The following is a 56,872-nucleotide window of genomic DNA, read 5'->3' as shown; positions in this document are numbered from 1 at the left end:
GCTTTGTGTTTTTATAACTAACAAATTTAAATACTTATGTCACCTATATTAAACAGCAACTTTCATCTATAATCTCCTGACATTTATATTCATAACTTATGTACTATGATTCTGTCAAAAATATTTGAGCAACAAAGAATTCCTACTATGGAATTATCTAAAGAAATAAGAAAGAAAATTTGGTTAAATAAATTTATTAAATCATATTTAGTCGTATTTATAGGCTATCTTAGTATGTATATGATTCGTAAGAATTTTAATATAGCTCAGAATGATATGATTCAAGATTATGGTCTTTCTTTTACTGATTTAGGACTGATTGGTTTGGGTTTTTCAATTACTTATGGTCTTGGTAAGACTGTGACAACTTATTACTTTGATGGTAAAAATACTAAGCAAGTATTGCCTTTTATGCTTATATTATCTGCAATATGTATGATAGGCTTTGGCCTAAGCCTAGGCAGTAGTACATATAGTATATTTCTTATGATTGCCTTTTATGCTATGAGTGGTTTTTTTCAAAGTCCTGGAGGCTCTTGTAGTTATTCTACTATCACTAAATGGACGCCTAGAAATAGAAGAGGATTTTTTTTGGGACTGTGGAATATGTCTCATAATATTGGTGGAGCATTAGCTGCGGCTGTAGCACTTTTTGGGGCACATGTAGTCTTTGATGGTAATGTGGTTGGTATGTTTATATTTCCATCAGTTCTTTGCTTGATTATTGGTTTTATTGGATTGAGGGTTGGTAATGACTCTCCTGAATCATATGGTCTTGGACCTGTTGAAGAAATATTTGATGAACCTATTAGTGAAGAAGATGCTTATGTTAAAAAAGTACAAATTTCAAAGTGGGAAATTTTTAAGAAATATGTGGTTTTTAATAAGATAATCTGGGTTTTGTGTTTTGCAAATGTCTTTCTATATGTAGTTAGAATTGGTGTGGATCAATGGTCACCTGTTTACGCTCATGAAGTTTTAGGTTTTACAAAAGAAACTTCGGCATGGAGTTACGCATTATTTGAATCAGGAGCTTTAACTGGGACATTATTATGGGGATTACTATCAGATCTTATTAATGGTAGACGTGGATTGACAGCCATTATATGTCTTATAGCTACTATCATCTTAATTTTCTTATATCAGTCCGCTACTAATCAGTATGTATATTTAACGGTTATGTTTCTTTTAGGATTTTGTGTGTTTGGGCCACAGCTTCTTATAGGTGTAGCTGCTGTGGGATTTGTTCCAAAACAGGGGATTGCAGTAGCAGATGGTATAAAAGGTACTTTTGCTTACTTGCTAGGCGATAGTTTTGCTAAACTTGGCTTGGGTATGATTGCCGATAAAAAAATTAGTCTATTTGGATTTGATGGTTGGTATGGAACTTTTATAGCATTATATTTAGCTGCGATTGTATGTTTCGTGCTAATGATGTTTGTAGCTATTGCAGAAGAGAAAAAAATTAAAAGGAATAAAGAGTATTATTCTAAGGCATAACTAAATAGAGATCTAGAATATACCATTATTATTTTTAGCTTCTTTTGGAATAGGTTCCATAAGCTCCCAATGTTCGATAATCTTTCCATCTTTTACTCTAAATGTGTTAATTGCAGCTGTTCCTAAATCATTTTTTGATGAGTAAAAAATATTTTCTAATATTACATAATCATTACAAGCAAATATTTTTCTTGTCTCAACCCGTGTAAATACTTTTTTATCACCAAGTCCTTTAAGATAAGTAATTAAACCATCTGGTCCATCCTCTGCTGAAGGGTAATGTTGAATGTATGTTTTTCCTAAATATTTAGAAACTTCATCTACATTACCTTTATTAAATATTACATTTAATACAGCATTCTCAAAATCAATTACAGTGTTAACATTTTTTTCATTATATTTACATTTGATAATATTAGATTTAGGTATTATTTCTGGTACGGGATTATCTTGTTTATCTGCTAATAATATTGTAGGCATTAGAGTGGCTAAAATTCCTAATGATATATACTTCCTCATACAATTCTCCATATTTATTAAAGGGTTAAATCTTTTATTTGTTGCTCAACTTGTTTTAAAGATTTTTCTCGTATTTCAGCATTTAAATCAACTCCTTCAGCACAGATCACAGTTATGTCATTTATACCAATAAAATTAAGAATTGTTTTTAAATAGTTTTCTTGGAAATCTAAAGGTTTTGCAGCTCCTTCACTATAGATATTTCCTTTACTAAGAACAAGGATAGCTTTTTTATTTTTTACTAAGCCTTCAGGTCCATTCGCTGTATATAAGAATGTTTTTCTTGCAATCATTATATTATCAATCCAAGATTTTAGTGTCGAAGGGATACTAAAGTTATACATCGGCGATTCAATAACAATAATATCATTTTCAAAAAGCTCTTCTATAAGCTTGTTTGAGGTAGCAAGTCTATCTTGATTATTATTTGCCATGGCATTAATAAAGTCTGGATTTATATGTTCTACAGAATTATCTACAAGATCTCTCTCTGAAACTTTCACCTTGTCAGTGCTTTTTAAATGGCTAATTAAATCATCACCAATTTTTCTTGAAACCGAATTTTCTTCTTTAATACTTGATCTAATATGTAGTACTTTTTTCATTTTATTTCCATGCCTGAGGTTAAAAAAAATATATACTTATAATTATCACTGTATTTACCGAATAAAACAAGAATGCACAACTATGATAGCTACTAACAAAAATGTAACTGAAGATGGATATTCTAAAGATTCTTGTAAACCTTTTAGAGAAATCTTAGGTTTAATAGGTGATAAATGGAGTATTATATTAATATCAATACTTGAAGATGGCACTAAAAGATATAGTCAGATTCAGAGAGACCTTAGAGAAATATCCCCAAGAATATTATCGCTAAAGCTTAGAGAACTAGAGAGGTGTGGATTAGTATTTCGCGAGGTTGAACCTACCGTTCCACCTAGTGTCTTTTATTCCCTTACAGATCTTGGAAAATCTTTACTAATTCATACGAAAAATATAATACGTTGGGTAGAAGAAAATCAAAATAAGATTGAACAAGCTAATGTGGACTTTAACAAATTAAATTCAAAATAATTGTAAGCAAGTAACTAATTTTTATAAAATTTTTATACCTTTGCTAAAGTTCATAATAGAATCTTTATATCACTTGAAATTATAATCTATCTCCTAAAAACATATGTTTAAAGAGGTTGATATGATTATTGTTTCAGCAATTACAATGATAAGTTTGGCGATATATATGACAGCTACGCTTATATATCCAGAGAAATTTTAACTTATAGGAGAGTATAGCTATGAGTTATAATTTTATTTTGTTTGTGGTTTTTATATTTACATTAGTGATTATTACTAAACCACTAGGAACTTATATATTTAAAGTATTTAATAATGAGAGAACATGGCTTGATTGGTTTGCAAAGCCTTTCCAAAGAGTATATCTATTAATACTTGGCGAGAGCTCAAAAAAAGAACAATCAGCGAAAAGTTATTTTTTTAGTTTGCTAAGCTTTTCGGTTATGGCGTTTATCTTTGTTTTTATGGTATTACTTTTGCAGGGTCTACTACCTTTTAATCCACAAGAAATTAAGGGAATGGGGTTTTCTCAAGCATTTAATACGGCTGTAAGTTTTGTTACGAACACTAATTGGCAGAGCTATAGTGGTGAGACAGGTGTTAGTTATTTCTCACAGATGCTTGCCCTTGCTGTCCAGAACTTTGTTTCAGCAGCAGTTGGGTTATGTGTTGCAATAGTGTTGATAAGGTCTGTAGCAAGGCATGAGGCTACTAAAGTTGGTAACTTTTGGAATGATTTGGGTAAAGCTATATTTTGGATTTTACTGCCAATATCTATCATAATCGCTATTGTATATATATTCCAAGGTGTGCCACAAAACATTATGGCATATTTACATGTACATACTTTAGCTGGTAGTGATCAAATCATTGCTCAGGGACCTATAGCATCACAAGAAGCTATTAAGTCCTTAGGTACAAATGGTGGAGGTTTCTTTAATGCAAATTCTGCTCATCCTTATGAGAATCCAACTATAATTACAAACTATATTCAGATGGTTTCAATATTTGCTATAGCTGCGGCATTAACTTATACCTTTGGTAAGTGGGTTGGCAACACCAAGCAAGGTTGGATGATATTTGCAGTAATGTTAGTACTATTTGTGATATCTCTAATGGTTATGACAATATCAGAGCTTCATGGCTTAGATTTTTTACATAGCAAAAATATCCAAGATATCTATGGGCAAGTTGGTCATTTATCAAATATGGAAGGTAAAGAGACTCGCTTTGGGATATTTAACTCAACTTTATATAATACTGTTTCAACGTCTGCTTCAGATGGCGGTGTAAATAGTGTCATGGATAGTTATTCTGCTATAGGTGGAATGATGGCGATGCTGAATATGGCTATTGGTGAAGTTATCTTTGGTGGTATTGGTGCTGGATTTTATGGCTTCTTTATGTTCTTGATGTTAGCTGTATTTATCGGATCACTGATGATAGGTAGAGCACCAAGCTTTTTGGGTAAGCGTATCGAAGCTAATGATATGAAATGGACAATGTTTGCTCTACTTATATCGCCATGTTGTGTATTAGTATTTACAGGTTTGGCAGCAGTTATTCCAAGTGTGCATCAAGCATTAACTAATAGTGGTGCGCATGGTTTTTCAGAGATACTTTATGCTTATATCTCAGGATCTAATAATAATGGTAGTGCTTTTGCAGGTTTAGCAGCAAATACTAGCTATCTGAATATTACAATAGCATTGAGTATGCTTATTGGACGTTTTGGGGTAATATTTGCTGTAATGATGCTAGCAGGATCATTAGTTAAGAAAAAACGTAGTTCACAAATGAGTGAAATAAGCTCACTTGATACAACTAGTTTTATTTTCTCGGTCTTAGTGTTTTTCACAATAGTGCTAATAGGCGGTCTAACTATATTCCCAGCTTTAAGCTTAGGACCAATATTAGATCAACTAAATTTAAATTTCTAATCGGTGATAGTTATGAGTACAAAAAAATCTCCTAATTTATTGTCAAAAGAACTTGTAGTTCCAGCTATAAAGAAGTCTTTTACAAAATGTGATCCTCGTCAAATGATCAAAAATCCAGTAATGTTCTGTGTCGAAGTTGTGACTATTTTGTGTACACTGTATCTAGTTTCAGAAATTGTACATAAACAAGATATTGGCTTTACATTACAAGTTGTAATATGGTTATGGTTTACAATATTATTTGCAAACTTTGCTGAAGGTATTGCTGAAGGAAGAGGTAAAGCTCAAGCTGATACTCTAAAAGCTGCAAAATCTAAGCTTTTTGCATTAAGAGTTGAAAGTAATGGTAATGTCATAAAAGTAGATGCAAAGAGTTTAAAGATTGGTGATACTGTTATTGTTGAAGCAAATACTTTAATTCCTTGTGATGGTGATGTTATTGAAGGTATGGCAACAATTGATGAATCTGCTATTACTGGTGAATCTGAACCTGTTGTTAAAGAAGCCGGCTCTGATAATTCTGCTGTGACTACTGGTACAAAAGTTCTTTCAGATGCTATTAAAGTAAGAGTTACATCTAATCCTGGTGAGAGCTTCTTGGATAAAATGATAGAACTTGTTGAGGGAGCAAAGCGTCTTAAATCTCCAAATGAGATTGCCTTAACTATTCTATTGTCAGGATTAACACTAATCTTTATATTTGCGATTTGCTCTTTATATGGCATGGCAATGTATAGTAATACAGTTTTATCAGCTGTTGTTTTGATTGCTCTTTTTGTGACATTGATACCAACTACAATAGCAGGCCTACTATCAGCTATCGGTATATCTGGTATGGATAGACTTCTAAAGTTTAATGTTGTGGCGTTATCTGGGCGAGCTGTTGAGTCTTCTGGGAATATTGATTTATTACTCTTAGATAAAACAGGTACGATAACTTTGGGTAACCGCTTTGCTACGGATTTTATTGCTTTAGGAGCAACATCTCCAGATGAGTTAGCGCATGCTGCTTGGTTAAGTTCACTTGTTGATGAAACACCAGAAGGTAAATCTATAGTTAAGTTAGCAGAACAGCGTTTTGGGTTTAAACAATCCTCCGTAGATATATCTGAAGCTGAAATCATACCTTTCTCAGCATATACAAGAATGAGTGGCATAAATTACCAAAATCTTGAAGTAAGGAAAGGGGCAATTTCATCAATAGAAAATTATCTTAAAGATAAGCTTGATAAAGGCCTTCTAAGAATGTTTAGAAAAGTAACAGAGCAGATATCTGAGCAAGGCGGGACTCCTCTAGCGGTGGCTCATAAAGATAAGCTTTTGGGTGTAATTCATCTTAAAGATGTTATAAAGCCACATATTAAAGAGCGCTTTGAAGAGTTACGTAAAATGGGTGTGCAAACTGTTATGATAACAGGAGATAACCCATTAACAGCCGCTGCGATAGCTGCAGAGGCGGGAGTTGATGATTTCGTTGCTCAAGCATCGCCACAGGATAAATTAGACTTTATAATCAAAGCACAAAAAGATGGCAAAACAGTTGCAATGTGTGGAGATGGTACCAATGATGCACCAGCTCTTGCACAGGCTGACGTTGGTATTGCTATGGCAACAGGGACGTCTGCAGCTAGAGAAGCTGGAAATATGGTTGATCTAGATTCAGATCCTAAGAAGATTATCGAAATAGTTAAAATTGGTAAGCAAATACTTGTAACTAGAGGAGCGTTGACAACATTTAGTATAACTAATGATATTGCTAAATATTTTGTGGTGATTCCAGCACTATTTGTGACAGCATTTCCCAGTCTTGGTGCGCTTAATTTTATGGGGTTACATTCCTCAACAAGTGCAATACTTTCAGCAGTTATATTTAATGCTCTAATCATTATCTTTCTGATACCTATGGCATTGGTTGGCGTGAAGAATGTTGTAGCATCATCACAAACTTTATTAAGAAGAAATCTTCTATATTATGGTTTAGGTGGTGTGATAGTACCTTTTATAGCTATTAAGCTGATAGATATGCTTATAACAGCTATGCATATAGTTTAAGCAAGGAGTTAATCTTATGAAAAACTTATTTAAATCTTTTATGGCGATGTTTTTCCTTACCATTGTGCTTGGTTTAGTTTATCCATTTTTTATAATGGCAATTGGATATGGTGTCGCACATAATCAAGCTACAGGATCACAAGTTTATTATAATGGTAATGTAGTTGGTTCAGAGTTGATTGGACAAACTATGCCAGATAATCTGTTCCAGTCTAGACCATCAGCATCAGGATATAATCCATTAGCTACGGGTGGTACTAATTATGCAGTTAAAAATCAGACACAGTTACAAGATGTTAAAAATAGAATTAAAGACTTACAAGCTAAGTATGGTGTTAAGCCTATTCCAGAAGATTTAGTTTTTGCATCTGGTAGTGGAGTTGATCCAGAGATAAGTCTGCAAGCTGCGCTATATCAATCAGCATATATAGCTCAAAAGAATAACCTCTCTATAGATCAGATTAATAAACTTATCAAAGAGAATACTAAGGAGCATCTATTTAATGTGGCTACTGTAAATGTTTTACCATTAAATATAGCTCTTTTACAACTGATAGGTAAAAATTCTCAAGGTATATCTAGTCTGATATAATTATATTCTGTGAATATTCTCAACAACTTTAATAGCATTGCTTAAGGCCTCTATGGATAATCAGCAAAAAGTAGATGCACTACTAAATCTAGCAAATAAAACTCAAGAATCTAAGAAAGGTAAGCTAAAGATTTTTTTAGGTTATGCCCCTGGTGTTGGTAAAAGCTATGCGATGCTTAATAATGCTAGAGCTCTACAAAAAGATAATAAAGATGTGGTAGTTGGGCTTCTTGTTAGTCATGGTAGAGCTGATACGCAAGCGCTATTAGAGGGATTAGAGGTAATGCCACTTAAAAAAGTGACATATAGGGGTAAGGTGTTTGAAGAGCTTGATATAGATGCAATAAAAGCAAGAAAGCCAGATATAGTAATAATCGATGAATTACCACATTCAAATTTGCCGACATCGCGAAATAAAAAAAGATATATTGATATTGAAGAGCTTCTTGACGAAGGCATTTCTGTTTATACTGCGATAAATATTCAGCATATTGCTAGCTTATCTTATGAAGTTACTCAATTAACACAGGCTAATGTGAATGAAATTGTTCCTAATGATTTTATTCAGTCTGCAGATGAGCTTGTTGTTGTAGATGTTAGCCCAGAAGAGCTTATCAAGAGATTAAAACAAGGTAAAGTTTATAAAAGTGATGCAATAAATAGAGCGTTAGAAAGATATTTTCAGTATACGAACTTAACTATATTGAGAGACTATACATTTAGGATGGCAGCAAACCATGTTGGTCAAGATATTCAACAATATAGAAAGTTGTATCAAAATGGCAGTGCGATACCTACATCACCATACGTATTAGTTTGTTGTGGTTATGATGAAGCAACCCCTAGTTTACTGCGTAAAGGTAAACTTTTAGCTACAACATTAAATGCTCGATTAATAGCTATATTTGTCCAAAAACCAAATAAAGTTACAAAGACTAGATTAAATTTTGCCGTTATCAGACGCTATAAGATGTTAGCAAATAGTTTAGGTTATAATATTGAGCATATTCTTGGGGATAGGATTTCTGATACGATACTAGAATATGCAAAGTCTATAGGCGCTACTGATTTAGTTATAGCCAAGTCAATACGCCCTAAGTGGAAAGATAGGTTTTTTGGATCTCTTGTCTATGATGTTGTTCGTAATAACAATACGGGAATGCAAATCCATATTGTTTCAATAAACAAAAAAGAATGTAAGGCTGAAGAGCCACAGCCACATAATAAGGCAAACATAAAAGAGTTAGTTCTAGATACTATAAGGTCGGTCTCGATAACTGCAATATCGGGAATATTTATATTTTTTAGTTTGAATATGGCTGGACTAGTATCACAGACTCTCTGTTTCTTGTTAGTTCTTGCCGCTTCTGCATATAGGTATGGCTTGATACCATCTATATTATCCTCTCTAGTGGGACTGTTCTTATATATGTATTTATACCTGGAACCTAACTTTGTATTTCATATATCTAGCTTAGCGGGAATAATTACATTTGCTTTGTTTATGGCTATCGTTATCTTTTCTAGTCATGTGATTCTACGTACAAAAAGAGCATTCAATCTTCTCCAAGAGCGAGAAAATAATATTTCTGTATTATATCGATTTACAAAGATATTTAATGAGAAAAGTTTAGATAAAGATTTACGTCCAATATTTTTAAATGCTTTGGAAGAATATTTTAAGTGTGATTTTGTATTTTTAAGTGTTTCAAATGGTGAATTAGAATCTTCAGCATTTCCACAACATCCAAATTTTAACCAAAAAGAGCTAGCAGCAGCAAAGTGGAGTTTTAAGTATAAAGATAGTTGCGGTAAAGGGACTAATACTTTTGCGGGATTGGACTGGGCTGTTGAGCCACTAGTTATAGAGAGTAGAGTTCTCGGTGTAATAGCTGTTTATCTAAGCTCAGAAGAAGCTGTAGAGAGGATAGTCACAGATAGTGTAATTCTAAGTAGCATGCTATCTCATATATCGCACTTACTACTTAAAAGAAATCTTGAAAGGCAAGAGAAAAAGTCTCTAGTTCTAGATGAGCAGAGAAGACTACAAAAATCGATGCTATCTTCTGTTTCTCACGATTTAAAGACTCCTCTAGCATCTATAATGGGCGCCTTAAGTAGTGTTAAGTCATTTAGAGAATCTTTTACTCAAGAGCAACAAGATGAAATGATTGACTTAGCTTTGACAGAGTCTAAAAGATTAGATAACTATATAGATAATATAATCCAGATGTTAAAAGTCGACTCAGGAAAACTCTCTTTGAGTATAAGAGATGTTGATAGTAATGATTTCCTTGTAGAAATTGAACAGGTTTGTAAAAGAGTTTATAGCAAGCAGAAATTCAAATTTATAGTCCCACGTGAATCATTTAAAATACAGTTGGATCCTATCCTATTCCAGCAGGTTATTCTTAATTTGGTTGATAATGCGGTTAAATTTACAGCTAATTTTGATAAAGAAGTAATGGTTTCTCTTGTAAGAAAGGGTAACGAAGCTTGTCTTTTTGAAGTAAAAGATCAAGGTATTGGCTTGAAAGAGACTGATATGGAGAAGATATTTACAATTTTTCATAGAATTGAAAAAAGAGACAGCTATACCCATGGAAATGGTTTAGGTTTGGCTATATGTAAAGGGATTGTTACTGCACATAATGGTAAAATACGTGTTTATAGTGATGGCGAGGGTAAAGGAAGTGTTTTTAAAGTTACATTGCCTTTGCAATCAAAATTAGACAATAAGAAAAGATAGTGCTTTAGAGATGATAAAAAAAATATTAATAGTTGAAGATGAGCCGCAAATTAAGAAGCTTTTAGAAAAAACTTTTTTGGTACTAGGGTATGATGTTGAGAGTGCATCAACAGCTTCAATAGCGACTAGCCTGCTAGGGCAATATCATCCTGATGTTGTTATTCTTGATCTTGGACTTCCTGATCAGGATGGTCAAGATTGGCTTAAAGCTGTAAGAGTTAGTAGTGACGTACCTATTATTGTAGTGTCAGCAAGAAATGATACAGAAGAGGTTGTCAAAGCTTTAGAAAATGGTGCAAATGATTACGTTAAAAAGCCTTTTGATATGCCTGAGCTGATTGCTCGAGTTAGAAGACAGTTGATTGCTGTTATTAAAAAAGATCTTGAAATAGCTAATGTATATAGCTTTGATAATCTCATAGTTGACTTAAATGATCATAAGGTTATTTTGGATAATCAAGAAATTCACTTATCAAAAAAAGAATTTTCGATTTTGAGCTATTTAGTTAAACATTCAGGTAAGTTGGTAATGCAGAATACTCTTTTACATGAGGTTTGGGGAGATTGCTATGGAGACGGGGCTCAGTATCTAAGAGTGTATATTGGACAGTTAAGGAAGAAGCTTTCTGCCTGTAAAAAGCAACCATTAATTATTACAGAGAATGCCATAGGTTATCGCTTTATACCAGCTGATTAGGAAGTATACTTATAGCTTATGATTTCATCTTTTTTTGGTCCAGATATTTTCCATACTAGACTAATCTCACTCTCTAAATTGTAAAGTTGGGCTAAATATAAATCATCAACACATACATGAGCCTGCTCACTTTGCCATAAGTTATCATCTATACGTATTAAATCAAAGAGTTTGACAAGATTGTTATAACCAAATCGAGCATGAGATAAGCTTATACGCTGTGAATTTATCTTTTGCCAGATATATTCGTTAGAAATATTTATAGGTTTGTTTGAGCTATCAAGTATAAAATAACCTTCTTCTTTGAAGTATATACAATTATCTTTTTGTTGAGTTATGACAGTACCATATCCATCTCCATTCCAGCCTGTTTGAGAGTTTTGGCCACTCTTAGATTCATACTTAAAGTGCCGTATATTAAGTAGCTTAGAGAATAGTTCCATAGTATTAGTAAATTTGGTTTTTATGAATATAGATTATAATGAAAAAATGTTTGGATAAGTCAGCATTATTTGCTTAGTTGTTAAAATAGAGTTATTATTTTAGCGCTTAATAAGAAATTATAATAAACCTTATGAACTCCAGATCTATCGGCTCAGTTTTTTTGATAATAGGTACTACTATTGGAGCAGGAATGCTATCTTTGCCTTTGATAGTTGCTTCATGTGGCTTTACCATGGCTGTAATTCTCTTAATACTTTCTTGGAGTGTGATGTACACAACTGCTCTTAAGCTTTTGAGAGTTTGTGCCGAGTATCCGTTAGGGGTTAATTTCACAACAATGATGCAAGCTCGAGTGTCTAAGGGATATCTAATATTTTTTAGTATTATCTATTTGTTACTACTTTATTCACTTATGTCTGCATATACCACACAGGGCTCATCACTAGTTGCCACACTTGGAGGTGTTGGTGACTCTTCTAAGACATCAGTAGCGATAGCAGCCATTATTTTTACACTAATTTTTGGTGCATTAATGTTCAGCTACAGAGTCAGTGATTATGCTAATAGATTGTTTGTGATGCTTAAATTTCTGTTTTTTGCGGTTGCTATAGTGATTATGCTGTTTTATATCAATACAAGTTATTTGGAGAGAGCACCTCTTAGCTTTTCAGCATTTATCTTTGCGTGGCCGACATTATTACCATCTTTTGGTTTTCATAATATAATTCCAGTTATTTATGAGTATCAAAAAGGAGATGTTAAAAGTTTAAAAAAAAGCATACTTATCGGTAGCTTATGTGTTTTAGTCATATATATAATATGGATTCTTTTAGCTTTAGCCCTTATTCCTCAGCAAGGTTTACACAGCTATCAAATATTATTTAGCTCTGGTAATAATACACCTATGGGTCTTGCTTCAGAGATTAGACAAGTCTCAAAGTCTGCTTTCTTAGAGGTTGGATTAAATGTATTTATGCACATAGCAATTATTACGTCTTTTATTGGAGTAGGAATTTCTTTACTACATTATATTCGTGATTTATTCTCTCGTTATAATAAGCAGATTGGTAATATTGTATTAGGCTTAATCTGTTTTATACCGCCTTTAATATTTACAGTTTTTTATCCCAGAGGTTTTATACTCGCTTTACAGTATGCAGCAATATTTGCTGTGATAATATTCGTGTACACGCCTTCATTTTTAAGTAGAAGAGCAGACCTTAAAATATATTATTCAAATATTTATGTGATTGCGATGGGAAGCATTGTAATACTTTTTCAAATTTTTAATTTGTGTTTTGATATTAATCCATTTACTGGTTTCTAAATAGTCGATGATAATTTAGGCTAGAACATATATAATGTGTGATAAGCATTTTTGTAAGTATAAGATTATAGAGTTATGAGATTTGTAGATGAAGTCGTTATTAAGCTTCAAGCCGGTAAGGGTGGTAATGGTTGTGTGAGCTTCCGTAGAGAAAAATATGTCCCTCGTGGTGGGCCAGATGGTGGTGATGGTGGTCATGGTGGTAGCATTTATCTCAAGGCAGATGAGAATGTGAATACTCTGATTGATTATCGTTACAAAAGAGAGTACTACGCTGAAAATGGACGTCCTGGCGAAGGTCGTAATTGCTATGGTAAAGCTGGAGAAGATTTATATCTTGTAGTGCCCGTTGGTACTAGCGTATTTGATGCTGAAACTAATAAAAAAATTGGCGAAGTTCTAAATAATGGTGAAATCTTCAAGCTAGTTTCTGGGGGTAAAAGAGGGATAGGTAATACGCACTTCAAGAGTAGTACAAATCAAGCTCCAAGAAAGTTCACCTTAGGAGAGGAAGGCGAATATAAAGAAGTTCGCCTAGAGTTAAATTTATTGGCAGATATTGCATTGCTAGGATTGCCAAATGCTGGAAAATCAACACTTATTCGTTCTGTATCTGAAGCTGCGCCAAAAGTTGCAGACTATCCATTTACAACAATGTATCCACACTTAGGAGTAGTCAAGGTTGGTGTAGATAGTTTTGTGATGGCGGATATCCCAGGAGTTATTGAGGGTGCCGCTGAAGGCGCTGGACTTGGTCTTAGATTTTTGAAGCACTTAACTCGAGCAAGATGCGTGTTGCATGTTGTAGATATTTGTCCATTTAACGAGTCTGATCCTGTAGAGAACTATTTTGCAGTTGAGAAAGAGCTTAAAAAATATAGTGAAGAACTATATGATAAGCCTAGATTTTTAGTTATTAATAAGATTGATTTGCTTGCTGATGAGGTAGAAGAAAGGTGCCAAGAATTTGTCAAACAGATAGGTTATGAAGGTAATTATTACACGATATCAGCAGCTATGAAAAAAGGAACACAAGAGTTAGCGAAAAAGCTTAATGAGTTTTTACAAAAACAAGAATAGGCTGTAGATGAAAATAAAGAATCTTATATTTGGCTCACCAATTCCTAATGCAAAGCAACAGGATCAAAAAATTGGCTTATTTGCTGGGTTTGCAATATTATCATCAAATGCATTATCTTCAGTCTCTTATGCCACGGGAGAGGTATTTATAGTTTTAGCCACGGCAGGTGCTGCGGCTGTTTCACAGTACTCTATTGGAGTATCTGTGATGGTTATATTATTAATGTTACTGATGGGTTTTTCTTATGCTCAAGTCATAAAAGCTCATCCAGAGGGTGGTGGGTCTTACTCAATAGTAAAAGCACACTTTAGTGAAAAATTAGTTTTATTGACCTCAGCATCATTGATTATTGATTATATACTTACTGTAGCAGTATCAGTATCAACAGCTGCGGTAGCAATTAGCTCAGCATTCCCAGCCTTAGAAAATTATAGCACTAAGTTAGCATTATTTTTCTTGGTTTTTTTGATGATTATGAATCTAAGAGGGGTAAAGTCTACAGCTAAAATATTTGTATGGCCAACATATATGTTTATTGTCTCAATAATTGTGATGATAATAGTGGGTATATATCAATATAATCAAGGCACTTTAGAGACATTTGCTTACCAACAAGACTATCTTAATCAAATGCAAGCATCGATGGGTGTTTTAACAATAACTCTTGTTCTTCGAGCTTTTTCTTCAGGAAGTGCTGCTTTGACTGGTATAGAGTCCTATGCTAATGGAGTCGCTGCTTATAAGTCTCCAGGACTATCTAAGGCTATTATTGGCCTATTATTAATGGTTTTTTTGTCTATAGTGATGTTTGCAGGAGTTACTTTTATTGCTGCAAAAACTGAGATACTTCCTAACTTCTCTGAAAGCGTATTATCTCAAGTAGCTCATCAAGTATTAGGGAATGGCTTTTTTTATTATTTTTTACAAGCATCAACCTGCTTAATTTTGCTTATGGCTGCTAATACATGTTTCACAGGTTTTCCTATTCTTGCTGCAATCATGAGTAAAGATAATTATCTGCCTGAACAGCTTCAGCGTTTAGGCGATAGATTTGCTTTTAGAAATGGTATTCTTATTTTGACAGTTCTGTCAGCTATTTTAGTTATTATTTTTGATGCTAAGGTTAGTAGGCTAATACCTTTGTATGCATTTGGCGTTTTTATCGCATTTACTCTTTGTCAAGCTGGCTTGGTTAAATATTGGTATAAGAATAAACGTACTTACAAGAGCTGGGGTATTAGAGCGTTCGTCAATGCTTTTGGTTGTGTGGCAACTTTTGTTGTCTTAATCACTATTATTGAAAGTAAGTTTTTCGAAGGTGTTTGGATAGTAATAATTGCTATATTGATAATAATGTATGGCTTGTATTCAATCAAAATGCATTATATCAAAAGAGAGCATAGCTTAGCGCAGAGTGTTGATGAAGCCATAGTCAATGCTTGTATACATGAGAGTTTAAAGCCAAAGATAGTTATATTAGTATCTCGTATTCACCGGGGTACAATAGATGCGTTGACATTGGCGAGAAATATCTCTGATGATATAACACCAGTATTTGTTTCAGCAAATGAGAAGAAAATTGAAAAAATAAAAACAGAGTGGAAAAATCTTGCTTTTAAAGAAAAGCTCTTGGTTATGCGTCCAGTTTATAATTCTTTTATCACACCTGTACTGCAGATTTTACACAAGAATGATTTAAGAGACCCTGAGAAAGGATATTCTGTGGTAATAATTCCTGAGGTTGTAAATACAAAGTGGTGGCACTTTTTATTACATAACCAAAATTCGCGAATGGTTAAATTAGCTATTGCTGCAATGGATAAAAAAGATAATAAGACAGCTACCAGAGTGGTTATCTCTGTACCGTATAAGGCAGAGTAGCTGATGTTGAGATTTTTTGGAAATTTCTGGCATATATCTGATTTTTTCTGGAAAAGTAAGTACGGTAAAATAGCTCTGGCAATAGTAGCTTTGTTGCTGGTTCTTGAGGGCTTGGGGGTTGCTCTAAGTGTTTACTTAAACTCGTGGAATGTTGGGTTTTATAACTCAATTCAAGAATATAATAAGGCATTGCTGATACATCAATTAATTATCTTTATAGTCTTGATATCATTGATGATGTTTAACTTCTTTCTATCATATTTAGTTAAGCAGTTTTTTATTATTTTTATCCGTAAACCAATGACTGATTTTTATACTAAAAATTGGCTGTACTCACGATCATACTACAGAAGTAAACAGGTTGATAATCCAGAAGAAAGGATTGATGAAGATGTTACAAGATTTATTACCGATTCACAGTCATTATTTTTGGGAATTACAAGAAGTATTTTTAGTTTTTTCTCATTTGCGGTAGTTTTGTGGGGATTATCAGGAGACTATACTTTCAATATTTTAGGTGTAGATATTACCATCTACGGCTATCTTTTTTGGGTGGCTTTTTTATTAGGTCTTTTGAATATAGTCGTAGTATTTTGGGTTGGTAAACCCTTGAAAAAACTGGTGTATCAAAAGCAGAAGTTACAAGCTAACTTCAGATATCACTTATCTACCATCAGAAATAATAGACTTTCAGTTAGAGACTATAACGCTGAAAGATATGAATATGCTCGTTCTAGAAGGAATTTCAAAGCAATTGTAACTAACTTCTATAGTTTAATGTTCCGTAATGCAAAAATAGATGTTGTAAATACGCTATTTAGTCAAGTCTATGCGATTATCGGTACAATCTTATCATTGCCTAGATATTTTGCAAAACAGATAAGTTTTGGTCAGATGATGCAGGTAAACTCAGCAGTAATGCAAGTTATATTCCCTATGGTTTATCTTACATATGTGTATGAGACATTAGCTAGTCTAAGGGCTAGTATGTCACGGCTTACTGAGTTAAAGCATGAAATTTCATCAGAAAAACTGAGTGATGATGAAACAGATTTACTAAACTGTGAAGAAAGTATTTTAGAGGTAAATAGTTTTTCGTTACAGAAATCACAAGACTCGCCATTCTTGTTAGACAATATATGTTTCAGGCTAAAGAACCATGAAAGGTTGCTTATAAGCGGACATTCTGGGATTGGAAAAAGTACTTTGTTAAGAGCCATTGCTGGGGTAGGATGTGGTAGTCATGAGGGAGATATTATCTTTGCTAGGAAGTGTCTCAAGATTTGTTTACTACCTCAGAAGCCTTACTATCCTGAAGATGATTTTAAGAGAGCTGTTTTTTATCCAATACAAACAGGTTTACCATCAGATGATAGATTTATTGAGATACTAGAATTATTAAATGTTGGCTACCTGACCAAATATATAAATACAATAAATGATTGGCGAAATTTTCTATCGTCTGGTGAACAACAAAAGCTCAATTTCTGTAGGATTTTTGTTAAGGAGTATGATCTGTTGTTACTTGATGAGGCAACTTCAAACATTGATGTGAACTCTGAAAGAAAAATATATGAAATTCTACAAGAAAAGGGCTTTGCGTATATTTCAACAAGTCATAGTGAGAGAGTAAGAGAGTATCATAATAATTTTTTAGATTTTTCTAATGATTGATCAAAAGATGGACAATAATACTAGCAAAATATCCTAAGGCGATAACCCAAGTCCATTTGAGGTGTCCCATGAAGGTATATTTACCTTTGGATTTGCCCATCACAGCAACACCCGCTGCTGAACCTATAGCTAGTAAGCTACCACCAACTCCTGCAGTTAGAGTTATTAATAGCCACTGGGCATGCTCCATTGTTGGATTCATACTAAGTACTGCAAACATAACAGGTATGTTATCAATGATTGCTGAAAGTATACCAATGATGGTATTGGCTTGAGTGTGAGCAGAGAATATGCTTGGAGCAATTGACTGCATGTCTGTGTAAATATATTGAGAAGCAAGGCCAAGATAGCCTAAAGCGGCTAGCCCCTGTACAGAAACTAATATTCCATAGAAAAATAATAATGTATCCCATTCAGCTTCCTTGACCTTATCAAAGATATCAAAAGCATGGGGAGGCATTTTGTGTTTCTTTGGATTCCTATTTTCATAAGCAATTTTCAATCCATAGATATAGTTATATATCATTACATACCCAAAACCTGTCATCATTCCTAGAGATGGTGGTAAGTGAAGTAAATGCTCAAATGATACAGCTGTAGCGATCGTTAAGATAAATAGTAAAATAACGGGAATGGCACCTCGCTTTAGCTCTACCTTTTCTTCTATTATCGATTGAGATTCCATTTTTGGCACAAAGAAGCTCATGATAATGGCAGGTACAAGGAAGTTTACTAATGATGGAATAAAGATTGCGAAAAACTCAGTGAATTTAACAATGCCTGTTTGCCATACCATAAGTGTTGTAATATCACCAAATGGCGAGAATGCACCTCCAGCATTTGCTGCAACAACTACATTCACACATGCCATTGTTATAAATTTTTTATTGTCTTTGCCAATAGATATCACAACAGTGCTCATTACTAGTGCTGTTGTTAGGTTATCAGCAACTGCTGATAAGAAAAAAGATATAATACCTGTAAGCCAAAATGTAGCAAGATATCCGAAACCAGCTCTTAGTAGTGTGCTTTTTAGCTTGGCAAAGACATTGCGATCCTCCATTAGGTTAATATATGCCATTGCGACTAATAAGAATAATAAGAGCTCACCATACTCGGTCATAATATGGTCAAAGTTTGAGTGAACAATATTGTTCGCTCCAAGTGACTTTCCAACTATTGCAACAAGTATCCAAATAATACCTGCAGCGAGGATTACAGGTTTGGACTTATTGAGTTTTGTGAAATCTTCTGTCATAACGAATAAGTAAGCAATTACAAAAACCACAACTGCGGCTATAGCTAGTGGCTGATCAATAGCATGAACACTCACAGCACTCAGAGACTCTGTCCCTTGGGCAAATGACAAAATAGGTAAGATACTCATAAGTATTATGAGTGAGAGTTTTTTATACATCATATCTAAACAAAAATTATTGATGGCGCTATTATAACATTGTCAGCTAGAGAGTTAAGAATAAAACATACTTTTACTTTCAGGAGCACTACTATACTAAATGAGTAACATATTTATATTATTCTGATATAATAACCCGCTACTTACAAATAAAATACAAGGGGTGTTTCTATGTGGAAATATTCTCCAATAAAAACTATTCTTATTCTTGGTCCTATGGTCTTTGCTTTTGCATTGGCTATGGATGTCTATATGCCCGTTCTACCAGATATGCGCGAAGCGCTAAATACAACTCAGCAAATGGTACAAGTTACATTGTCTTTATTTTTGGTTGTTACAGGGATTGGTCAGCTTATTTTAGGTCCTCTATCTGATCAATTCGGTAGGTTCAAAGTTATATTAACTTCTTCAATTATATTTTTAGTTGGTTCAGTTTTATGTGCGATTTCTCAAAATATTGAGTTTTTGATATTTTCGAGAGTTATCCAAGCGGTAGGCTGTTGCGGTCTATCTGTATGTGCTTTTGCAATTATTAGAGATGCATTTTTTGGTAAAACAAGTTCGATGATATATAGTTTTATTAATGCGATAATTTCAGTCTCGCCAATAATTGGGCCATTAATTGGTGTACAGTTGGCGATACATTTTCCATGGTATTCAGCTTTTATATTTCTAGCAATATTAGCTTTTGTGGCATTTTTGATAATAGTATTTTTTGTTAAAGAAAGCTTACCTGTTGAAAGACGCAAAAAGATGACTTGGAGTGTTTTTGCAAGATATTTACATGTCTTAAAGTCTTTACAATTTTGGGCGTATTCGCTAGCAGCTGTATCAGGAATGGTTTCGTTTTTTATATTATTTTCAATGACACCATATATTATCAACTATTTAGGTTATCCAATTTCAGAGATATATATTGTATTTGGTTCAGCAGGGGTGGCATTTTTGATAGGTTCAATATTTGCTGGAGTTATTGTTAATGCACTTGGTGTCTATAACACTGCCTTTCTTGGTGTGGTGTGTGTATTTATTGCAGGTGTTTTATCATTTAGTATATATGAAATATGGGGATTAAGTTTATGGGGCTTTTTTGCTCCGTGTTTCTTAGCGACATTTGGTTGTGCCCTTACCGCAGGTACTGGTGCTAGTGGTAGCATGGAGCCTTTCTATGAAATGGCGGGTGTTGCAGCAGCATTATTTGGAACTATGGAGTTTGCTATTAGTGGAACTATAGGCAGCATAGCGATGTTATTCCCAGCAACTAGCTCTTTACCAATAGCAATTACAATGATTATTATTTCTATTATTGCGGCCTCATTGTTAATTCTAGTCAAAATCACACAGACAAAAGAATAGCTAATATTTATAAATCATAGAAGTTACTTATGCTAAAAATATTAAAAACTATATTTAGTACAGTTAAATCGATATCGAGCTCTTACTGGAGTTGGTATATGAATTCGTGGAGGAGAATTGCTCCAATAAGATACTTTGGTATTTTTCTTATGATATTGATAATAATATACGAAGTTTTCTTTAAATCTTAACTTAATAATGCTCGTGAAGCATAGTCTTATGAATTGTGGTTAGTTTCTGTCAATCTTTAAGCTTTAATATGCATATATGCATGACAGCTATGCGTATATAGATATTTTTATCTATTTTGAAATAAATTAGAATCACTGGTATTGAGTCATCATAACCTTAATTATTGCCTTTTGAATAAATATAGATGTTCTTATAGATCAAAGGCAAAAGTTAGATACTCTAATTTCAAGAATTGATTTTATAAGAAACCAAAGGATAAACTATGAAAAAAACATCACTTGTTGTAGTTGCGCTATTTACGTCAACATTAGCCTTAGCAACACCATTCACTTTGAATATTGATAATCAATCTGAAGCACAGGGATTGCAACTTCATTCATCTACTGATGGGGATAAGAACCTTGAAAAAGGCATCAATACTTTTAATCTTGATACTCAAAATCAGTATGAGATCCGTATACCAAATGTTCAGATAATAGGATCATTGAAGCAAGATGCAAGCTTTTTTACTATGCAGAGTGTTCCAATGAATCCACAATATTATCAAAATTTGAATGTTGAAATCTCATCTCCAAATGGTTCATACAAAACTGTAACACCAAAGCAAGCTAATGGCATATGTAGTATTGATACCCAAGGGCAGGGCATTACTTGTAGAGTATCAAAAGTAGCACCAAGCGAGCTTAATATTACCCTCACAGGAGGTAAAGCTCCTGAGCCAATAGCTGAGTATACTTACGATGCGGGTGTTTGGAATGATTCAAAAATATATCAAGTCAAATATAATCCGACTTTGTACCCTAAAGTAATATATTCGGTAGATGGAGGAAAGAACTATATGTCATATGTAGCTTGTTGGTATGCAGATGCTTCAAATACTCCAGGAAATGGTGATCCTTGGAGAGAGTACGATCCATCAAAAAATGTTTGCTCGTAAAATCTCCATGATTAAAACTATACTCTAAAGCTATCTAGACACTATTTATTTCATAAATTTCTTATCATTAAGGCAAACTTCATATCATCAGATGTGACATTATCAAATCTAACTTTAGCTTGATAACCACTACCTTTTGCCTCTTCCATAGGATTACCATCTTTGTCTAGCATATTGTCTAGTATTATCTCACGACTACCAGATGGCAACATAAGTTCGATACTATCGCCGATTTTCATTTTGTTACGGACATTGATATCAGCATAGCCAGTATGCTCATCGAAGTTTGTTATTTCACCAACAAACTGCTGAGTAGAACTACGTGAGTCTGAGTTTTCATACTTTTGATACTCATCATGAACATGGCGACGATAGAACCCTTCGGTATAACCTCTGTGAGCTAGACCTTCAAGTTTATCCATAAGCGTCATGTCAAAAGGCTTGCCTGCAAGAACATCCTTGATAGCTTGGTCATATAGCTGAGCAGTTCTAGCAGCATAGAAAAATGATTTTGTACGACCCTCTATCTTAAAGCAATCAACACCCATTTTCATCATTGCTTCTACATGTTGTATAGCTCTTAGGTCTTTTGAATTCATAATATAAGTACCATGCTCATCTTCAAACATTGGGTTATATTGTCCTGGCTCTTTGTCATTCTCTATAAGCACTACTTTATCGGTAGGTGTACCTATACCAAGAGTTGACTTGACTTCAACAGGTTCGAAATCTCCCCACTCGTTTTGTTTTGCTTCAGCAACTTTGTAGTTATTGCGACAAGCATTATTACATACACCTTGGTTAGGATCTCTATGACTGTAGTATCCTGATAGTAGACATCTACCTGAGTAAGCCATACATAATGAGCCATGAACAAATGTTTCAATTTCCATATCTGGAACATGCTCTTTGATCTCTGCGATTTCTTTTAGAGATAGTTCTCTTGATAATACAACGCGTGTAATACCAAATTTTTGCCAAAATCTAACAGTTTCATAGTTCACAGCATTGGCTTGAACTGATAAATGTATCTCTTGGTCTGGGAAGCTCTCTCTAACTAGCATAATCATGCCAGGGTCTGACATAATCATTGCATCAGGTTTAAGAGCAAGTACAGGAGCTATATCTTTGATGTAAGTTTTGATTTTAGCATTATGTGGAGCTATATTATTAGCTAGCATTATCTTCTTGCCTTGCGCATGAGCTTCAGTAATTGCTGTTTCAAGAGTCTCTAATTTTGAGAACTCATTATTTCTAGCCCTTAGGCTATAGCGAGGTTGTCCAATATATACTGCATCAGCCCCATAAGCAAAAGCATAGCGCATAGCTTTTAAGGTGCCTGCAGGTGACAATAGTTCAGGTCTTTTCATGTGTTTTTATCCTTTGATTTCTTAATACTAAGAAGCTAGTTGTTTGATATATTTTAGCTAAATATCTACTTTATTTTATCAATATAGAATTTTAGCCTCTTTTAAGTGAATTTCCAAATCTAAAATATGCTGTAGTTCACATTGATATACGATTGTGATATTATCAGATAAGCTAAATTGTGATTACAATCGACTTCTTAAATTTTATAGGATTTAATGATATGAATTTTGAGCTTGCTAGAGAGAATATGGTAAAGCAACAAGTCCTCACGGAAGGTCTTTCTTTAGATGGTGTTGCAGAGATTATGGCGGATATCCCTAGAGAGATTTTTCTACCCAAGGAGTATCAATCTTTAGCATACTGTGATACAAATCTTGTGATAGATGATAGAGAGCTTAGAAGCCCTATGTTTACAGCTAGGCTAATAGAAGCTTTGGCTATGAAAAAAACTGATAATGTATTAAAGCTTGGTTTAGAAACTGGATATCCAGTAGCGTTGATAGCAAATCTATGTAATAGCGTTGAACTTGTTGATTATGATGAAGAAAGACTAGCTATAGCAAGACGTAATTTAGCAAAAATAGATGTTTATAATGTCGAATTTAATAGCGCTGAGCATCTTACAAACATTATAAAGAATGCCAAGAAATATAATTGTATATATATATCAAATGTTGTAGAAGAAAATGAGGTGGATGAGTCTCTGCTAGATCTTCTTGAGGTTGGTGGTAGATTAGTTTTTGTTGTAAGAACTGATGTGTGTGACAAAGCTTACCTTATAACTAAAACAGTAAAAGAAACGCACCAAAAGAGTTTTCTTTTCAATGTTTATAATAGATAAAATATTATGAAGAAATTAACTCTATGCTTTATTGGTTTGTTTTGGATGTTTACGGCATTTGCCAACGAAGATACTCCTGTGCCAGAATATAAATATGCTGGAAGGCCTGTTGGTACAAATATAAATCAAAACCCCTATAGTGTAGAAAAGCAATATGCGAAAGCTGATGAAATCAAGGTAGATAACAAGTTTTATGATCTTAAAAAGGCTGATGAAGTCGCAATGGTTCGTAATACTGAAGATAAGTTTTATAGTTTAGTTGATATTTATAAGTTGGCTGCTGAACATAATGCAGATTACCAAGCCGCTAGATCAACTTTTGCCGCTAATGTTGAAACAGTGCCAGCTGCTTTGGGTGCATTGTTACCACAAATTGATTTTAACTATAACCTTAGACGAGATCTGTATAATCAGTTTGGTGGTAGGGTTAATGATACTGCAAATAATCTTAATTTTAGTGGTTCACAGGTACTTTTTGATTGGAGTAAGTGGAAGACATATACCCAAGCTACGTATTTGCAAAAATCTTATGCAATGATTTACGCAAAAGCAGAGCAAACTCTTATTACAGACACTGTTACAGCATATTTTGAGCTTCTAAGAGCAGAGCAGGCATTACAGTTCCAGTTTGCAAACGAAGCATGGAACAAAAAACTATATCTAACACAAAAGTATCAATATAATTCTGGTATGGTATCTTATGCGGATTTCAAGACCACAGATGCTCAGTATCGTCAAGCCGTGGCTGATAGAGTTAGTGCTCAGAGGAACTTCATTAATGCAAAAGCAGTAATGGCAAAGCTTATAGGTAAACGTATTAGTTCGATTCTGTATATTTCAAAAGATACTGAATTTGGTAATCCTGTACCAGATGATATTAACTATTGGCTGAATACTGCAGAGAAGTACAATCTTGATATTGCACAGAAGAGATTTGAATATCAAGCAGCTCAAGAAGGTGTTGGCATAGAGTGGGGTAATTTCTTTCCTAAGGTTAACCTAACAGGTGGTATGTTGATGTCAAGAAATGCTCTTTCTGGAAATCAACAGCAGATAGAAAAAATTCCTACTAAATATGATGTTGCTAATATTGGTGGTGAAGCTAATTGGAACCTATTGAGAGGTGGCTCTGATTATGCGAAGCTTAAACAGGCAAGCTATAATAATCAAGCAGCTAATTACGCACTACTTCAAACACAAAGAGAAGTTTATGCAGGGACTGTTGAAGCATATCAAACAGTTGTTTTAGATGCTGTGAGAATAGATGCCTTCAGGAAGTCAGTATATGCTGGTATTGCTTCTGTAAAAGCCATATTAGACGGTTTTGAGGCTGGTACACAGACTATTGTTGATTTGCTTAACCGACAGGCGATACTTGTACAGGCGCAGCTTTCATTCGCTGATGCTATATTTAATTATGTTGAGGATTATGTTAGGTTGAAACAGTTGCAAGGTGGTTTGACCTATAAGGATGTTGAGTATATAAATAATATCCTTGGTAAAACAGATATAATCTCGCAGATTGCTACGGAGTAATTATTGTAATGTCTCAAATTTCAGCTTTTATTTTAGACTTTGAAAAATATAAAGCTGAGACTCTTAAAAACTATATTTCCTCTAAAAAAAATATCAACATAGAAAAGCTAACTAATAAGCAAAAAATATTCTCACAGTTTATTCGTTACTTTGTGTTCGAAAGGTTTTATGGTATTGATAATCTAGAGTTTGAATATAAGCATGGTAAACCATATCTTGAGGGCAGTAAATTTTTTTTTAATATAAGTCATACTCATAACAAGGCGATAATGGTTGTTGCCTGTAATGAAATTGGAGTAGATGCTGAGATTGTATCAGCAAAGAGAAATGTTCTTTTGATAGCTGAGCGATATTTTACTCAGCAGGAGTATCAAAGTATAGAAAATAGTGAGGATGTTTATAGCGAGTTTTATGAATTATGGACTCTCAAAGAAGCACAAGTGAAAAGAAATGCTCTTGGAATTGCTAGAGGGCTTTCTGATGCGAAATTTACTAAGAAGAGTACTCAATGGGTAAGTAATAACTATCCTGAGGATTTTTTTTCATTTACCTATCAAGAGTTATTAATTTCTATTTGCTCACAAAATATTGTGAATCAAAAGATAGATTTATATGAAATACAGGATTTTAATTTTATAAGTAAGAATTATTAGGGGGATAGTTATGGCGTTGCATGCTAAAAAGAGCACAAAAGATAAGTTGTATAAAGAATCATTACCAAAGTTTGAGATTCCAAAAAAATCAAATGATGCTTTTGAAGCATATCAAGAAATCAAAGATGAGTTGATGTTGGATGGTAACTCAAAGCAAAATTTGGCAACATTTTGTCAAACTCAAGTGGATGATTTTATCCACAAACTTATGGATGATTGTATTGATAAAAATATGATAGATAAGGATGAGTATCCACAAACTGCAGAGATAGAATCAAGATGTGTCAATATACTGGCAAACTTATGGAACTCTTCAGCAGAAAATGCTATCGGTTGTTCAACTACTGGCTCATCTGAAGCGGCTATGCTTGGTGGTATGGCAATGAAGTGGCGCTGGCGAGATAAGATGAAGGCGCAAGGCAAAGATTACTCAAAGCCTAACCTTGTTACAGGACCTGTGCAAGTATGTTGGCATAAGTTTGCTAGATACTGGGATATCGAGCTTAGAGAAATCCCTATGTCCAAGGAGAGTCTAATAATGACACCAGAAACGATGCTTGAGTATTGTGATGAAAATACTATAGGTGTTGTGCCTACTTTGGGGGTTACATTTACAGGTCAGTATGAGCCTGTTGAGGCTATTTGCGAAGCTCTAGATGAATTTGAGAAAGAAACTGGTATAGACATTCCAGTGCATGTGGATGCTGCTTCAGGAGGGTTTCTGGCACCATTTATAGAGCCTAAGCTTAGATGGGATTTCAGGTTACCAAGAGTCAAGTCAATCAACTCATCAGGACATAAGTTTGGACTATCTCCTCTAGGGGTAGGTTGGGTTGTTTGGGCCGATAAGAAATATTTACCTCAAGATTTGATTTTCAATGTTAATTATCTTGGTGGAGATATGCCAACATTTGCTCTAAATTTCTCTCGTCCTGGAGGACAAATAGTTGCTCAGTACTATAATTTTGTCAAACTTGGATTCGAAGGTTATAAGAATATTCATAAGCTTAGTTATGATGTTGCAAAGTATATCTCTAAAGAAATCAAAAATATGGGTATCTTTGATATTATTCATGCTGGTAAAGGTGGTATACCAGCCGTGAGTTGGTCACTTAAAGCTAGCAAAAGTTATGATTTGTTTGATATCTCTGAAAAAATACGTGCCAAAGGTTGGCAAATAGCCGCATATTCGATGCCAAAGCATAGAGAGAATTTGGTTGTTATGAGAGTGCTAGTTAGAAGAGGTTTTAGCTTTGATTTGGCAGAGTTAATGATTCGCGACTTAAAAGATGTTGTTGATTCTTTAGAGAATAAATCTAAAGATATTGAAAGATCTAGTTTTTCGCATTAGTAGTATTAGAAGATTTTGATTAATTTATCATGATAAATATTGCTATAATATGTTTGTTAATGAAAGTAAATTGTATTAAGAGTAGTTGGTAGTTTTATGTGTGGAGTTATAGGAGTCGCTGGACCAAATCAGGTTAGCTATGCATTATTTTATGGTTTAAGTCTTTTGCAGCATAGAGGGCAAGATGCTGCCGGTATCGCAACAATGGATGATGGTCATTTTTTCATGCGCAAAAATACAGGACTTGTAAGTGATGTATTTACAGATGAGAAGTTAGAAAAATCAAAAGGTAAAATGGGTATAGGACATGTGAGATATCCTACAGCTGGTAGCTTAGGAGCTGCAGATAGTCAGCCTTTTTATGTCAATAATCCTCATGGTATAGTTTTTGCACATAACGGAAATCTTACGAATGTTGATGAGCTTGCGCAGATGTTACATGATATCGAAAGACGCCATCTAAACACAACTTCCGATTCGGAATTGCTTCTGAATTTTTTTGCATGTGGTATGAATAAGTCCAAAGGTTGTCCAACGACAGAAGCTGTATATAAAGCATGTGAGTTTGTTTTTGAGCATGCTAAGGGTGGTTATGCTTGTACTGCGATGATAGCGAATTTTGGCTTAGTCGCTTTTAGGGATCCGTATGGGATACGTCCTTTGATACTAGGTGTTAAGGAATATGACAATGGCGAGAAAGCTTATATGGTCGCTAGTGAAAGCGTTTCTTTGGATATATCAGGGTTTAAGATACTAAGAGATGTTGAGCCAGGAGAGGTGATAATTATCACAGAAGATAGGCAGGTCCATTCTAAAATATGTGCAAAAAATCCAGTTTTGGCACCTTGTTTATTTGAGTATGTATACTTTGCACGTCCTGATAGTGTTATGAATGGCGTAAGCGTATATCAAGCTAGAGTTGATGCTGGTAAAGTTTTAAGCCAAAGAATCAAAGAAACTTGGAAAGATAAAGAGATTGATATTGTAATACCGGTACCGGAGACAGGTAGAGCATCTGCTCAGGAGATTGCAACTGCATTAGGTGTTGAGTACCGTGAGGGGTTTGTCAAAAACCGTTATGTTGGTAGAACTTTTATCATGCCTGAAAATGTTGATAGAAAGAACTTCGTTAGAAGAAAGCTAAATCCAATACCAGCAGAATTTAAGGATAAGAATGTTTTGCTGGTTGATGACTCAATAGTTAGAGGTACAACATCTAAGCGAATTATTGAAATGGTTAGAGATTTAGGCGCAAAATCTGTATATCTTGCTTCTGTATCACCGGCTGTTTGTTATCCAAATGTCTATGGTATTGATATGCCTGTTAAGTCAGATTTAGTTGCTCATGGTAAGTCATTAGAGGAAATTCGCCAGTGGATTGGTGTTGATGGCCTTATATACTTGCCATTGACTGATCTTAAAGAGATTGTTCAAAAGCAAAATCCTGATATTACAGAGTTTGAAGATAGTGTTTTCTCTGGTAACTATATTACAGGTGATGTCGATGAAGCATATTTGGATGAGCTAGAAAGACATAGAAAAGAGTTAAAAGAATTGGAAAAGAAATATAAAGGGTTTGATAGCTAATGATTAGGTTTTTTGAAGGGTTGAGTGCATTATCCCCGTTTAAAAGAGAGAAAATTTTAGCAGATGCTAAAAAGATATCTAATAAAGTTGAGTCTGTATCTACTCAATATATCCATGTAGTAGAACTTGAGTCAGAGTTAAGTAGTGAGCAAGAAAAAATAATTAAATCTTTACTTAACTACAATATAGAGTATGGTTTGACAGAGCCTAAGGGTCATACTTTTATTACGGCTCCAAGAGCAGGCACGATCTCTCCTTGGTCATCAAAGGCGACAGATATTATCCGTAATACGGGTATCAGTGCTGTTAAGAGAGTAGAAAGAGCTGTTCTTTTTGGTGTTGAGGGACAGGTTTCTGATAGTGAGCTAAGAGCTATAGAAAATTTAGTACATGATCGTATGGTTGAGGAAGTCTTTAGTTGTAAAGATGATCTACACAGATTATTTGGTGTTACAGCTCCAAAAGAACTAGAGAGTGTTAATGTACTAGAAAATGGTGCTCAAGCTATCAAAGATGCTGATAAAAAACTTGGCTTAGCTCTAAGTGAGCAAGAGATTGACTATCTAGCCGATGAATATACTAAGCTGGGCAGAAATCCTACTGATACAGAGCTGTATATGTTTGCTCAAGCAAACTCAGAGCATTGTAGACATAAGATTTTTAATGCCAAATGGACTATCGACGGTCAAGAGCAAGATAAGTCATTGTTTAAAATGATTCGCAACACTACTGAGAAATCTCCGAAAGGTGTACTTTCTGCATATAAGGATAATGCTGCTGTGATAGAGGGTACAACTGCTCAGAGATTCTATTCAAATACGCAAACTGGTGTTTATAACTTCAATCAAGAAGAAGTTGATATCTTGATGAAAGTTGAAACTCATAATCACCCAACTGCTATTGCGCCATTTAGTGGTTCGGCAACTGGTGTTGGTGGCGAGATTCGTGATGAGGGAGCTACTGGATTGGGAGCTAAGCCAAAAGCTGGTTTGACAGGATTTACAGTATCAAACTTAAATATCCCAGGTTTTGAGCAAGCTTGGGAGACTAGCAAGTATGGTAAACCACACCATATAGTTACACCACTTCAAATCATGCTAGAGGCTCCAATAGGTGGTGCTCATTATTCAAATGAATTTGGTCGTCCAAATCTAAATGGTTATTTCCGCACCTTTGAGCAAGAAGTGAACACATCTGCAGGTAAAGAGATGTTTGGTTATCATAAGCCGATTATGATTGCTGGTGGTATGGGCAATATCAAGAGAATGCATGTTGAGAAAGGCGATATCAATGTTGGTGCTAAGCTAATCTGTCTTGGTGGACCTGCAATGCGTATTGGTTTAGGGGGTGGCGCGGCATCTTCTGTAGTATCTTCTGATACTAACTCAGAACTAGATTTTGCTTCTGTTCAGCGTGATAATGCTGAGATGGAGCGTCGTTGCCAAGAGGTTATCGATAGGTGTTGGCAAATGGGTGAGCATAATCCAATCACATTTATCCATGATGTTGGTGCTGGTGGTATTTCAAATGCATTCCCAGAGCTTGTCAAAGATGGTAATGTTGGTGGACATTTTGAGCTTAGAAAAGTAAATGTCGGTGAAGAAGGACTTTCACCACTAGAAATATGGTCAAATGAGTCACAAGAAAGATATGTATTATCAGTTGATCCTGAATCGCTAGAGCTTTTTGAACAACTTTGTAACAGAGAAAGATGTCCATTTGCCGTAGTGGGTGAGGCAATTTCTGAAAAGCATATCACGCTAAATGATGAGTACTTTGATAATAAGCCGGTTGATTTACCAATGGGATTATTATTTGGTAATACACCACAAATGCATATTGATGTTAAAACTGTCAAAGTTGAGCAAGATGCTTTTGATACGAGTGCTATTAACCTTGACGATGCGATTGAAAGGGTACTAAAAGTACCAGCTGTAGCTTCTAAATCTTTCTTAATCACAATTGGTGATAGAAGTATTACAGGTATGGTTGCACGTGATCAGATGGTTGGCCCATGGCAAGTTCCTGTTGCTGATTGTGCTGTGACAACTGCTACAGTAGATAGTCAAGCAGGTGAAGCAATGGCTATGGGTGAGAGAACTCCTGTTGCGGCTATTAATGCAGCAGCTTCTGGTAGATTAGCAATTGCTGAGACTGTAACAAATCTACTGGCTTCTGATATTGAGAAGCTAAGCGATATTCGCCTATCTGCGAACTGGATGGTTGCTGCAAATCAAGGTGACGAAAATCAAAAGTTATATGAGACTGTAAAAGCTGTTGGTATGGAATTTGCACCAGCGTTGGGTATTGCAATACCCGTTGGTAAAGATTCAATGTCAATGAAAACCCAGTGGTTAGATAAATCGGGGTCAGATAATGGTCAAGCTAAATCTGTAACATCGCCGTTATCATTAGTGATTTCAGGTTTCTCACCTGTGGTAAATGCGCGTAAGACTCTTACACCAGTTTTAGTTGATGATAATGATACAACTCTTTTACATATTGATCTATCAAATGGTGCTGGTAGACTTGGAGCTTCATGTTTAGCCCAAGCTTATAACCAAGTTGGTAATGTTGTTCCTGATGTTGAAGCAAGTAAGTTGAAGATGCTATTTGAAAATATCACTAAGCTAAAAGCTGAAAATAAAATCTTAGCATATCATGATGTATCTGATGGTGGTGTATTTACAACTTTAGCTGAGATGTCGTTTGCAGGGCGTAAAGGTTTAGATATTAGGCTACAAACTCAAGACATATTAGCAAAACTTTTCGCAGAAGAAGTTGGCGCTGTTATACAAGTTAAAAATAGTGATGTAGCACTAGTTGAAGAAATGTTTGACGATACTCAAATTCACTTGTGTGCAATAGCTAAACTAAACTCTAGTGATGAGTTAAACATCTTTGCAAATGGTGAGAAAGTATACTCAAATACGCGTGTAAACTTACAAAGAAGGTGGGCTGAGACTTCTTATCAAATTCAATCAATCCGTGATAATAGCGAATGTGCTAAACAAGAGTTTGATAGTATCTTAAATACTAATGATAAAGGTATACATGTAGAAGCAACATTTGATCTTGAAGAGGATGTTACAGCTAGGTTTGTCAATGTTGAGAAGCCAAAAGTTGCGATTCTAAGAGAACAAGGTGTCAATGGACAAGTTGAGATGGCAGCAGCATTTACTACAGCTGGCTTTGAGGCTCATGATGTGCATATGTCAGATTTACATGCTGGGCGTGTATCGTTGGCAGATTTCAAAGTATTAGTAGCTTGTGGTGGTTTCTCGTATGGCGATGTTTTGGGTGCCGGCGGTGGCTGGGCGAAGAATATCCTCTTTACCGAGAAGCTAAGAGATGAGTTTAGCAAATTCTTTGGTCGTGATGATACTCTAGCATTAGGTGTGTGTAATGGTTGTCAAATGCTTGCACAGCTTAAATCACTAATCAAAGGCGCTGAAAACTGGCCGATATTTATCAAGAATAAATCAGAGCAGTTTGAGGCTAGAGTGTCTATGGTTGAGATTCAAGAGTCTGACTCTATTTGGTTCGCTGATATGGCAGGCACAAAAGCACCAATTGCGGTAGCTCATGGTGAGGGTCGTCCATTATTTGAAAATGATAGTCAGCAACAAGCTATGTTAGCAAGTTCGCAAGTAGCTCTTAAATATATCGATGGTCAAGGTCAAGCTACAGAAATGTATCCATACAATCCAAATGGCGCGGTGGATGGTCTAACAGCTGTCACAGCTCTAGATGGTCGTGTCCTTGCAATGATGCCACACCCAGAGCGTGTCTATAGAGCGATTACAAATTCGCATATCTCAGCGGAATATGATGAGTATTCTGTATGGATGAGAATGTTTAGAAATGCTAGAAAGTGGGTTGGTTGATGAGATGAGTAATGAGAAAAGCATTATCTATGTTTTATCTAATGAAGCCATGCCTGGACTTATCAAAATTGGCAAAACAACTCAAAATAGTGTTGAGAGTAGAGTTTCTCAGTTATATACAACAGGCGTGCCTCTTCCTTTTAAATGTGAATATGCTGTCGAAGTTGAAGATTGTCATGTTGTTGAAAGGGCTTTACATACAGCTTTTAGAAATAACAGAATAAATCCTAATAGAGAATTCTTTGATATAGAACCTGATCAGGTGATAGCAATATTAAAGCTACTTGACTGTAGTTTAAAAGATGTTACAAAAGATTTTGAAGATGAGATTGAGAAGAATACTGACAAAATAGATCTTAAATCTGCCGAAAAGGCTGCTTCAAAAAGACCTAACATGAATTTTATTGAGATGGGAATTCCTAATAATGCTGAACTTTCTTTTGTTGATGATACTTCTATTAAAGTCAAAGTTATCGGAGCAAAGAAAGTTTCTTATGATGGTCGTGAAATGAGTTTAACAATGGCAACTAGAATTGTTAAAGAACTAGATGAAAAGCATCCTATTAGGCCTGCACCATATTGGTTGTATAATGGGGATAAGCTTGACAGTTTGTATGAGGCAACATACGAGTTTTAAAAATCCATGATTCAACACGGCTGCTTCAATAGTGAAGATGTGTCAGAGTGGAAAGTTAAGGTTTTACTATTTAATCTATTCATTTATATTGTGCTAAAATACTAATAGAGTATTTTTAAATTGCTCGTTTTTTACTGAAGATATTGAAGTTAACCCAGAAGAGGGTATGGTTTGGTAAGTGGTATTTGCAGAGGTAGATTTTAATAACCTACTTCTTAGATTACGCGGTCAAGCCTGACGGAATGACATACCATTTTAATATAGTTATACCTCTTCACTAATAACGATGGGGTGTTGTTATGATTACAATCAAAAATGATAATTTATTAGTAGAGATTAGTGAGCTAGGTGCTGAAGTTCGCGCTGTTATCAATACAGCAACAGAGCATGAGTTTATGTGGTCTGGTGATGGTCGCGTATGGGCTGGAGTATCTCCGGTACTATTTCCAGTAGTTGGGAAATCTCATGGTAATAAGATCAAATACCAAGGTAAAGAATACCCTATTGGTAATCACGGACTTGCTCGTCATACTGTATTTGATATTGTTTTACATAGTGAAAATAGTGTTATCTTAGCTATGGAGACTGCCAAAGAGGACTATCCATTTAGACTAAGATTTGAAGTCACATACACTCTTGAAGCTAATAAACTTCTCACAGAGTACAATATTATAAACCTAGAGGATAGTGTTGCATCATGTGGCTTTGGAGCTCATCCAGCATTTGCTTGTCCTTTTGATAACAAGCATAAATTTAGTGATTATGAGATTACATTCTCTGAGCAAAAATTAGATTTTCATCCTATTACACCAGAGGCATTTTATACTAGTGAAACCAAGCATTTCAAACTATCTAAAATTGAACTAGATAATCATACTTTTGATAATGATGCTCTTGTGTATAGTGGTTTCACAGATAAAAGAGTCAGATTAGCTGAGAAAGGCTCAGAGCGTTATATTGAAGTTACTTTTGATGGCTTTGAATATCTTGGCTTATGGTCAAAACCTAAGGCTAATGCACCCTACGTATGTATTGAGCCGTGGTGTGGTAGAAGTGATACATTAGGTATGGATGTTGATATTGAGTATCGTATAGGTAATGTTGAGATAGAGCCTAAACAGGCTTTTTCTCGCTCATATACTATAGAGTTTGGTTACTAATTATATTTATTTACGATAATGTTGTAATGTTGGGGCTATTCTAGTATCTTTTTTAAAAATATCTAAGCGTTAGTTGGTAATTTGTTTGGGTATTCATTTGAATTATTAACTTTTAAGCTAAAAAAATAAGGAGATAGTGTGTTAGCGAACACTCTAGGAGTTGGTGGAGATATCCTCGTGATAATCGCCTTCTTCCTATTACAAACAAATCGTGTCAAATCTGGTGATTTAAGTTACTTACTTTTAAATATAATAGGCTCTCTAGGAGTACTATTCTCACTGATGTATTACTGGAACCTACCGTCATTTATTATTGAGACTTCATGGGTTGCTATTAGTTGTTGGAGTTTATACAACTATCTGAAAAAGAGAGCTGTTAGTAGCTAGCTTAGTATCCAAAATATAGTCGGTATATAGATAAGCTAATTGTGAGTGACAGATTCTAATATATCTAAGTATGTATCTATAAGAATAAACCCTTCACTATCAGTTTTTACATTTTTTTGTCCAAAAGGTCTAAGAAAACCTACAGGTGCCATATCTTTACCGATGCTTTTGGTAGCTGCGAACTTCATCACACTATCACTTATCTCTTCTGCACTAGTATTAGGGTGTTTAGGCCTATATGACATTTGCATTTCTTTTTGGACTGAGCCAATACCTTTGCAAGTGATCTCATCAGTTATTAATTTTAGGTCAACAGACTCTGTTGGGGTTGTTGATACAAACAGAATGTTTACACAATTTTCATATTTATGATTATTCACCTGTATTTTAGGAATAAGCTTATGAGCAAGTAGTTTTTCTTGAACAGCACCATATCTATCACCATTATTCAAAAGCATTTCTTGGTTTAGAGTAATTCTAGCTGGTAAAAGTAGAGTGCTGTTAGGATATACTTTGTCGGTTAGATATACATCACCAAAAAAATTTACATAATATGTTTCGTAATATTGCTCTAATATTTTGTTTTTATTGTTTTTTACTGTTACAAAGTATTTACATTTTGAGTCGCCACTATTGCAAGACTCTATATCGATATCAATAAAAATAGACTTATTTGCTTTTAGTGCAGTTCTTTTGTAGCGATACTTAGTATCTGGTTGCATAGATATGTAATCACTACCGTTAATTATAGTTGTAGAACAGCCGGATAATAATATTATTGAAATTAAAGCAAAGGTTACTTTTTTCATAAGTTTTATTTTGTAATAGACATAAGAACATTCTTATAGATTATAGGAGCCTCTGAGTTAAGAGTTTCTTTCAAGTTTTCTTTGACAAGCCCAACTCCTTTACAATAGGTTTCTAAGCTTTGAGTTTTTTCGACTTGTTTTTTGTATGTGACAACTGAGTTGGCTTCTAGTTCTATACAGTTCTCATAGTCTTTACCGTTAACAGTCAGTTTAGGAATTTCTTTTTTAAATTCATAAGTATTTGAGAACTGGCTATTGCCTATAGTTATATTTTCTTTTCTAAGCTTGTTGAACTTTATATTGGCTGGTAAAAGCAGAGTTTCTTTGTCAGTATTAGGATGCTGAATATAGACATCACCATTGTTTTTTACGGTATAACTATACTCATATTTTGATTGAGTTATTTCTTTTCCAGAAGGATCTTTAATTTCGCTGACATATTTGCATGATGTTTTATCATTGTTACAGCTTTCTATTTTTGTTTGAACTAGAAAATTATCTTCATCATTGGCTTCAATACGTTGGAAATTATATGTTGTACCAACATCTGTTGAAATGTAGTCACTACCTTTTAGCTCTGAGCTATAGCCTGTAGATGCTAGAGTCATAATTGCGACTGATGATAATATAAGCTTTTTCATGCTATCTCCTTTTGCTAGGCAATCCATTTTGATTTGTATATTGAATACAATAGGTATTTTTAATCATAATCTTTAAGATAATATTATAGCAAATGAGTTGAAAAAAATTAGTAAAATCGTCGAAGAGTAATATTTATAAAAATGTTGACAATATAGTTCTATTTGAGAAAATTAAGATATATTTATGTTCAATCAAGTAAATCATTGTATACAGTGTCTTCTGAGTTTTAGTATTTAGTTTTGAGTCCGAGCTGATCAGAGTGCTTATACATGTTTGTCAAATAGGGTAGTAAAATGATAAAAAGGTATGATGTAGCAGAAATCTCAAAGATTTGGGCAGATGAAAATAAGTATGCAAAAATGCTTGAGGTTGAGTTGGCAATTCTTGAAGCATTGGAAGACAAAATGGTGCCTAAAGGCACTGCAGCAGAGATTCGTGCTAAAGCAGAAATTAGACCTGACAGGGTTGATGAGATCGAGAAAGTTACTAAGCATGATATTATAGCTTTTTGTACTTCTATTGCTGAGCAGTTCACTGCTGAGACTGGTAAGTTTTTTCATTTTGGTGTTACATCTTCAGATATTATTGACTCAGCACTTAGCTTGCAGATTCGTGAGTCTATGGACTACGTTGTTAGAGATCTAGAAGCATTGTGTGATTCGTTACTAGCAAAGGCTCAAGAAACAAAAGAAATCATTACTATGGGTAGAAGTCATGGTATGTTTGCAGAGCCTATGAGCTTCGGTCAGAAGTTTTTAGGTGCTTATGTTGAGTTTAAACGTAGACTAAAAGACCTTAAAGACTTCCAAAAAGATGGTTTGACAGTGCAGTTCTCAGGTGCGGTAGGTAACTACTGTATTTTAACTACAGAAGATGAGAAAAAGGCTGCAGATATCTTAGGTCTACCAGTTGAAGAAGTTTCTACTCAAGTTATCCCAAGAGATAGAATCGCTAAATTAATTTCTATTCATGGGCTTATTGCTTCTGCTATTGAGAGATTGGCGGTTGAGATTAGACATTTACACAGAAGTGATGTTTTTGAAGTGTATGAAGGTTTCTCTAAAGGTCAAAAAGGCTCTTCAACTATGCCACATAAGAAGAACCCTATCTCTACAGAAAATCTAACGGGTATGGCAAGAATGTTAAGATCACATGTATCTGTTGCATTAGAGAACTGTGTATTATGGCATGAAAGAGATATTTCTCACTCTTCAGCTGAGCGTTTTTACTTACCAGATAACTTTGGTATTATGGTTTATGCTTTGCGTAGAATGAAAAACACTATTGATAACCTTGTAGTTCAAAAAGATATCATCGAGGATAGAGTTAGAAGCACAAGCGCATACTTATCAAGTTTCTATCTACACTTCCTAGTAGCAAACACACCATTTATGCGTGAAGATTGCTACAAGATTGTTCAACAGGTTGCTTTTGATCTTAAACAAGGAGAATCATTCTCTAAAAACTTGCAGAAAGTAATGCAAGATGAACACAGCATTATCCTAAATGTTCCAGAAATGGACTTCGAGGGTATCAAAAAGACTTATCTAAAAGAAATTGATAATGTATTTGAAAGATCAATCAAAAGTTAAGGATAATCTATAACACTTTTCTAATCGTCTCTTAACTATAAATATATCTTTGTTAGATACGAGTAGTATCATTACATAAAATTAATATCCCAGTATAGACATTATTTAAAACAATATTATACTAAAGTAGTATATTCACCTTGATGTTGTACTCTGCTTATTATGTTGTATAAACAAATTAAAACGGTTTTAAAAATTCCTAAGCATACTGTCTATATACTCATAATATATAGTTTATTACTAGGTTTTTTATCGCTGACAATACCTGTATCAGTTCAGACACTAGTTAATCTTGTTGGTGTCAGCTTGTCTATTAGACCTGTTATATCACTTATTACTATTTTATTTATTTTACTAACAGCAGCTTTTTTTGTGAGAATTTTACAGTTAAAACTTGTTGAAGATATCCAAAGAAAAGTCTTCGTAGATGTTGTCTTACGCGTGATGACAGCTATTTATAGGGTTGATTTTAACAAGTTAGATAAGATAAATGTTCGGGAAAAGATTAATAGAGCGTTTGAACTCAAGTTCTTGCAAAAATCCGTATCAGTTATATTTATAATACTTCTTGATATATTTCTGCAAACTCTTTTTTGTGTGATTATTTTAGCATTTTATCATCCGCTATTTTTGGTCTTTGATATTTTGCTTATTACCTGTATTGTATTATCCATTTTTGTTCCTATGAGGGCAGGCTATAATGCGGGAGTGAGAGAGTCTAGCAAAATATATAGTATAGTTGACTCTTTGGAAGAGAAGACAGCTGAGTTTCTGTCATTCAAGCAACGTCCTTTAGAAAATTCTATAAACAAAGTAGATGCTAAGTTATGTGGCTATATCGAAGCTAGATCAAGTTTTTTTGGTGTGGTTCTTAGACAGCATATCTATATAGGCTTAACTTACATCTTCATAAATATATTGCTGTTGGGTATTGGTAGTTACCTAATCATAAACGGTCAGCTATCTATTGGTCAATTAATCGCTGCAGAAATATTGGTAAATATAGTTCTACTGGGGTTATTGAAATTTAGTCAATATCTCTATGATTGTTATGGCTTCATGGTAGCTGTACGTAAAATATTAGATCTGCTTGAGATTTCTGAAGGACAAAAAGATAGTATACAACACAAAGAGGCTAGTATAGTTAATACGATTTCATCGATTGATATCAGTGTCTCTGACGATCAAAGATATTATCTTGATTATGAAAAAGATAACTTTCACCAACTGTGCTTGTCAGTAGGTGGTGCTCAAAAAATACTAGATTCATTCTTTGATGATGATTCTTTGGGAGTGATAAAGCTTAATAGTATTTGTTTGAATAACTATAGTAAAAAAGAAGTAGCTAAAAAAATTCATATAGCTAGCGGTATTGAAATTATTGCCGGTACAGTATTAGATAACCTCTGCGAAAGTGACTTTTCTCAAGAGAGACTGAGCTATCTAAGCGAACTTCTTGATGCTTTTGATGTGAAGTTTCTCGAGAAATATTTTGAAATGGAAATTGATTCTCAGACTATAAAATATAATCTAGAATTTAATACCTTAGTAGTATTGAAAATGAACTTGATAAGAGCCATTTTGAAGCAGCCTAAATTGTTGATATTGGTTGATTCGTATGGTTTAACAAATAGAAACGGTGATATGGCGATTACGAACATACTTCGTAAAATAGCGTTACCAACCTTAATTATATCTATTCAGTAGGTGACTTATTATGCAGTTAAAATCATCTGAAATGCTTAGGAAAGATCCTAGTTTTAAAAAGATTATATTTTTAGTTTTATTAAGTATCATAGCAGTTGGTGTTATCTTGGCTATTATTCCTTGGCAGCAAACTGTTGATGGTTATGGAGATGTGACAACCTTATCACCGTCTGAACGTCAACAAAATATTTCTGCTCCAATAGGTGGTAGATTAGGCAAGTGGTATGTGTTTGAGGGCGATGCTGTTAAAAAAGGAGATCCTATTGTTGAGGTACTAGATCTTGATCCTGAGGTTGTCTCACGCTTAGAAGAAGAAAAAGCAGCGATAGAGTTAGGTGTTAAATCTGTTAAGCTGGCTATTAAAAATACTCAAAACAATATCGAAAGACACAAGTATCTTATAGATAAAGGGGCGAGTACTCAGAGGATATATGAGCAAGCTCAGATGGAGATGGTTAATTACACACAAGAATTATCAAAGCTTAATGTGGATCTAGCAAAAGTTAAGGTCCAGATAGCTCGTCAACAAAGTCGATTAGTTAAAGCGCCTACTGATGGGGTAATAATGGATCGTATCCATGGTATGGGTGGAGTGATTGTAAAAGATACTGATGTGCTAGCGACAATTGTGCCGGAGAGTAAGTCTAGAATAGTTGAGTTGTGGATCAATAGTATGGATGTTCCTCTTGTCAAAGTTGGTGATAAGGTAATGCTACAATTTGAGGGGTGGCCAGCAGTTCAGTTTAGTGGTTGGCCACAAGTCGCTATAGGTACTTTTGAAGGAGAGGTTATATTCATTTCTCCTCAAAATAATGCTCAAGGACAGTTTAAAATATTTGTTAAGCAAAGCGGGAGTAGAGATTGGCCATCGCCAGATGTATTAAGGTTAGGTACCAAAGTACATGGTTGGGTATTGCTTAATGATGTTAGTCTAGGTTATGAGTTATGGCGTAGATATAATGGTTTCCCTATAAATCTAAACAGTAGTCAGCTACATATAGGTGTCAAAAAAAGTGAACCGGTGCTCAAGCCAGCAACGATAAAAGAACAAATTCAGAACCAACCATCTAATATAAAATAGTAGTCGTATATCTTTCTTTATCATTATGAGTATTCTATAATTTAGGAGTATTTGTTTCTAATGATTTATTTAGGTGTTTAAATGGATAAAAAACTAGTAAAACATATTGCTAAGCTATCTTGTTTTGATTTGAATGAGCAGCAGTTAGAGCAATATACTCAAGATCTTACCAATATTTGTGAGATTCTTGATGCCGTCAAGAATTTTGATGCTAATGGAGTTACGCCTATGGTTTCTCCAATTAGTGTTGATTTTAAATTTCGTGAAGATATTCCTCAAGATCAAGATAATCGAGCAAGTTTTGATAAATTTGCTTGTGAAGTAGTTGATGATTATTTTATGGTGCCACAGGTTGTTAAATAGGGTGAGCAATGTCATATATTAAAAAATTGAGAGCAAGGTTAGATAGTGGTGAAGTCACAACAGTTGAGCTGACTAAGCAATATCTAGCAAAAATAAAAGACCAAGATAAAACCATAAACTCTGTAATTACACTATGTGAAGCAGAGGCACTAAAAGAAGCAGAAAACGCTGATGCTATTATTTCTGCAGGTCAGCAAAGTTTGTTGACTGGTATACCTATTTTGCATAAAGATCTTTTTTGTACAAAAGGTATCAAAACAACAGCAGCTTCTAAGATGTTAGATAACTTCGTAGCTCCATATGATTCAACAGTTACAAAAAACTGTAAAGATCAAGGTATGGTAACTCTTGGTAAGTTAAATATGGATGAGTTCGCTATGGGCTCAACTAATGAGCATAGCTATTATGGAGCTGTTAGTAATCCTTGGGACTTGGAGAGAGTACCAGGTGGATCTTCAGGTGGTTCAGCAGCTGCGGTTGCTGCAGGATTTGCTCCTGTTAGTACAGGTTCAGATACTGGTGGATCTGTGAGACAGCCTGCGAGTTTTTGTGGTCTAACAGCTATGAAGCCAACTTATGGAAGTACTTCAAGATTTGGTATGGTAGCTTTTGCATCATCTTTTGATCAAGCAGGTATTTTTGGACATTATGCAGAAGATGTAGCTATTATGTTGGATACTATCTCTGGAGAGTGTCAGTATGATTCTACCTGTGTTGGTGTAAAAGAAAATCATTTTACACAAGATTTAGAGAAAGATATCTCAGGTAAAGTAATTGGTGTTGATGAAAGTTTGATCAAAGACCTGCCAGCACAAATACAAGAAGCTGTGTCAAAAACTCTTGATAATTTCAAAAAGCTAGGAGCTGAAATAAAGTCAGTTAAGGTTCCTGACTTAAAAGAGGCTCTTTCAACTTACTATATCATAACACCAGCAGAAGCAGCTGCTAACCTAGCTAGATATGATGGTATTAGATATGGCTATCGTAATCCAGAAGCTAGAGACTTAGATGAATTATACAGAAAATCTCGTACTGATGGTTTTGGTGAAGAGGTTAAGCGTAGAATCATGATAGGTAACTATGTGTTAGCATCAAGCCAGTATGACTCTTATTATAATAAGGCTCAACAGCTACGTAAGGTGATGACTGATCAAATTAATCAAATATTTGAGCAAGTTGATGTTGTATTTATGCCTGCAGCTCCAAGTGAGGCTTTCAAAAAAGGCGATAAGTTAGATCCTGTTTCGGCATATCTATCAGATATTTATACTATACCAGCTAATATATCAGGTCTACCAGCAATAGCTTTTCCGATTGGTTTTGCTAATGATTTACCTGTTGGTGGTCAGTTCATGGCTAAAGCATTTAATGATAATGTTTTGACACAAATGGTCACACAATATCAAAATAGTTATGGTATTGAAGAATTTATTTTAGAACAAGCGAGGATTTAATAGTGAATTGGGAAATGGTGATAGGGCTAGAGGTCCATATTCAGTTAAGTACTAAATCTAAGCTGTTTTCGACTTCTGCAACAAAATATGGGCAGCATCAAAATACTCAGGCTGCATTTTTAGATTTAGGTTTGCCAGGAACTTTGCCTGTAGTAAATAAAGAAGCTATTCGTAAAGCTGTTATATTTGGTTTAGCTGTAGATGCTAAGATATCAAAGGATAGTTTCTTCGCACGTAAGAATTACTTTTATCCAGATTTACCAAAAGGCTACCAGATTAGTCAATCTCATAATCCAATAGTACAAGAGGGTAATCTAGAGATTGAAACTTCTAATGGAACCAAAACTATCAGAATTGAGCGAGCTCATCTAGAAGAAGATGCTGGGAAATCAGTTCATGGTTATGTAGCTGGCGAGACAGGATTAGATTATAACCGTGCAGGTACACCACTTTTAGAAATAGTTACATATCCTGATTTTAGGTCATCTGAAGAGGTGGTTTCTTATCTTAAGAAGCTTCATCAGCTAGTCAAACATTTGGGTATATGTGATGGTAATATGCAAGAAGGCTCGTTTAGATGTGATGTCAACTTGTCAATTAGACCACAAGGCCAAGATAAGTTTGGTACTCGGGCAGAACTTAAAAACATAAACTCTTTTAGATTTATTGATAAAGCGATTGAGTATGAATATGCTCGTCAAATAGCTGTGCTAGAGTCTGGAGGAGAAGTTGTTCAAGAAACTCGTCTATATGATGCTGATGCAAATGAAACACGTTCAATGCGTGCAAAAGAGGATGCTTTTGATTATCGTTATTTCCCAGATCCAGATTTATTACCGTTGGTAATAACTGATGAATATATCGAAAGTATCAAAAAGCAGATGCCACTCAAGCCAGAAGAGCGTGAAGCAGTCTATCGTGAGCATTTAGCTGATCAAGAAGTTGAGTTTTTATTATCAAATCTTGAGATAGCAGATTACTATGATCAGGTAGCGACTGTGATAGGTTATAAGCCAGCGTATAACTGGATAACAGTTGATCTAATATCAACTCTTAATAGAGCGGAAAAAGAGTTTTCAGTAGATATAATCCCTGCTGAGATTCTATTAGAGATTATTGATAATGTCCAAAAAGATGTTATCTCACAAGCGAGTGCTAAGAAAGTCATAGCAGAATATATTGAGTCAGCTACATCTGTTGCTAATATTATCGAGAAACTAGGTTTGAAACAAGTATCAGATGAGAGTGCAATAAGAGAGCTAGTTCAAGGTATAATTGCTGCGAACCCTCAACAAGCTGCTGACTTTAAAGCTGGTAAAACTAAGCTTATGGGCTTTTTCGTAGGTCAGGCTATGAAAGCTAGTAAAGGCAAGGCAAATCCTAAGCAAGTTAACCAGATAGTTCAAGAAGAGCTTAATAAATAAAATAGGAAAATCAAATGAATACAAATAAGTTTTACTATCATCTTATGAAGCTAAATGTTTTGAGTAGTGACTATGTTGATGATAGTTATAAAGTTGCTTGGAAAGGAAATGTATACCCATTTTTTCATGATAGTAAGTATGAGTTTCATTATGAGGTTGCAAAATACTTTGACAGAGCTGATGAGAAAACTATAGATAAGCTTTGTTCTTTATTAGATGATTATATTGATGAGAAAACGGACTTTTCTAAGTTTGAAGAAAAGGTTGAAAAGGTAGTTGGTAAGGGAAATGTTTTTTATGTCCTTGATTATATTTTTAAGTCAGGCCAATACCAACAACTTTTGGAAAATGTTAAATTGAATAAAATGCACTTTAGCCAACATTTTATTGATCGTTTTGTTGCTGGTGGCTATTTCGATTAAGTCTTCTATCTATATATTTATTCCTAAATACTCGTTAGCGATATATTCAAATAGCGCTTTATGCACTTGATAGGTTGGATGGACACCATCCCAGAATATATATTCTTGAGGATTATCACATAATTTACCAGTTTCAGCAGCTAAAATTGCACTAGTAATATCTGGAGTCAGAGGAATTTTACTCATATCTAGCTCTCCTGATGAAATATTCTCAGACTCTTGAAGTAGAACGGGCTTGGAGTTGCTTCTTAATAGGTTTTCATAAAAATCTTTTGGATTTTGACCATCTGGATTATAAGAGAAATAACCACCACTCCAACAACTTTGGTTGGTTTTGTTTGGGTTTATCGAAGTGTGATATTTTTTGTTGAAATTATCAGTATCATTAACAAGCATCTCGAATATTGGATTCATATCTACAAAATCTATATTAGTCTGATTTTCAGCAAACTGTTTTAGAATTTGGTTATGTAGCGAAGATACTTCTTTTAAGAGGTTTTGGTTTCCTATATTTTTTGACTCTGGTGTCAATCCTAGATTAGGCAGTCCTATAACTAGAGTTTTTTGTGCATTCACAGTTTTGATAGCTGCTATAATCTTGTCAGTAACCTCGCTAGCAATATTCTTGAGTAAGCTAGGGTCTTGATTGGCTGATATTGTTAAATAGTCATTCGCACCAATAAAAAATATTGCTAGATTTTTATTGGTATCGTGAGCTCCATCATCTAGAGAATATGCTTGAAGCTCAGTACCTATTGTATAGGGTAGGCCAAGATCTGTCCAAGATGGCTCAAAGACAGCAGTAGCTCCTCCAACAGCATAATTACTGATTGGGATTTTATTTTCTAGAGTTCCACTTAACATCGTTGTCCAAACTGAGCCATTAGAAAACATACCTCTATAATAAGGAGTTGATCTTGGGATAATTCCATTTGTATAACCATATAAGTTGCCTGTATCGCTTAGACTATCTCCAAATATAAGTATTCTTTCTATGTCTTTGAGTTTTGAATTTTGTGGACTTGTGAATTTTGGACATGCGGAAATTGTAAATATAGGTATACGATATTTTAGTGTTGTTGTGTAGCTATGCCAACTATAGTCAAAATCATTATTTTGATGCTCTATAGCTATATCACCATTCAAATTATCAAAATTCGCACTATTAATAGTCCAACCATTTTTTAGATTATATTGTATTGAACCATTATATTGTAAATTCTCAGAATGGAAATTTATATCTATAGCTGAGTTGTAATCTACAAATTTATCATTGGTATACTGTCCAACATTGATATACTGATTTGTATCTAATACTTGGTTATTTATGGCGTTTCCAGTGCTATTTCCTGGAGATATACTGAATGATATTGGGACTGAACAGTTATTCTCTATAATAATTTGTGATCTTGCATCGGCATAACATAATTCAGTTAAGGAAGTGGTTAACGTCAAAAAAACCAGACTAAGTTTTCTCATGTCTAGAAAAAATAAACTAAATAATAGTAATACTTTAGCTTAGTGTTAACTTAGTAACTACATGTATACAGCAATGTCTATAGTGAAAGTATTCATATGTTTATTGTTATATAACTTTTGATATGAATACTCTGGGCCTATTAAGACATTGTTGTCAAAATATGCACGTTGAGTTGATAAAATTAGCTGGTTTTTGATTCCAGATGGAGATTGGCCAAATAACAGTGGAGATGCTGGTAATGACATCGGTATATTAGCAGAATTATATGTTTGCCCATATGATACGCCAAAGTTTGTGTTTCTACCGCCAAGTTGTAATGAATAGTTTGCTGCAGCATACCAACCTCCAGCTAAGACATTTTGATTACTACCGTTAAAGTCTTTTCTATTTGTAGTACTTGCCCAACCTGTTCCTAGGTTTAAAAAACCGCCGCCTATGGTGTAAGTAAGGTTACCATTAATGTTGAAGCTGCCAATATTATCTTTTGAAGAGTTTTGATTCTCCAGAAACTTGCTAAAAGAAGCATTACCAGCTCCAGCAATATTAAAGACATAACCTGTATTAAAGCCAACAGCTAGGCTCTCAGTCCAACGCTCAGCATAGAATAGTCCGGTTGAAAAATTTATACGATTATCATCAGATCCAAAGACTGCTATATTAGCATTTAGAATGTCATCTTTATAGTTTAATGATATATTCGTTGTTCTACCTGGTGCCAGAAATCCTGTTATACCACCAGTCCATGGACCACCACCTCCAAAAGCACCCACAGAAAGCCTACTTCTTCCAGCAGTTACAAATAGTGGCGATGTATCTAGGTTTCCAAATATAACAAAAGCATTACCTAAACCAAAATTGTTAAGCTCACTGGTACTGATATCAAACTGAGCAGTAACGTAGTGTCCGACATTGGCTAAAAAGTATAGTGTGGAGGATGTCAGAGAAATATTTTGACCATTGCCAGAGAGAGTGTAACCATTTGAGATTCCTTCACTACCAGACCATACTTGAGCATCGACTTCTATTTTTCCACCTAAAAATATAGCATAGTCATTAAATTTGTTGCGTTGTCCGATTACCGTAGATGAGAATAGACTGCCTGATATCATTCCTATAGGTATACTATTATTACCTGAATAAGCTCCTAAAAATGTTACTTGTCCTCTTGTCGTGATAGCAGGAGCATCTCCAACGTTGATAGCACCATTGTGACCAAAAATACCACCAACTGGACTATTTCTTAAATCGATGATTGAGTTATTTGAATTTATACTAGTGCTAATTTCGTAAGCATTTGCACTATCTCCAAATACCAAATTTATATCATTAGGATCTTGCTTCGTTATTCTTGATTCGTATGTCGTTAATTGGTTAGCATTTTGCGAGCTTTCTTCCATATCACTAATATCGGTTTGTAATTTACGTATCTGATGCTGTAGTTCAATGATAGCTTCTTCATTTAAGCTAAGCTCTTGACCATTAGTGTTTGAGAAAGATGTGCTGTAAGATAATAAAATAAGTATATATATAACTATAGGAGCTGTGATTTTAGAATTCATGATAATGTTATTGCATTGGGAGTAACAAATTAGAACTTAGATAATATCACTATGATAATGATAATCAATATCATTTATGGCAAATGAATAAATTAGATTATCTATTCAATAGAATAGGCTTAGCACTCTCGCTAGGGAATAGTTTTTGTAATAATAGTAATGCTATCAAATACCCTGGTATGGAAATAATACCACCTAGTGTGAAAAGCATTGAGTAACCAATATTCGCAGCTAAGAAACCACTAAGTGACATTCCTAGTATATAGATTAGAAGTTCAGCACATACTAAAACCGTAAAGTCAGTGCCTGCTTGATCTTTTGAGCTAAATTTCATGAATATAGTATATAGAACTATCATCTCCATAAGTCGAGAAGCCATATTTAATAATACAATTCCAAAGATAAATATTTGATTATCAATGCCATAAAAACTTATAAATCCTAGAGAGAAATAGCAAAAGCCTCTGATTACTGCCAATATTGTCAAAAGAATAGTTTCTTTATAAAAGTTAAAGAGATAACTAATAACAGCTGCACCACAAACACCTATTAATGCACTACCAGTTCCCATAACTATGCCTATCGTTGTTAGCGGAATGTGAGAATCTACCAAAAATGATGATTGCATTCCCATAACCAAACCTTCACAGGCTCTGTAGCTCAAACACATAAGTAACAATATTCTGGTTTCTTTTCTACTAAAGAAAGACTTTAGAGATGGTATGTGGTGCTTGTATTGTTCATTGTGATGGTTTTCTCTTATGAGAAACATATAAGCACAAATACATAAACTTATCAAAGTCATATATAGAGTAATTTGATGCCAGCCTAAAATTTTGTATAGCGCAATTAGAGATGCTCCGCCAATCATGCTACCTAGAGTAGTGCCAATTACTCTACAAAAGTTGCTCCACTGTAAGCTTTTAGCTTTTGTTTGTTCTATTGAAAATCCATCAATTGCTATATCTTGAGTTGCTGCAATGGAGGACAATAAAAACGCAAATAAGAAAATATAATTGCTATAGTCTTTTGGAGTATAAATAGAGAATATTAAAAATAGACTTATGGTCAAAAATTGCATTACAATAAACCAGCTTTTTCTTCGGCCTATTTTTTTGATATATAACCTATCTACATAAGGAGCCCATAGGAATTTGATAACCCAAGGTAATAGTAAGATACTAAAAAGGCCTATTTTTTCTAAAGAGACTCCTTCAGAACGTAGAATCGTTGGTAATCCAAAAGTACAGAAATATAGTGATATAGCTTGTGCTAAATAAAGAATGGTTATATCAAGTTGTTTTTTCATATCAAGTTATCTTCAATTAGAATTTGTTGAGCTTTTTCCCATGCTGAGCATATATTACCAACAGCAATACAGCTAAAAGGCATACCCTTAGCCATTGCTGGAGCATTAATCTTTTTGATCATAATAGGATCATTTGTGACACGAATCATACCTAGACACCATTTAGCAAGCTCAGGTTTAGACTCTTTAAACCATTTTGCTTGTTTTAATCGTGCTTTATGCTCAAACTGATACTGTTCAGAAAAAGTACTAATTACTAAGAATTTTTGTTGTTTCTTTAGTATTTGAGAGCATTTGTCTAACCAGCTAAGTACATCTTTATAGCTTGGGGAGCTACCAAAATGCATTTTAACTATTGGCCATTTTGAAATATCACAGTCTATCATAATGTTTCACCCTCTATAAAAGAGCTCTTTGAACAACTAAATAGATATGCCTGTTTTTCAGGTAAGGCTATCTCACCAAGATTTGAATATCCGATTTTAGGAGCGATTTTTTGAAAAGGGATCACTCTAACATCAGGTTCAAAGATAACATTATTAGCACCAAGCATATCAAAGCAATATTTGCTAAGAGCTTCTACAAGTAATTTAGAATATCCTTTGCCTATAGCTTTTTCAGGGCCAATTAGCAGGTGCCATCCATATTCATTATCATCAGTGGAAAAATAATTAGCGATACGATCAGTCTGTGTGTTATAAATTTCAGCATAGGCGATTTCTGAATTATCTATCGATAATATAAGTAATTTTTGGTTAGGCTTTGAAAGCATATTGCAAAAATGTTTTTTTAGCTCTGACTTTGATTTATTCAAGTTCCAGAACTTTGCTACGTGAGGTTTATTCATCCATGAGTGAATAGTATCTAAATCATGTTCTAAGTCAAATGCTCTAAAAGACACTCTATTATGCTTGAATAAGTCCTTATCTATATTTTTGGTACTTTGAGCAAGATAAAGAGGATTATCAAGTTGACCTGTAGATATTACCTTAGGTCTTGCTGAATAATCACTATATCCAACTTCAAAAATTCTTAGTCTATTCAGACATAGTTTTGTAAAAGTTGGTTTATATAGATCAAAACGTTCAAAACGAGATTTTAGCTCAGGATTGCTTGTCTGATATTTTTGTATACATTCATCTAATTTTTGATAGAAGTAAAGTTCGGGGTAGTTTAGTTTGTCTGCTAGTATCGAAGAGATATATCTATAGTGAACAACAAATAATCCTGTATGAATAAATTGCAGAAGATAATCATCTTCAACTTGAGGAATGGCGTCTTTTACCTGTTGTGGAAGCGATCTGAGTTCATCAACAGGATTTTTGCATATATTTATATCATCGACAAAATCTTTCATAGCCAGACCAACAGGGAGATTGTCCTCTATGATTAATATACTATTTTCTCCATGAGGAGAGAAAACCATGCTATATTTGTATAAGAAATGTAGTAGAGCAGGAACAGTATTTTCAAAAAACATTTCTAGCCATTTATCAATATCTAAAGATGATTCTTTGATCATTTCGCAAATGATACTTTTATCATTAGCATCAACATAAGTTAAAGCAGCCATTGTTATAGCTTGCTCACTACTTTTAAGTCTAGTGTGAATACTTTCTCTCCAGATTGCACCTAACTGCTCTGTGAAGTAGTATGGTATCTGAGGAACTTCTGACTGATAAGGATGATGGCAGTATGCACTAGCTAACTCTCCTAGAAGTATGAAATTATATTTAGCTAAAAACTCATCTTTTTGGACTATATTCTTAACCCATTGTGTAAGCATTGGAGCATTAATTGTTTGATCTTTGGGTAGACCTCTATAAACCGCAGTATTTAGTATGTTTAGAGGTAGTTTTATACTATGTTTTTCAGGATAAGAAATATTAGACATAGTTCTTATTGATTGCATAGCTAGATGCTGATCAGTTGACTTACCAAGAAATATAATATCTTTATCAGCTATATATTTCGTGAATTGTTGCATTACAGCATTTTTCCACTGCCATGGATGAACAGGTAAAATATAAAAATCACTAGGGTCTTTGTTATTCATTTTTATAGTTTTATTGAAGCTAGCTAAATTGATTTCTTTATTGGTAATTTGTAGATAGTTAGTAGTTGTTACAGATGAAAACGTTACTAAATCTTTGCTTACGGCGATCCACACTAAATTGATGATTTTTTGCATCTCTGGGGCGTAGTTTGTATAGTCTGATGCATTAAAGCCAATACGACCTTTATTAATCACAAACCAGGGATGACCAGTCATGTTCCCTTCTATATAAGCGTATGGAAGTTTATAGATGTCCTTTGCTGAGATATTGTCTTTTTGTAAGATAGCGATATCTGCAAATATCGTATTATTTAGCTCTTTTATGAAATGTGCCGTTGTGACAGAATCAATATTTGTTACAGGTAGTGTATCTATGATAAGTCTTATAGCATCATCAGCAGGTTCCATACTATTGCTCTCATGTCTTGTTACAGAGTCCTTTTCAATAGTTAAGTTACCGTATATTCTTTGTACAGCCTTAAATTTGTAACATAGATCTGGGTTTATCTCTAAGGTATATACTTCTTGATCTATATCTTTTTGTAGTGGCTTAAAAATTCCTTCATAACTAAATTCTGAAATTATCTTTTCCAATAGTCTTGTGCTAGCTATCTTGTAGTAGTTTATTTCCTTTTTCATATAAATAGTCTCCTGTAATTTATGCGACTTTAATATTTGCTCTTTGTGTTAAGTATTTTCTTGGAACACCAAATGTTGAGAAAATCGTTCGAGAAGATACTTTGTATATCTCTTCGTTGAGAAGGGTATTTACTATCACAGTATTTCTATAACCCCCTAATCCTAAATCAGGAGTACCTACACCATGAGAGTTGATCTCAGCATTTTGTACAAAAATGTTTAAAGACGTATTTTGCGTGATTATTTTATAATCACGAGATATTTTGAGATTATTGCTATCATCTCGTTGAATTAGTGCTTCTATATTTTTGAGGACATTATTTATATTTGCTTTATATCCGGTTGCTGCAATAACTCTATCTGTTGCGATTGAGAACTCTTGATTTTGCTGACTATGATAAAAAGAGCAGAGAAGTTTATCTTGTGAGTTATCAACATTTAGGCATTCACAGTTTGCAATCAATTCAGCATTGTTTTTATCTTCGATGGATTGCTCATAAAGGACATCATAGATATCTGATATTGTTTCAGCACTAATTCCTTTATAGAGTAGATCTTGTTCACTTAGAAGTTTAGGCTTTTCTAAATTAGGTAGGTTATAAAAATACTCAATATAATCAGGTGAGAAGTGTTCTAGACCAAGTTTGGAATACTCCATTGGGAAAAAGCCTTTGCTTCTAGTCAGCCAGCTAATTTTTGTAGAATCATCTTTTGACTTCATCAAATCTAAAAATATCTCTCCAGCACTTTGACCAGAACCTATCAGAGTTATGTGCTGATCTTTTAGAGCTTGATCTTTTATATTTAGATATTCACTACTATGGTGAATGTTCGCTTTATTCTGAAGTTTACTTGGTAAATATGCAGATGTGCCTAACCCAAGTACAATGTTCTTTGTTAAGTATTGTTGCTCTAGATTATCTTTATCTTTTACAGTGATGCACCAAGCCTCGTTCAGGGAATCTATCTGATGCTCTATATTTATAACTTCATAGCCAAATTTACAAGAATTACACTTTTGTGATACCCACAAGCAATAGTCGTTATACTCTTGTCTAGGTATAAAGAAATTTTCTTTGAAGTAAAATTTATACATACGGTTTTTTTGATGTAAGTAATTTAGAAAAGTAAACTCACTAGTTGGATCAGCCATAGTTACTAAGTCAGCTAAGAATGGTACTTGTAATGTTGTCCAGTTCATCATCAATCCAGGGTGCCAAGAGAAATTATCTTTTTTATCAAAGAAAAGGCAGTTGATAGGTTTATCGTTTAATAATGCCGCTAGTCCAAGATTAAAAGGACCAATTCCTATGCCAATAATGTCATAGATTTTCATATAACCTCCTTAAAAGGATTATTTGTATTTACATAAATAGATTGATTAGTTAAAGGAGCCTGTAGTTCATCAAGCCCACTAAGTCTTGTGCGTAGATTAGCCTTTAGAGGTAATTGATCTATATTTAGAATCTTTTTGATAAATTTATCGCAGGTTTTATACTTTTCTAGGAAGCCCTCTAAGAAATCTATAGTTATTTTTATTAAATCTTGTTCGCTAATATAGCCAGTATTTGTAATGGCTTCTATTACAGAAAAAAGTTGATTTACAACGAAATAGTAGCAAAAATGATGATCTATAAAGTCCTCAGATTCTTCACATAGACTACTGATATTTCCAAAATTAGCTTTTTTGAGTTCTGGATGATCTTTTATATAATAATATCCTTGGCTATCACGATAGTAGCTTTCAACTGGTAGTCCATGCTCTAGTTTGACTAGCAAGTTTTGTTGATGAGCTTCAAGAGCAATACCATATTTTGAGTACAGCCATAGTATAGGGGTAATAGCAACTGTTAAGTAAGTCTCAAACCAGTAGATAGTAGCTTCATAAGTAGAGATATTATTGTGTACGCTGAAGTACTGAATTAATGAGCCAATACGCGTAGCTTCATTAAATGGGTTGGGTTCAGTTAGACTTGCAATACATGCAATATCATCTTGAGGATTAAAGTTAGCACTGCGTATAATGCAGATACTTGGATCAAAAATTTTATTATTAACTTTTATTGCACAATAAGCAGGATCTGTAATTAGCTTAAAGAATGGGAACTCATTATTTAAGATAGTCTGTAAATGATTTGTATATAGTTTATGAACCGTCAAACTTCTGTTACATTCTTTGGCCAAATTCGTTCTTACTGAATTTGTTATGGCGATATTTAGCGAGAATTTCAGCATAATGTTGGCTTGTGGAGAGTACACAGTTCTAACAGAGGTTGTTGGATAAAACCAAGGGCCTGTTATGCCAATATCTATTATCTTTTTTTGAGCTTTATACTTTTGGATTTCATCATGTTTTGCCAAGTATTTTGCTTGCCAAGGATGTACAGCAAATAATTGGTAATCTTTATCAGATTTATAGTATATACTCTCATTTTTCAGGAAGTCTGAAAAAATCTCATCTGTATTTTTTTCAAGTAATGATTGTGACTCTAAAATATCTTTACTTATATACATATAATAAAGCTGAAATCTGCCATTTGTTTCTGGAGAGTATTGTACAAACTCTTCCTTAGAAAAGCCTTCTCTACTCTTAGGATCTGGTTGTAATCGATGACCTCTTATTAGGTTTTGCTCATTTGTGATAAATGAGTTTTCATATCCAAAGGCATCATCAATTTTGTGTTTTCTGTAATGTAATATTTGAGCAATATTTGTTGCGGAGTTGGTTATCCTCTCTAATAACTCATCGAAGGCAATTACATTAGAGCTTTCTAACTCCTTGCTAATTAAAAATACAGCCTCAAGAGGATCGAGCTTTATTTTTTCATCTTGTTTTACTAAATAGCATGGTAACTCCCATATTGGTGATTTCAATGTTGGAGAAATTTTTACATTTGTTTCAAAACTAGAATCTATAGATTTCAAAAAGATATTAAACCTATAACCACCATCATTGTTTCGGGATAATTCATAATTGTTAAACTCACGGTAGTAACAATTTAAAAAATTTTTTAGAGTTATTCTATTTGCGTACTTATTCATTGTTGGCTTGCCTCTATTTGATTTTTGACTAAGTTGCCATAGTGTTTTATTTGCTTGAGACAGGCACTTATCAGTTCTGATGTTATCATTGGATTAACTAAGGTGATTTTTAAGTAAATATTCTTATTTATTTTTGTCTGAGCTATAGCAAATTTGCCACTATGAAATATAAGCTTATGAATCTCTCTATTAATCAAATTTAGAGTGTTAGAATTCAAATTTTTATCATAATACCTAAAAACAATTGTATTTAGATGATTGTTTAAGTGTTGTTGCTCTTCAAAGGCTAGTTGTAGGCTATTATCTTCTTCTATAGTTGTAATTGTTATATTTGTAATCTCAATAATATGATCAATCCATTTTGCAAATAATTCAGTACCACTATTTTGCAATGAGATAAATATTTTTAGAGCATCAAACCTACGAGTTGTTTGTATCGATTTATCTACTAAATTTATACTATCAAAGCCATCTTCATCAGGGTTTAAGTAGTCAGCATGGTAACTTAGAAGCTTGAATGCTTGTCTATCTTTACAGAAAAAAGCCCCACAACTTACAGGTTGGAAAAATAGCTTATGAAAATCAATAGTTACAGAATCAACAAGTTCAAGACCTACTAGTCGATCTTTGTGTTTATTTGAAAGTATTAGAGCTCCACCAACAGCGGCATCTGCATGAAGCCAGATGTTATGTTTATTTGCTATTTCTGCTATTGACTTGATATTATCAATACAGCCAAAGTCAGTATCTCCAATAGTTGTAACTATACATATCGGAATTAAGTCCTGTACTTTCAGAGAGCCTATTCTTGAGGCTAAATCTTTAACATCTAATTTAAGATTCTCATCTGTTTTTATTAGTTCGATTGAGTTTTTACCTAATCCCAATATCGATAGAGATTTGTGCACAGAGAAGTGCGTTTTTTCTGTGCATAAGATACGAAATTTATTAGCAATATTTGGCAAACCTAAATCTGCTATTTTATGATTTAGAACATTTTCACAATAATGATCTCTTGCTAAAAGTAGTCCCATTAGGTTTGACTGAGTTCCACCACTTGTAAATATACCATCTGAGCATGGATTATCTTTGTAAATTAAAGAGCTAAACCAGTTAATAACAGCTTGTTCAATATATGTGGCAATAGGGCTTTGATCCCATGAATCCATAGATTGATTTAGAGCTGAGATAAATATTTCAGCAACTAATGAGGGTAACATTACAGGGCAATGTAAATGAGCCATGGAAGTTGGAGAATTAACATTCAGCGAATGTTTAAAAAACTCGCCAAGCTGATTCTGGATTATATTCTCTAATTTTTTAGGTTCTTTATCTATCTTATATTGAGTAGTTAATCTTTCTAGTTGCCTTGCCTCTTGCCCACTAAAAATGTTAGAGCTCTTTAAGTTAGCTGTGATTATTTCTAACGTATCTTTTATACTTTGTTTATATGCATTAGTACTTTCTATAGAGCTGTTTAGAAAGTAGTTATCAAGATTTAGACTCATATATTCTCCTTAATCGAGTCTTCTAATATTTGAACTACTTCATTGATTTGTTCAATAGTTATTGTTAAAGGAGGTAATAGTCTAATAGTTCCTCCAAATCGACCGCCTAACTCAACTATCAATCCCATGTCAAAACAAGTTTTTTTGATTGCTAAAGCTTTTTTTCCATCAGCAGGCAAGCTACCGATTGAGTCTGGCTTTGAAGATATATCAACTATTTCCATACCAATCATCAAGCCCGAACCACGAACATCACCAATAATGTTATATTTGTTTTTTAGGCTATGGAGTTTGTCGAGTAGATAATTACCTTTTTTACTTACTTGTTCTAGGAAAGCAGTATTATTTACTCTTTTTAAAACAACGCTTCCTGCAGCCATTGCTAGCACGTTACCACGAAATGTTCCTGTATGAGCACCAGGCTTCCAAGTATCTAAATAACTTTTGTATAGTATTACAGATATTGGCAATCCTCCACCAAGTGCTTTAGATAGAACAATTACATCTGGATCAATACCGGCTTTTTCAAAAGCATATAAGTATCCCGTTCTGCCAATACCACACTGAACTTCATCAACAATTAGAGGTATATCTAGCTCTTTAGTTAGCTCTCTTATTGCCTTTAACCATTTTACAGGAGCTGGGATTACACCTCCTTCACCTTGGACGGGTTCTAGTATGATTGCGGCTGGTTTTTTTATACCACTTTCAGGATCTTTTAATAAGCGAGAGATCATTTGAATATTTACGTCTAGGCTTTGTTCATCTTTTAGACCAAAAGGGCAACGATATGAATAAGGGTAAGGTAGGAAATGTACATAGGGAGTAAGTCCGGCAATATCTTGTTTTGGTTCTAAATTACCCATAAGAGAAAGTGTTCCATGAGTCATACCATGATAGGCACCATGAAAAGCAATTATATTCTCTCTACCTGTTGCTG

At 34.2% G+C, this 56,872-nt stretch carries 45 protein-coding genes (1 of these 45 running past the window's edge); 29 read left to right on the top strand and 16 right to left on the bottom strand.

The annotated features are described in order from the left end of the window. Positions 1 to 105 precede the first annotated feature (105 nt). Positions 106 to 1,500 carry a hexose-6-phosphate:phosphate antiporter UhpT gene (gene uhpT, locus FQ699_RS02415; protein ID WP_146420964.1) on the top strand — a complete coding sequence of 465 codons (1,395 nt, stop codon included), beginning with the start codon at positions 106 to 108 and terminating at the stop codon, positions 1,498 to 1,500. A 12-nt stretch (positions 1,501 to 1,512) separates the two neighbouring features. Here the strand turns inward: uhpT and FQ699_RS02410 are convergent, their stop codons facing one another. Both FQ699_RS02410 and FQ699_RS02405 read right to left on the bottom strand, forming a co-directional pair. Beyond that, complete coding sequence (locus FQ699_RS02410; protein ID WP_146420963.1) at positions 1,513 to 2,019, bottom strand: nuclear transport factor 2 family protein; 507 nt, start codon at positions 2,017 to 2,019, stop codon at positions 1,513 to 1,515. 17 nt (positions 2,020 to 2,036) lie between these two features. Next, the gene (locus FQ699_RS02405) at positions 2,037 to 2,624 is read right to left on the bottom strand and encodes an FMN-dependent NADH-azoreductase (RefSeq protein WP_146420962.1); all 588 of its coding nucleotides are present in this window, start codon (positions 2,622 to 2,624) and stop codon (positions 2,037 to 2,039) included. Between the two features lie 82 nt (positions 2,625 to 2,706). On the opposite strand from FQ699_RS02405, the gene FQ699_RS02400 reads away from it, so the two are divergent. The 6 genes from FQ699_RS02400 to FQ699_RS02375 all read left to right on the top strand — a co-directional run bounded on the left by FQ699_RS02400 (position 2,707) and on the right by FQ699_RS02375 (position 11,126). Then, complete coding sequence (locus FQ699_RS02400; RefSeq protein WP_146420961.1) at positions 2,707 to 3,096, top strand: winged helix-turn-helix transcriptional regulator; 390 nt, start codon at positions 2,707 to 2,709, stop codon at positions 3,094 to 3,096. A gap of 221 nt (positions 3,097 to 3,317) precedes the next feature. Next, positions 3,318 to 5,036: a potassium-transporting ATPase subunit KdpA gene (gene kdpA, locus FQ699_RS02395; RefSeq protein ID WP_146420960.1), complete on the top strand. Its 1,719-nt coding sequence runs from the start codon at positions 3,318 to 3,320 to the stop codon at positions 5,034 to 5,036. Between the two features lie 12 nt (positions 5,037 to 5,048). Then, positions 5,049 to 7,088: a potassium-transporting ATPase subunit KdpB gene (kdpB, locus tag FQ699_RS02390; RefSeq protein ID WP_146420959.1), complete on the top strand. Its 2,040-nt coding sequence runs from the start codon at positions 5,049 to 5,051 to the stop codon at positions 7,086 to 7,088. A 16-nt stretch (positions 7,089 to 7,104) separates the two neighbouring features. Next, positions 7,105 to 7,680: a potassium-transporting ATPase subunit C gene (locus FQ699_RS02385; RefSeq protein WP_146420958.1), complete on the top strand. Its 576-nt coding sequence runs from the start codon at positions 7,105 to 7,107 to the stop codon at positions 7,678 to 7,680. Positions 7,681 to 7,732: 52 nt separating this feature from the next. Next, a complete protein-coding gene (locus FQ699_RS02380) occupies positions 7,733 to 10,429 on the top strand; it encodes an ATP-binding protein (RefSeq protein WP_146420957.1) in 2,697 nt (898 codons plus the stop codon). 10 nt (positions 10,430 to 10,439) lie between these two features. Further along, positions 10,440 to 11,126: a response regulator transcription factor gene (locus FQ699_RS02375; RefSeq protein ID WP_146420956.1), complete on the top strand. Its 687-nt coding sequence runs from the start codon at positions 10,440 to 10,442 to the stop codon at positions 11,124 to 11,126. Here the strand turns inward: FQ699_RS02375 and FQ699_RS02370 are convergent. Next, complete coding sequence (locus FQ699_RS02370; RefSeq protein ID WP_146420955.1) at positions 11,123 to 11,569, bottom strand: DUF6314 family protein; 447 nt, start codon at positions 11,567 to 11,569, stop codon at positions 11,123 to 11,125. The genes FQ699_RS02375 and FQ699_RS02370 overlap by 4 nt on opposite strands. Positions 11,570 to 11,700: 131 nt before the next feature. Between FQ699_RS02370 and FQ699_RS02365 the strand changes: the two genes are divergently transcribed. From FQ699_RS02365 to FQ699_RS02350, 4 genes are all read left to right on the top strand, one after another. After that, positions 11,701 to 12,897, top strand: a complete 1,197-nt coding sequence (locus tag FQ699_RS02365) for an amino acid permease (RefSeq protein ID WP_146420954.1) — start codon at positions 11,701 to 11,703, stop codon at positions 12,895 to 12,897. 75 nt (positions 12,898 to 12,972) lie between these two features. Then, on the top strand, positions 12,973 to 13,977 hold the full coding sequence (gene cgtA / locus FQ699_RS02360; RefSeq protein ID WP_146420953.1) for an Obg family GTPase CgtA: 1,005 nt from the start codon (positions 12,973 to 12,975) through the stop codon (positions 13,975 to 13,977). 7 nt (positions 13,978 to 13,984) lie between these two features. Further along, positions 13,985 to 15,859 carry an APC family permease gene (locus tag FQ699_RS02355; protein WP_146420952.1) on the top strand — a complete coding sequence of 625 codons (1,875 nt, stop codon included), beginning with the start codon at positions 13,985 to 13,987 and terminating at the stop codon, positions 15,857 to 15,859. 3 nt (positions 15,860 to 15,862) lie between these two features. After that, positions 15,863 to 17,533 carry an ABC transporter ATP-binding protein/permease gene (locus tag FQ699_RS02350; protein WP_146420951.1) on the top strand — a complete coding sequence of 557 codons (1,671 nt, stop codon included), beginning with the start codon at positions 15,863 to 15,865 and terminating at the stop codon, positions 17,531 to 17,533. Here the strand turns inward: FQ699_RS02350 and nhaD are convergent. Next, positions 17,523 to 18,950: a sodium:proton antiporter NhaD gene (gene nhaD / locus FQ699_RS02345; RefSeq protein WP_013922270.1), complete on the bottom strand. Its 1,428-nt coding sequence runs from the start codon at positions 18,948 to 18,950 to the stop codon at positions 17,523 to 17,525. The genes FQ699_RS02350 and nhaD overlap by 11 nt on opposite strands. A 171-nt stretch (positions 18,951 to 19,121) precedes the next feature. Here nhaD and FQ699_RS02340 point away from each other — a divergent pair, with 171 nt between their 5' ends. After that, positions 19,122 to 20,306, top strand: a complete 1,185-nt coding sequence (locus FQ699_RS02340; protein ID WP_146420950.1) for a multidrug effflux MFS transporter — start codon at positions 19,122 to 19,124, stop codon at positions 20,304 to 20,306. A gap of 454 nt (positions 20,307 to 20,760) precedes the next feature. Further along, positions 20,761 to 21,435 (top strand): hypothetical protein, encoded by a 675-nt coding sequence (locus tag FQ699_RS02335; RefSeq protein WP_146420949.1) that lies wholly within the window; start codon positions 20,761 to 20,763, stop codon positions 21,433 to 21,435. A 50-nt stretch (positions 21,436 to 21,485) separates the two neighbouring features. Here the strand turns inward: FQ699_RS02335 and trhP are convergent, their stop codons facing one another. Beyond that, entirely contained in the window at positions 21,486 to 22,805 is a 1,320-nt protein-coding gene (gene trhP, locus FQ699_RS02330) for a prephenate-dependent tRNA uridine(34) hydroxylase TrhP (protein ID WP_146420948.1), read from the bottom strand. 221 nt (positions 22,806 to 23,026) lie between these two features. Between trhP and FQ699_RS02325 the strand changes: the two genes are divergently transcribed. The 9 genes from FQ699_RS02325 (at position 23,027) to FQ699_RS02285 (ending at position 34,845) form a co-directional block, all read left to right on the top strand. Further along, positions 23,027 to 23,647 (top strand): protein-L-isoaspartate O-methyltransferase family protein, encoded by a 621-nt coding sequence (locus FQ699_RS02325; protein ID WP_146420947.1) that lies wholly within the window; start codon positions 23,027 to 23,029, stop codon positions 23,645 to 23,647. Between the two features lie 6 nt (positions 23,648 to 23,653). Next, positions 23,654 to 25,183 carry a TolC family protein gene (locus FQ699_RS02320; RefSeq protein WP_146420946.1) on the top strand — a complete coding sequence of 510 codons (1,530 nt, stop codon included), beginning with the start codon at positions 23,654 to 23,656 and terminating at the stop codon, positions 25,181 to 25,183. Positions 25,184 to 25,191: 8 nt separating this feature from the next. Beyond that, positions 25,192 to 25,836, top strand: a complete 645-nt coding sequence (locus FQ699_RS02315) for a 4'-phosphopantetheinyl transferase family protein (protein ID WP_146420945.1) — start codon at positions 25,192 to 25,194, stop codon at positions 25,834 to 25,836. Positions 25,837 to 25,846: 10 nt separating this feature from the next. Beyond that, complete coding sequence (gad, locus tag FQ699_RS02310; RefSeq protein ID WP_146420944.1) at positions 25,847 to 27,187, top strand: glutamate decarboxylase; 1,341 nt, start codon at positions 25,847 to 25,849, stop codon at positions 27,185 to 27,187. 96 nt (positions 27,188 to 27,283) lie between these two features. After that, positions 27,284 to 28,774: an amidophosphoribosyltransferase gene (gene purF, locus FQ699_RS02305; protein WP_146420943.1), complete on the top strand. Its 1,491-nt coding sequence runs from the start codon at positions 27,284 to 27,286 to the stop codon at positions 28,772 to 28,774. Continuing rightward, positions 28,774 to 32,661 carry a phosphoribosylformylglycinamidine synthase gene (purL, locus tag FQ699_RS02300; RefSeq protein ID WP_146420942.1) on the top strand — a complete coding sequence of 1,296 codons (3,888 nt, stop codon included), beginning with the start codon at positions 28,774 to 28,776 and terminating at the stop codon, positions 32,659 to 32,661. The genes purF and purL overlap by 1 nt, the downstream gene beginning before the upstream one ends. Next, the gene (locus tag FQ699_RS02295) at positions 32,639 to 33,298 is read left to right on the top strand and encodes a GIY-YIG nuclease family protein (RefSeq protein ID WP_218961588.1); all 660 of its coding nucleotides are present in this window, start codon (positions 32,639 to 32,641) and stop codon (positions 33,296 to 33,298) included. The genes purL and FQ699_RS02295 overlap by 23 nt, the downstream gene beginning before the upstream one ends. 299 nt (positions 33,299 to 33,597) lie before the next feature. Beyond that, entirely contained in the window at positions 33,598 to 34,458 is an 861-nt protein-coding gene (locus FQ699_RS02290) for an aldose 1-epimerase family protein (RefSeq protein ID WP_146420941.1), read from the top strand. Positions 34,459 to 34,596: 138 nt separating this feature from the next. Continuing rightward, positions 34,597 to 34,845 (top strand): CBU_0592 family membrane protein, encoded by a 249-nt coding sequence (locus FQ699_RS02285; protein WP_146420940.1) that lies wholly within the window; start codon positions 34,597 to 34,599, stop codon positions 34,843 to 34,845. A 35-nt stretch (positions 34,846 to 34,880) separates the two neighbouring features. Here FQ699_RS02285 and FQ699_RS02280 read toward each other — a convergent pair whose 3' ends face one another. Then, positions 34,881 to 35,654, bottom strand: a complete 774-nt coding sequence (locus FQ699_RS02280) for a hypothetical protein (protein WP_146420939.1) — start codon at positions 35,652 to 35,654, stop codon at positions 34,881 to 34,883. Positions 35,655 to 35,659: 5 nt separating this feature from the next. Then, positions 35,660 to 36,295 (bottom strand): hypothetical protein, encoded by a 636-nt coding sequence (locus tag FQ699_RS02275; protein WP_146420938.1) that lies wholly within the window; start codon positions 36,293 to 36,295, stop codon positions 35,660 to 35,662. A 294-nt stretch (positions 36,296 to 36,589) separates the two neighbouring features. Here FQ699_RS02275 and purB point away from each other — a divergent pair, with 294 nt between their 5' ends. The 7 genes from purB (at position 36,590) to FQ699_RS02240 (ending at position 44,339) form a co-directional block, all read left to right on the top strand. Further along, positions 36,590 to 37,888: an adenylosuccinate lyase gene (gene purB / locus FQ699_RS02270; protein ID WP_146420937.1), complete on the top strand. Its 1,299-nt coding sequence runs from the start codon at positions 36,590 to 36,592 to the stop codon at positions 37,886 to 37,888. A gap of 162 nt (positions 37,889 to 38,050) precedes the next feature. Then, positions 38,051 to 39,595, top strand: coding sequence for an ATP-binding cassette domain-containing protein (locus FQ699_RS02265; protein ID WP_146420936.1), 1,545 nt, complete (start codon positions 38,051 to 38,053; stop codon positions 39,593 to 39,595). 10 nt (positions 39,596 to 39,605) lie between these two features. Next, a complete protein-coding gene (locus tag FQ699_RS02260) occupies positions 39,606 to 40,676 on the top strand; it encodes an HlyD family secretion protein (RefSeq protein ID WP_013922289.1) in 1,071 nt (356 codons plus the stop codon). A gap of 81 nt (positions 40,677 to 40,757) precedes the next feature. After that, complete coding sequence (gene gatC / locus FQ699_RS02255) at positions 40,758 to 41,039, top strand: Asp-tRNA(Asn)/Glu-tRNA(Gln) amidotransferase subunit GatC (RefSeq protein ID WP_013922290.1); 282 nt, start codon at positions 40,758 to 40,760, stop codon at positions 41,037 to 41,039. 8 nt (positions 41,040 to 41,047) lie between these two features. Beyond that, complete coding sequence (gatA, locus tag FQ699_RS02250; RefSeq protein WP_146420934.1) at positions 41,048 to 42,493, top strand: Asp-tRNA(Asn)/Glu-tRNA(Gln) amidotransferase subunit GatA; 1,446 nt, start codon at positions 41,048 to 41,050, stop codon at positions 42,491 to 42,493. A gap of 2 nt (positions 42,494 to 42,495) precedes the next feature. After that, positions 42,496 to 43,917 carry an Asp-tRNA(Asn)/Glu-tRNA(Gln) amidotransferase subunit GatB gene (gene gatB, locus FQ699_RS02245; RefSeq protein WP_146420933.1) on the top strand — a complete coding sequence of 474 codons (1,422 nt, stop codon included), beginning with the start codon at positions 42,496 to 42,498 and terminating at the stop codon, positions 43,915 to 43,917. 14 nt (positions 43,918 to 43,931) lie between these two features. Continuing rightward, positions 43,932 to 44,339, top strand: a complete 408-nt coding sequence (locus FQ699_RS02240; RefSeq protein WP_013922293.1) for a hypothetical protein — start codon at positions 43,932 to 43,934, stop codon at positions 44,337 to 44,339. A gap of 9 nt (positions 44,340 to 44,348) precedes the next feature. On the opposite strand, the gene FQ699_RS02235 is transcribed toward FQ699_RS02240, so the two are convergent. From FQ699_RS02235 to FQ699_RS02195, 9 genes are all read right to left on the bottom strand, one after another. Next, a complete protein-coding gene (locus tag FQ699_RS02235; protein ID WP_146420932.1) occupies positions 44,349 to 45,818 on the bottom strand; it encodes an SGNH/GDSL hydrolase family protein in 1,470 nt (489 codons plus the stop codon). A gap of 57 nt (positions 45,819 to 45,875) precedes the next feature. Beyond that, on the bottom strand, positions 45,876 to 47,378 hold the full coding sequence (gene fslE, locus FQ699_RS02230) for a rhizoferrin import outer membrane protein FslE (RefSeq protein ID WP_146420931.1): 1,503 nt from the start codon (positions 47,376 to 47,378) through the stop codon (positions 45,876 to 45,878). 97 nt (positions 47,379 to 47,475) lie between these two features. Then, positions 47,476 to 48,687 (bottom strand): MFS transporter, encoded by a 1,212-nt coding sequence (locus tag FQ699_RS02225; RefSeq protein WP_146420930.1) that lies wholly within the window; start codon positions 48,685 to 48,687, stop codon positions 47,476 to 47,478. Beyond that, positions 48,684 to 49,073, bottom strand: a complete 390-nt coding sequence (locus FQ699_RS02220; protein WP_146420929.1) for a hypothetical protein — start codon at positions 49,071 to 49,073, stop codon at positions 48,684 to 48,686. Before FQ699_RS02220 ends, FQ699_RS02225 begins: the two co-directional genes overlap by 4 nt. Beyond that, complete coding sequence (locus tag FQ699_RS02215) at positions 49,070 to 51,382, bottom strand: GNAT family N-acetyltransferase (RefSeq protein WP_146420928.1); 2,313 nt, start codon at positions 51,380 to 51,382, stop codon at positions 49,070 to 49,072. Before FQ699_RS02215 ends, FQ699_RS02220 begins: the two co-directional genes overlap by 4 nt. A 19-nt stretch (positions 51,383 to 51,401) precedes the next feature. Next, positions 51,402 to 52,718: a lysine N(6)-hydroxylase/L-ornithine N(5)-oxygenase family protein gene (locus FQ699_RS02210; protein ID WP_146420927.1), complete on the bottom strand. Its 1,317-nt coding sequence runs from the start codon at positions 52,716 to 52,718 to the stop codon at positions 51,402 to 51,404. Further along, positions 52,715 to 54,424, bottom strand: coding sequence for an IucA/IucC family protein (locus tag FQ699_RS02205; protein ID WP_146420926.1), 1,710 nt, complete (start codon positions 54,422 to 54,424; stop codon positions 52,715 to 52,717). The genes FQ699_RS02210 and FQ699_RS02205 overlap by 4 nt, the downstream gene beginning before the upstream one ends. After that, complete coding sequence (locus FQ699_RS02200; RefSeq protein WP_146420925.1) at positions 54,421 to 55,932, bottom strand: pyridoxal phosphate-dependent decarboxylase family protein; 1,512 nt, start codon at positions 55,930 to 55,932, stop codon at positions 54,421 to 54,423. The genes FQ699_RS02205 and FQ699_RS02200 overlap by 4 nt, the downstream gene beginning before the upstream one ends. Then, positions 55,929 to 56,872 carry the 3' portion of a diaminobutyrate--2-oxoglutarate transaminase family protein gene (locus FQ699_RS02195; protein ID WP_146420924.1) on the bottom strand. Its footprint extends 391 nt past the window's final position, so only the last 944 of its 1,335 coding nucleotides appear in the window; its start codon lies beyond the right edge, outside the window; it ends in the stop codon at positions 55,929 to 55,931. The genes FQ699_RS02200 and FQ699_RS02195 overlap by 4 nt, the downstream gene beginning before the upstream one ends.

Source organism: Francisella salimarina (genome assembly GCF_007923265.1).
Lineage (GTDB): Bacteria > Pseudomonadota > Gammaproteobacteria > Francisellales > Francisellaceae > Francisella > Francisella salimarina.
Note: the sequence above shows the minus strand (reverse complement) of the source record. Positions and strands in the feature narration are given on the sequence as shown.

Bases quoted from the DNA above. Each gene is read 5' to 3' on its own strand.
- fslE (WP_146420931.1), bottom strand. From the start codon at position 47,378: ATGAATTCTAAAATCACAGCTCCTATAGTTATATATATACTTATTTTA.
- FQ699_RS02410 (WP_146420963.1), bottom strand. From the start codon at position 2,019: ATGAGGAAGTATATATCATTAGGAATTTTAGCCACTCTAATGCCTACA.
- FQ699_RS02350 (WP_146420951.1), top strand. From the start codon at position 15,863: ATGTTGAGATTTTTTGGAAATTTCTGGCATATATCTGATTTTTTCTGG.
- FQ699_RS02295 (WP_218961588.1), top strand. From the start codon at position 32,639: ATGCTAGAAAGTGGGTTGGTTGATGAGATGAGTAATGAGAAAAGCATT.
- FQ699_RS02320 (WP_146420946.1), top strand. From the start codon at position 23,654: ATGAAGAAATTAACTCTATGCTTTATTGGTTTGTTTTGGATGTTTACG.
- FQ699_RS02225 (WP_146420930.1), bottom strand. From the start codon at position 48,687: ATGAAAAAACAACTTGATATAACCATTCTTTATTTAGCACAAGCTATA.
- FQ699_RS02235 (WP_146420932.1), bottom strand. From the start codon at position 45,818: ATGAGAAAACTTAGTCTGGTTTTTTTGACGTTAACCACTTCCTTAACT.
- nhaD (WP_013922270.1), bottom strand. From the start codon at position 18,950: ATGTATAAAAAACTCTCACTCATAATACTTATGAGTATCTTACCTATT.
- FQ699_RS02405 (WP_146420962.1), bottom strand. From the start codon at position 2,624: ATGAAAAAAGTACTACATATTAGATCAAGTATTAAAGAAGAAAATTCG.
- FQ699_RS02205 (WP_146420926.1), bottom strand. From the start codon at position 54,424: ATGAATAAGTACGCAAATAGAATAACTCTAAAAAATTTTTTAAATTGT.
- purF (WP_146420943.1), top strand. From the start codon at position 27,284: ATGTGTGGAGTTATAGGAGTCGCTGGACCAAATCAGGTTAGCTATGCA.
- FQ699_RS02290 (WP_146420941.1), top strand. From the start codon at position 33,598: ATGATTACAATCAAAAATGATAATTTATTAGTAGAGATTAGTGAGCTA.
- FQ699_RS02275 (WP_146420938.1), bottom strand. From the start codon at position 36,295: ATGAAAAAGCTTATATTATCATCAGTCGCAATTATGACTCTAGCATCT.
- FQ699_RS02215 (WP_146420928.1), bottom strand. From the start codon at position 51,382: ATGAAAAAGGAAATAAACTACTACAAGATAGCTAGCACAAGACTATTG.
- kdpA (WP_146420960.1), top strand. From the start codon at position 3,318: ATGAGTTATAATTTTATTTTGTTTGTGGTTTTTATATTTACATTAGTG.
- FQ699_RS02325 (WP_146420947.1), top strand. From the start codon at position 23,027: ATGAATTTTGAGCTTGCTAGAGAGAATATGGTAAAGCAACAAGTCCTC.
- FQ699_RS02365 (WP_146420954.1), top strand. From the start codon at position 11,701: ATGAACTCCAGATCTATCGGCTCAGTTTTTTTGATAATAGGTACTACT.
- FQ699_RS02280 (WP_146420939.1), bottom strand. From the start codon at position 35,654: ATGAAAAAAGTAACCTTTGCTTTAATTTCAATAATATTATTATCCGGC.
- FQ699_RS02340 (WP_146420950.1), top strand. From the start codon at position 19,122: ATGTGGAAATATTCTCCAATAAAAACTATTCTTATTCTTGGTCCTATG.
- FQ699_RS02385 (WP_146420958.1), top strand. From the start codon at position 7,105: ATGAAAAACTTATTTAAATCTTTTATGGCGATGTTTTTCCTTACCATT.
- FQ699_RS02380 (WP_146420957.1), top strand. From the start codon at position 7,733: ATGGATAATCAGCAAAAAGTAGATGCACTACTAAATCTAGCAAATAAA.
- FQ699_RS02210 (WP_146420927.1), bottom strand. From the start codon at position 52,718: ATGAAAATCTATGACATTATTGGCATAGGAATTGGTCCTTTTAATCTT.
- kdpB (WP_146420959.1), top strand. From the start codon at position 5,049: ATGAGTACAAAAAAATCTCCTAATTTATTGTCAAAAGAACTTGTAGTT.
- FQ699_RS02220 (WP_146420929.1), bottom strand. From the start codon at position 49,073: ATGATAGACTGTGATATTTCAAAATGGCCAATAGTTAAAATGCATTTT.
- FQ699_RS02240 (WP_013922293.1), top strand. From the start codon at position 43,932: ATGAATACAAATAAGTTTTACTATCATCTTATGAAGCTAAATGTTTTG.
- purB (WP_146420937.1), top strand. From the start codon at position 36,590: ATGATAAAAAGGTATGATGTAGCAGAAATCTCAAAGATTTGGGCAGAT.
- uhpT (WP_146420964.1), top strand. From the start codon at position 106: ATGATTCTGTCAAAAATATTTGAGCAACAAAGAATTCCTACTATGGAA.
- FQ699_RS02200 (WP_146420925.1), bottom strand. From the start codon at position 55,932: ATGAGTCTAAATCTTGATAACTACTTTCTAAACAGCTCTATAGAAAGT.
- gad (WP_146420944.1), top strand. From the start codon at position 25,847: ATGGCGTTGCATGCTAAAAAGAGCACAAAAGATAAGTTGTATAAAGAA.
- FQ699_RS02260 (WP_013922289.1), top strand. From the start codon at position 39,606: ATGCAGTTAAAATCATCTGAAATGCTTAGGAAAGATCCTAGTTTTAAA.
- FQ699_RS02315 (WP_146420945.1), top strand. From the start codon at position 25,192: ATGTCTCAAATTTCAGCTTTTATTTTAGACTTTGAAAAATATAAAGCT.
- trhP (WP_146420948.1), bottom strand. From the start codon at position 22,805: ATGAAAAGACCTGAACTATTGTCACCTGCAGGCACCTTAAAAGCTATG.
- FQ699_RS02335 (WP_146420949.1), top strand. From the start codon at position 20,761: ATGAAAAAAACATCACTTGTTGTAGTTGCGCTATTTACGTCAACATTA.
- purL (WP_146420942.1), top strand. From the start codon at position 28,774: ATGATTAGGTTTTTTGAAGGGTTGAGTGCATTATCCCCGTTTAAAAGA.
- FQ699_RS02400 (WP_146420961.1), top strand. From the start codon at position 2,707: ATGATAGCTACTAACAAAAATGTAACTGAAGATGGATATTCTAAAGAT.
- gatA (WP_146420934.1), top strand. From the start codon at position 41,048: ATGTCATATATTAAAAAATTGAGAGCAAGGTTAGATAGTGGTGAAGTC.
- gatC (WP_013922290.1), top strand. From the start codon at position 40,758: ATGGATAAAAAACTAGTAAAACATATTGCTAAGCTATCTTGTTTTGAT.
- FQ699_RS02355 (WP_146420952.1), top strand. From the start codon at position 13,985: ATGAAAATAAAGAATCTTATATTTGGCTCACCAATTCCTAATGCAAAG.
- cgtA (WP_146420953.1), top strand. From the start codon at position 12,973: ATGAGATTTGTAGATGAAGTCGTTATTAAGCTTCAAGCCGGTAAGGGT.
- FQ699_RS02370 (WP_146420955.1), bottom strand. From the start codon at position 11,569: ATGGAACTATTCTCTAAGCTACTTAATATACGGCACTTTAAGTATGAA.
- FQ699_RS02265 (WP_146420936.1), top strand. From the start codon at position 38,051: ATGTTGTATAAACAAATTAAAACGGTTTTAAAAATTCCTAAGCATACT.
- FQ699_RS02375 (WP_146420956.1), top strand. From the start codon at position 10,440: ATGATAAAAAAAATATTAATAGTTGAAGATGAGCCGCAAATTAAGAAG.